This window comes from Anabaena sp. UHCC 0204 (genome assembly GCF_009711975.1).
Classification (GTDB): domain Bacteria; phylum Cyanobacteriota; class Cyanobacteriia; order Cyanobacteriales; family Nostocaceae; genus Dolichospermum.
Genome location: NZ_VIKW01000002.1, coordinates 211,827 through 269,497, shown reverse-complemented (window position 1 = coordinate 269,497; position 57,671 = coordinate 211,827). Strand labels below are relative to the sequence as shown.

The following is a 57,671-nucleotide window of genomic DNA, read 5'->3' as shown; positions in this document are numbered from 1 at the left end:
GAGATGTGTTGGAATTATCACCAAAATAGGTTTCGGGATTTTGACCTTGAAGAGAACGCACCGCTGCGGTTAAACCACCCTGAAATTGATAATAATCATCAGAATCGAGTAAATCGTGTTCTCGGTTATCTTGATTATGCAGGACGATTTGCATTTGTTTCAAGCGTTGCTCAAAAGCTTCCAAATTACTGTTCCCTGTTCCCTGATTAGAAGAATAGGCGTAAGCACTCCAATTTGTGTAAGCTTGGGCTAAATCCTGGTCATCTTGCCAGTTTTGGGAGGCGATTAAGCCTTGGAGTCCAGCACCATAAGCCCCTGGTTTTGAGCCAAAAACGCGATATTGCGATCGCTCTTGGGCTGCTTCTAAAGATAAACCCTCTTGAGTCCATAGTTCCGTTTCTTTGCGAACTGTATCTGCGAGGGGATTTTGATCTGCTGGTTCATCTAAGGAGGAGACCGCTTTTACAGCTTGATCAAATAAATCAATTAAATTGGGAAAAGCATCCCGGAAAAAGCCCGAAATTCGCAAGGTGACATCCACACGGGGACGACCGATAATTGATAAAGGCAAAATTTCAAAATCTACTACTCGTCGCGCTGCACCATCCCAGACAGGTTGAACACCGAGTAAGGCTAAAGCTTCCGCTAAATCATCACCACCAGTCCGCATGGTAGCTGTACCCCACACCGATAAACCCAGGGTTTTGGGATATTCTCCATGTTCTTGGGTGTAGGTTTCAATTAGGGTTTCAGCGGCTTTTCTGCCGATATCCCAGGCGGTTTCTGTGGGTATGGCACGAATATCCACGGCGTAAAAGTTTTTACCTGTGGGAAGGACTTCGGGGCGGCCGCGTGTGGGTGCGCCGGAAGCACCGCTGGGAACGTATTTTCCATCCAGTCCCCGTAAGAGGTTGGTGGTTTCTTCGGTGGTTTTTTGGAGGGCTGGGAGGAGTTTGTCGCTGATCCAATCCGTAGGGGCGCAGGGCCTGCGCCCAGAGAGAACTTCTTCTACTAAATGGGCGGCTTCTGTTTCTAGGAGTTCGACGACATCACCGATGATGTGGCAGGATTTAAGTCTCTCGCAGAGGCGCAGAGACGCGGAGAGGGGGGTGGAAAGGTCATCTGTGAGGGGGTCTATGTCTATGTTCCATTGTTGAGCTATGGCACGGGTAATGCCGATTGAGTGGCGATTGGGGATGCGAGCGATCGCTATTATTAAGTCTCGCAGTTGTGTTCCTTGGGGACATTGGCCGAATATGTGTAAGCCGTCGCGGATTTGGGCTTCTTTGAGTTCGCACAAGTAACCATCTAGGGAATTTAAGATTAGGGTTTCAAAGTTGGCGATGTCTTTGGGGTTGGTAATTCCTAAATCTTTATAAAGGTTTTCTTTGATGACGAGTTCTTGTATGCGATCGCGTATTGTTGGTAATCTGGAAGGATCTAGACTTTCGGCTTCGTAATATTCATCAATTAGGTTTTCTACTTGTTGTAATGGTCCATATAATTCGGCGCGGGTCATGGGTGGTGTTAAGTGATCAATTATTACGGCTTGGGCGCGTCTTTTTGCTTGTGAACCTTCACCGGGATCATTAACAATAAATGGGTATAAATGGGGCATTGCTCCTAAGGCAATTTCTGGATAACAAGTGTTAGATAAGGCGACACTTTTGCCAGGTAGCCATTCTAAGTTGCCATGTTTTCCGACATGAACTATAGCATCAGCATTAAATGATTCTCGCACCCAATAATAGAAAGCTAAATAATTATGAGTTGGTTCTAAATCGGGAGCATGATAATTTAAACTAGGATCAAGATCATATCCTCTTGATGGTTGAATTCCTACGAAAATGTTACCAAATTGAATTCCAGAAATGGGAAATGGTGATTGGTGATTGGTGATTGGTGATTGGGAAAAATTTTCTGCACTAGCTTTAGACTGAGCGAAGTTTAATCCCCACCTTGCAATAATTTCTTGTTGTATGTTTGCAGGTAAAGTAGAAAAATATTTTTGATATTCTTCGGCTGACAAACTTTGATTTATTGGTTTCCAGTCTTTTCCTTCTGGATCATTGGTAACGCTAGATGTGAGAATTTGAATTAATTCGTCTCCAGTTTCGGGAATACTTCGACTTCCTTCGACTGCGCTCAGGACAGGTCGCTCAGTACAAGTATTTTCTAGTTCATAACCAGCTAATTTTAAGGCTTTGAGAATTTCTACACAACTGGCTGGAGTGTCCAATCCTACGCCATTGGCAAGCCTGCCGTTGGTGTTGGGGTAATTTGCTAAAATTAGAGCTATGCGGCGTTCTTGGGGTGGTTTTACCCGCAATCGTACCCAATTTGCAGCAAGTTGGGCAACGAATTGAATGCGATCGCTCACGGGTTCATAAACTACGACATCAGTTTCTAGTTTATTATTGCGAGTTTGCAAGGCTTTGAAAGATACAGCCCGGCTAATAATTCTTCCATCTACTTCTGGTAATGCCACATTTATAGCAATATCACGAGGTGTCAAACCTTGTGATTGTGATTCCCATTGTTCGACGGAACTAGAACAAAGAATTACTTGCAAAACCGGGACATCTAATTTTTCCCAAAGTTCAACTTGTGGTATTTCTGTTTCTAATTGTGCTAGAGAAAAGCTAGTTGTATTCATCAATAAATTAACATGATGATCATCTTTTGCTGCAAACAATTCACATAATTTTTCAGCTACACCAGGTTCACGCAATGAGGAAACAAAAACAGGTACAGGTTGTAAATTTTTCTCTACTAAGGATTTACATAAAGCATCAATAACTTTGGTATTTCCTGATAAATAATGAGCGCGATAAAACAAAATTCCCACTTGAGGATAAAGTGAAGAAGGTGACAGGTGATAGGTGACAGGTGACAGTGAAGAGAATTCCCCTTTTTCTCCGTTCCATTCATATAATCCCACACGGGGAACTGGTTGTGGTGGTGGGGGATTAAACGCTGTTGATAGGGCTGTATCAGCGATAAATTGCAAAGCGTTGAGGAAATTTTCGATGCCACCTTCTTGAAAATATTGCCAAATTATATTAACAATTTCTTTAGAAACTGTAGATTTGGAGATTAAATCAGGATCAAGTCCGTCATCTCCTGGCATTACAATTAGGGTTGTACCATTCCGTTGTACAATTTCCTGTACGACTTCTAAGCCATAAGCCCAGTAGGAACTTCCTCCTATGAGACGAAGAACAATTACTTGGGCAGTTTCTAAGACTTGTTCACTATAAGCATCTATACTTATTTGCTGCTGTAGTTGTAATAGGTTGGCTACTCTAATTTCTGGAAATTGGCTAGGTAATTTGGGAACAACAGTCGCTAAGGTTTGAATATCAGTATCGGCTGCTGTAATCAACACGAAAGGGGCTGGAGTTTGTTCGATGAAAATTAAACCTTCTGACTGATTCAATCCCCCTGGTGTGGCACTTATACGATGCATAATTAATAATTGGTGATTGGTAATTGGTAATAGGTGACAGGTGATAGGTGACAGGTGACAGTTAAGAAAGAAGAGAGAAAAGCAAGATTAATATTTTTCCCTGCACCCTGCACCCTGCACCCTGCCCCCTGCTCCCTGCGCCCCTGCTTCTTCTTCTCCTCATTACATTTTTGAAAATGCTTGTTTTTCCTGATTTGGGTTTTTCTAAAACCTTGCCTTTAAGTATATTTAATCAGCTTGGGGAATTGTTGCAACAGATGGCTCAAGCAGTAGGAAGTGATGCTTTGAGTTTGACTGAAGCTATACTTGTACGGGTGGAAGTTCCTGTAGAGTGGCAAAAGCAAAGATTTAACTTGGTTGTTTCTGAGGGATTTAATGCGCTGTTGGTGGGAAACCTGCAAGCAGGGGAACAGGAAATAGACTCATTAGTAAATACTAGTTTGACATTTAATGTAGATGCGATCGCTTTATTTATATCGCAATTAGGTGAATTATTTAAATGTGATTCCCACACTTATCAAACTCTTGACAACTATCGTCGAGTAATTATATCAAATGATCCCATCCTCCAAAGTCAATTTACACTCCTGTTATTAGAATATCTGCTTCCTCATTCTCCAGCACCAATAATTACAAACACCCCCGAATCTTGTCAAGCTATCCAAAATGCTCTCAAAAAACAAATAGCTCAAGAACAACTTTTAAATACAGTCACCACGCAAATTCGCAAAAGTCTTGATTTGTCGGTAATTATGAATACGACAATTACACAAGTGCGGGAGTTTTTGGAATTAGACAGATTAGTAATTTATAAATTTGAATATACTAAATCTAAAAATCAAAATATCTTAGTTAATTCTCAACAATATGTTCGCGGAGTTTCTCTCTCAGAAGGTTGTATTATTTATGAAGTCTGTGCTACAGAAGATATTCCTTCAGTCTTGAATTATCAAGAAAAAAATTGTTTAAAGCCAAATACTCAATGTTGGGAAAAGTACCGACAAGGTTTTACTTTAGCTGTTAATGATATTGAAGAAACCTATTTTCTAGAAAATTGTTTAGTAGATTTTTTAAGAAAAAATCAAGTTCGAGCTAAGTTAGCAGCCCCAATTATTTTTGAAAAAAAGTTGTGGGGATTGTTAATTGCTCATCAATGTTATACCCCCAGAAAATGGCATGAAAATGAAAAAAAGTTCCTAACTTCCGTAGCAGAACAATTAGCGATCGCTATTCATCAAACCGAGTTAATGCAATCTCTTACTCAAGAAAAACAAACTCTAGAACAGCGAGTAATTGAGAGGACAATGGCACTACGGGAAGCCCTGCTGGCTGCTGAAGCTGCTAGTCGTCTCCGCAGTGAATTCCTAGCAACTATGAGTCATGAATTACTCACACCTTTAACTCATGTAATTGGAATGTCTTCAACATTATTACGTTGGCCATTGGGTGAATTAAGTCCCCGACAACGGAATTATTTACAAACCATTCATGATAGTGGTGAACATTTATTAACAATGATTAACGACATCCTCGATTTATCACAAATTGAAGCTGGAAAAACCGTATTAAATATTTTAGATTTTTCTTTAGTTAAAACTGCTGAAAATACCTTAGAGTCACTACAAAAAAAAGCAAAAAGTGAAAATGTAACCCTGCAACTCGATTTACAACTTAACCCTGCACAAGATAACTTTACGGCTGATATTAGTAGAGTTGAACAAATTCTCTGGAATCTGTTAACTAATGCGATTAAATTCACTCCAGAAAATGGAATTGTCACCTTACGGATTTGGGTAGAAGATCATACTGCTATTTTTCAAATAGAAGATACTGGTATTGGTATACCAGAAGAAAAAATCCCACTCTTGTTTGAAAAATTCCAACAACTTGATACACCCTATCGTCGTCGTTATGAAGGTACTGGTTTAGGTTTAGCGTTAACTAAACAACTTGTAGAGCTACATCGAGGTAGAATTGAAGTAGAATCTACTGTGGGTATGGGTTCAATTTTTACTGTCTGGATACCAAAACAATTAAAAATTAAACATGATTAATTTAACAAAAGGATTAATTGTTTCCTGTCAAGCACCCGTAAGTTCTCCATTACATGATCCTTATGTAATTGCTGCAATGGCACAAGCCGCAGTCAATAATGGTGCTGTAGCTGTCAGGATTGATACACCAAGTCATATCCAAGCTGTGCGGGAGAAGGTACAAGTTCCTATTATTGGACTTTGGAAACAAATAATTACAGGTTCTGATGTTTACATTACACCCCTGTATTATCACGCCGCTGCTGTAGCTGAAGCAGGTGCAGATATTATTGCTATAGATGCTACTACCAGAAATCGTCCCCGTAATGAAAAGTTAGTAGATATTATTACTCTGATCCATCAAAACTTAGAAAAGTTAGTTATGGCAGATGTAGATACATATCAAGCAGCAGAATTAGCCGTTAATGCAGGTGCAGATATTGTGGGAACTACTTTGTTTGGCTACACCGCAGAAACTAAAAACTTTGCTCCTCCCGGTTGGGAATTACTCACCCAAATAGTAGAAAATCTTGATACTTTTGTAATTTGTGAAGGTGGTATTTCTTCCCCGGAAATGGCCAGAAAGGCCTTAGATTTAGGTGCTGATGCTGTTGTTGTTGGTGGGGCAATTACCGGGATTGATTTATTAGTTAAAGCTTATCATTCCGTATTAGAAAAATAAAATTGCCCAAAACTAACTCATCTCTCTTTATCTACATTCATCTGCGGTTAATGATTCTTAAAATCTTATTTTATTGAAATTACCTGTTTACTTTGGAAACTAGTGGTAAAATCACAGTAAAGGTACTGCCATGATCAACATGACTTTGGACTTCTAATTTGCCTTTATGAGTTTGGATAATAGCCAAAGCAATCGCTAAACCTAACCCAGAACCGCCAGTATTTCGAGAACGATCTGCATTGACTCGATAAAAGCGATCAAAAATATGGGGAATATCAGCAGCAGGAATACCAATACCTGTATCTTTGATAGTAATTATGCCTTGATTATCATTGGTTGTCAGATTAATTTTCACTTCCCCACCAACAGGCGTATATTTAATAGCATTACTCACTAAATTTAGCAACATTCGATAAATTTGACTTTCATTACCTTGAATATAAAAACAAGATTGATCAGGAATATTACTAGATAATAAAACTTCTGCATTCATAGCTACTGGCATTAATTCTTCTTCTACATCTGCGACTACATCATTTAAACAAATTTGCCGCCATTTTGCTGCTTGCAAACCACTTTCTAATCTAGATAATAATAACAAATCCTGTGTTAATGTCACTAATCTTTTAATTTGTCTCTCCAGTGCTTTTTGAGTTTCTTGATTAATTGAATTTGTTTCGACAATTGTTTGTAAAGATGTAATCGGAGTTCTTAATTCATGGGCTGCATCAGCGGTAAATTTTTGTAATTGTTGATATGATTTTTGAATTGGCCGCATAGCTAAACCTGCTAACCACCAACCTGCACCACCAATGATGATCATAGAAGCAGGAACACCCAATCCTAATAACCAATGTAAACTATTCATATAATCATTTAATCGTTGTACAGATCGCCCTACTTGTAAATATCCCCACAATTGATTATTGTTGATTTTTAAAGGCATCAAATGTAAATGATATAGTTCACCACGGCGATTTCTGATATCATAAGAATGATTGATTTTCATATTATCAGGAAATTCATCTAATTTATTACCAATAGCAGCGATCGCTTCACCTTTCGTTGTCAACAACCTCACATAATAGCCTTCTGCTAATAAACTCATTACCGCTGATTCTGATTTCATTACTAAACAAGCTTGTTGCTTAAAACAAATTCCAGGTAAAGATTTTTGAGTAGTAATTGATAATTCTCCAGGAATTTTTAACTCTGGTTTCAATTTATCCTCAAATACCTTTCCCAAAATTTGTAATTCTCGATCAACTGTGCGAGTAAAAGCTTGTATCATGACAATATGAGCTATATACCCACATATTAATAAAGTTGATCCCATCACACCAGCATAGGTAATCGCTAATTTAAACCGAGAATGATTAAATAGTGAATTATTAGGTATCCAACTTTGGATTTTACCTATCTTCTTCCTTTCTTCCTTCGTGTCCTTCGCTGCTTCGTGGTTCATTTAATTATCCATTATCCACAAAAACGATAACCAAAACCTCGCATAGTTTCAATGGCTTTAGAAAAACCACATTCTGATAATTTTTTTCTTAATAATCTCACTTGTGCAGCCACAACATTACTCACTGTATCACTTTCAAAATCCCAAAGTCTGGCGCGGATTTGCTCATGAGTGAGTATTTGTTGAGGATGCTGCATGAAATATTCTAAAAGTTGAAATTCTTTAGCTGTGAGGATAATTGGTGAATAATTTTCCGTTGCTAAATTCACAACTGAAAAATTACTATAATCTAACATTAATGAACCTAGTTGTAATTGCGGTGGTTGAAAATTTGGTAATCTTCTTTGTAATGCTCTTACTCGTGCTAATAATTCTTCCATACCAAAGGGTTTAACAAGATAATCATCTGCACCCGCATCCAAACCAGTTACACGATCATTCATGCTATCTCTAGCTGTTAATAGCATAATTGGTAATTGATTTTTCTGCTCTCTTAATCTTTTACATATTTCTAATCCTGATAACTTGGGTAACATCCAATCTAAAATTGCAATTTCATATCTTAATGGTATTGTATTCAGATAATCCCAAGCTGTTTGTCCATCTTCTGCCCAATCTACTATATAATCACGCTGGGTAAGAGCATGATGAATACTAACACCTAAATCATGTTCATCTTCAACTAATAATAAACGCATATATAAAATTTATACTTAATAATAATGGTTGATAGGGTGATTCAGATATCAACTTTTGTCGAAATTCTGTCAATATTTCCTCAATTATCGAGTCTGAGGGACTTCCAAAAAATAAATTACCTATAGAACTTAAGCACAAGTCATGAAAGAATGAACCACGAAGGCACGTTCACGGAGTGTCCCGCAGGGATAGAACACGAAGGAAAGAGAGTTTGAGAGATTTTTTGCGTTAGGTGGTTGAGCGTTTTTATTTGGAAGTCCCTGAAACACCCTAAAATTTTTGATTAGGTTTTTGACAATGGTTTATAAAGGTTTTGAGTTATACCAATTTTGATACCATTGTTCCATTTGCTTAATTTCAGCCGTTTGAGTTTTAATGATAGACTCAGCTAAATTACGGATTTCTAATTTGGTAGTTTTTTTAGCAATCATCTGTGACATTTTTACAGCACTTTGATGATGAGGAATCATTTGACGAATAAATTCTTTGTCAAAATCCGGTGCATTTTTTAATGTTTCTAAATCCATATTCATGCACTTCATTTTACAATTCATCGGCATTTTCATTGTGTCTGGTTTCATCTGTTGACACATCTTCCCATGACTTGCCATCATTTCTTGATGAGTCATAGCCATTACGGGTACTTCTTTACCGTACCATGCTTTATACCAGGTTCGCAGTTGTTCAATTTTGCGGTTTTGATCTTTTTTAATAGCGATCGCTAGATTCTTAATTTCTGGACGTTGAGCGCGAGTTAATGCGATATCAGCCATTTTCACTGTTTCTTGATAGTGCGGAATCATCATTTCTATGAAATTCTGATCTGTGTGAGTCATCATCTCTTTTTGTGGAGGATTAGCTTGTTGAGATGGATGATGAGAATCGTGTTCGGAATTGGGAGTTTGTGCTTGTGTACTACTGATAATTAATAATCCACTAACAGCACTACTACTTACTAACCCAATCAAACCATAAATCAAATTTTTACTCTTCATAATTTTACCTCTTTGAGAATATGAAGATTTAAGAACAAACCTTAAGTTATCAAACCTAACTTGTTTCAGATATTCAGTTATTTGTTTGACTATAATTATAGCTTTTCATTTCAATATGAAATTAAGATGAAATGTTTTGTTGTATTAACATTTGTTTACAATGCGATTCCCCTGCGCTATAGTCACTGTCAGCAAGCGTCTATTAAATTTCAGCGTTTAAAAATTATCATCTCGTTACCAACAAATGGACTGCGGGCGATTAATTTATCCTGAGAATCAACAATTTCTAAATGTGTGAAATCAATTTCTTGAGAACGTTTTAATATATCCGCAGCTAGTTTATCTTGTTGGGATTTTTCTAGACTATACCAAATATCACTAATTTTTACAGTTAAATCGCTGGTACGAAAATTAGCGTGAATAGGTTTTATTAATTGAGAAAAAATATTTTTGTCTTTGGTATTTTTTACGGAAACACTAATTTCTGAAAACTGATTTTCAATTGCTGCTAGTAACCTTTGTTCCGGTGTTAATTCTATAACTGGGATTGGAGTCGGTTCTGGTTCTATAACTGGAGTTGGAGTCGGTTCTGGTTCTACAACTGGAGTAGGAGTCGGTTCTGTTTCTACAACTGGAGTAGGAGTCGGTTCTGGTTCTATAACTGGGGTTGGAGTCGGTTCTGGTTCTACAACTGGGGTTGGTGTCTCTTCTGGTTCTATAACTGGAGTTGGTGTGGTAACTTCCTCTACAGGGGGAACAGTGGCGATTTCCGTAGATTTAGGAATAAACATAAATGTAGTTATCCCTATTGTCACCGCAAAAATGACTGCAAAAATTCCTGTCAAAACCGTATCTGACACATTGTTAGATATACTTGATGGCAAGAATAAACGAAATGTCCTTAAAAAGCTATCCCAACGCGACAAAAAACTGGTTTTATTCTGCGTATCAGTAGGCGCTTCCGTCTCTAATTTTACTACTGTGCTTTCTAAAACACCAATCGTTCCGCGCAGAATTTGGATGATTGTCGTTTTCCAAATTGGCTGATTTTTTTGATCAAGTTGGGGTGATGACTGACTTTTTTGTTCATTCCTTGGTTTTCTTCGTTTCTCTCCTGACATGGAACTTTTACCCAGATTATCGAATCAAAAACATATAAAATATATTTTGACTATAATTCCCTATTGTGTCATTTTGTGAAATGTCAGTAACCCAGCCCTAAAGGGACTGGGCTTGTAAGAGCAATCAATCAAGCCGTACTGACCAGACCACCCTGAGCGTAGTCTTATGGTAGCCGTTATTTGAGTCACGACACCCCGGAATGCGTAGCTAGTTCCCTGCTCTGTCATTTGCAATTAAACAGTTTTAAGGTCACTGAAACAGTGTTGCAAGTCTAAACAAGCTCTTATAACTGGTCGAAGCTAACATTACCCCAGAAATGGGAGGCTCTTTGGAGCAAAACATTATGCGTACAGAGTTGGAAAATTTGAATCGGTAATTGTCCCGTTGAAAGTACATCACAAAAGTACCCCGAATTGACCAACTCCAAGGCGGTAATGAAAAATTATTTAAGGCGGTTAAAACCGCTTGTACCGTGGCTGGTGAGCCATGTCGAAGCATCCCTATCAGGGCTAAAGCCGCGCTCGTTTCCCACTTACCGTCTATTCTTATGAATATTAAACGCCGTCAATTTTTGTTATTAAGTGGAATTAGTACCATAGCATCTGGGTTTTTGGGTTGGAAATTATCAAACAGAAATTCTCTCATGGAAACAGCGATCGCTGCTAACCCTGTTAAAAAAGATTTATTATTACGTTTTGTCTCTGTTGCTGATACAGGAACTGGTGTTAGAGGACAGTATTCTGTAGCTAAAGCGATGAATCTTTATCATCAACTCAATCCATACAATTTAGTAGTTTTAGCTGGTGATAATATCTATAATAATGGCGAAATCGAGAAAATTAATGCAGTTTTTGAACGTCCATATCAACCTTTACTTAGAAAAGGTGTGAAGTTTCATGCTTGTTTAGGTAATCATGATATTCGCACTGATAATGGTGTTCCTCAAGTTGAATATCCTGGTTTTAATATGAAGGGACGTTATTACACATTTGGTCAAGATCAAGTCCAGTTTTTTGCTTTAGATACTAATGGTAATGCAGATTGGAAAAATCAGTTAGTTTGGTTAGAGAAGGAATTAAGCATTAGTAAAGCACCTTGGAAAGTTGTATTTGGACATCATCCAATTTATTCATCTGGTAATTATGGAAGTAACAAAAATTTTATTAAAACCTTTACTCCATTATTCACAAAATACAATGTTCAACTTTATCTAAATGGTCATGAACATAACTATGAACGCACTCGTGCTATTAATGGAACTACCTATTTAACTTGTGGTGCTGGTGCTGGTAGTCGTCCTGTTGGGCGTTCTGAATGGACAGAATATTCAACCAGTAATTTGAGTTTTGCGACTTATGATGTGTACGCAGATAGAATGGAAGTCAGAGGTATTGGTACTAATAACCGCGTTTTTGATCGGGGTGTAATTAAATTAAATAGTGTTTGATCAAAGGAGTCAGGAGGTAGGGGCGCAGGGCCTGCGCCCAGTCAGAAACAAGAATAAAGAATTGACACTCTCAGGGCTAAAGCCACTGAGATTCTTGGTTCAACGAGTCCACTTAACTTAGAACCCTTGCGGTATCTAAGCCAGAGGTGGTTCTCTCCCCAAGCGTTAACTTTCCCTCTGCCCGAAGGTAGTTGCATTACTGCAAATTTTGATTGAGTTTATAATTCTGTGTCGTCTAGCTCCCATGAAGATTTTACCTATTCGGAGGGCAGTCACTAGAACTATGGAATAGAACCCATATCTTCAGTTGTCAAGGACCAGAAAAGCCGTTAGGCAGTTAGGTTTTTATACAGGTTGATTACCATTCCTGTTGTGAACAGTATAACATCATTGAGAGCAAAGATAACAAAACTTCGCGCATCTCAACCAATCTTCATGAAAAGAAAGACTCTATGCGGTTAAAACCGCACGAGTCGCTTATATCTCAGGTCTAAAGACACTGAGCTTTACTCTTACCGGATGCTCTTGTAAACTAGAAAGAAGAATAATCAATATCAAAGGACTTTTCTTCCCCTATTTCCTATTCCCTATTCCCTATTCCCTGTTCCCTACTATTTAGTAATGGTTGAGGTTGATTCCTGCTTCTTTTGCCATTGCGTCTAAACCTTTGAATTCTAAGGTTTTGATGGCTTTGGTGGAAAGTTTCAATTTTACCCAACGGTTGCCAGCAGCCCACCAAACCCGCTTGTTTTGCAGATTAACGTGTTGTAGGCGCTTAGTGTGACGGTTGGAGTGGGATACGGAACAAGCGTTATTGGCTTTTTTACCAGTTAGTTGACAACGACGGGACATAATAAATATCTCCTAGAGTGTTATTTAAAGACAACCTTTCCATTATATCTGCTGAAAGCCTGATTGACAGCTTATGTTCAGATTCCCGACCTCTGGCAGAAGTCAGGAATCTAGTTGTTTATTTGCTGGCTTGTTCTGTTAGCTTGGTGAGTACGTCATTAGAACGTTCTACAAAGGATTTCATCCCATCTGCATCAAAACCTTTTTGAGACATCAGCGCCAAATCATAGACGTGCTGACACATCATGTTAACTAATTGATGAGAAGGTGACTCACCATCACCTTGAATAATACTACCTTGACTGAGGCTGACGAGGTTTTGAATTAATGGATGAGCAGTATTGATCAATAAAATATGATCTTCAGGAAATTCAGCGTTTTGCTGCTGCATCATGGCGTTCATGTCTCGCAGACGACGGAGAATTTCTGGTAATAGCACCATTGCTGGTGGTGTACCTTGAGGATCATCTGATTTGAGGGATTCGGTGCGGATATTGAGTTTTGGCTTGTTGAGGGCTTTCTCAAATAGTTCTTTAATGACTTCACCTTTGGTTTTGTTGGTGGTGGGGTCAACAATTTCGCTGGTTTTGTCATCGAGGAGAGTATTATCGAGGTCAGAGTCCACCCGTGTAAATTTAACATCCCGATATTCTTGTTCTAGGAAGTTAATGAAGTGGGTATCAATGAAGGAGTCCATATATAGGACTTCTAAACCTTGATTTTTGTGCAGTTCAATGTACGTAGCTTGACTGATTGCATCTGTACTGTAAAATACCTTATTTTCGTGACGTTCTTTGTTACGTTCTAGGTATTCTTTGAGGGTGGTGTAGGGGATGCTAGTGCCATTGGCTGGGGTAACATCTTGCCACGCATCACCTTCTGAAGATTGGACTTCAACGGCTGCGGTATCGGCTACAGGGGCTTCTAATTTGGCTGTGCTGCGGAAGATAATGATGTCTTCAACTTGTTTTTTAAATTTATCATCGTTGAGAACGCCAAATTTAACGAATGTTCCCAAGTCTTTCCAAGCTGTTACGTATTGTTCGCGGTTGTCGCGGTATAATTCTTTGAGGCGATCGCCGACTTTTTTGGCTATATAATCGCCAATTCTCTTAATAGTGCGATCGCCTTGTAATGCACTCCGAGAAACGTTCAAAGGTATATCTGTGCTATCAATTACACCCCGCATAGGCATCAAAAATTGGGGGATAATCTCTTCACAGTTATCACTGACAAATACCTGATTGCAGAATAACTTAATTTGTCCTTTGGTAACATCTACATCTGGACGCATTTTCGGGAAATACAAAATCCCGTTAATTACAAAGGGATAATCTGTATTCAAATGCACCCACAGTAGGGGTTCTTCTTGGAAAGGATATAAATAGCGGTAAAACTCTAAATAATCTTCTTGAGTGAGATTACTGGGAGAATCACGCCATGCTGCTTTTTGTTTATTTAAAGCTTCCCCATCCATTTTGATGGGAACTGACATGAAATCGCAGTAAGTCTTGATCAGATTCTTAATTCGTGCTGGTTCTAAAAATTCCTCTTCTTCCCCTTCTAAGGTGAGGATAATAGTCGTTCCGCGAGTGGTACGGGAAGATTCATCTAAGGTAAATTTGGGTGAACCATCACAAGTCCAGTGAACTGCTTGTGCGCCTTCTTGGTAAGATAGAGTATCAATTTCTACTTTTTTAGCCACCATGAAGGAGGAGTAGAAACCCAAACCAAAATGACCGATAATCGGTTGATCTGCCTTCCCTTCATACTTGTGAATAAATTCTTCAGCACTGGAGAAAGCAACTTGGTTAATATATTTTTTTACTTCCTCTGCTGTCATCCCAATGCCATTATCAGCAATGGAGAGGGTTTTGTTCTCTTTATCAATGCTAATTGTAATTTCTGGTTCGCCAATTTCACCATTGTATTCCCCAGCACGGGATACCATGTTTAGCTTCTGGATAGCGTCTACCCCGTTGGATACCAGTTCCCGCAAGAAGATTTGATGATCTGAGTAAAGTGATTTCTTGATAATCGGGAAAATATTCTCAGTATGAATACTGATATTGCCTTGTTCTAACATAGTCTTGGTTTAATAAAATTCGCTCACTCTGAATTTTAATCGGATTGCGAGAGCGATCGCTTCTCTTGTCTGGGTTTGTTTACACCCTAATACTGATGCGGATTTCCCTACATCACATTCTGGTTAGATTTAGTTATTGGCTTTCCAAAACTTTTTAAAAGAGTAGTATAGTCGAGGAAAAGCTATTTTAAACACTGCTATCAACATAGTTTGGCGTTGTTTTAGCACGGCTGGATTATACCGCACCCAATTCCACAGAAATCGTATAGATGTCCAGCGTTCGATTTTGTCTGGAGGTGCTTCTAAAGACTTGAAAGTTAGGTATTGATAAAGATTAGATAAAGCGTATTTTTTGAGATGCTCTAGGGATTTTGCTTTTTGGCTAGAAAAACCACTTTCTATAATTTGTAATTTTGCTGCTTCCATGCCCAAAACATTAGATGACATAGAATTAGGGATAATGCGATATAAAATTTGCACTTTTGGCACACATACAAAATCAGTTATTGCAGCTAAACGTTGCCACATATCACTATCTTGAGCATTAGTGAGAGATTCATTAAAGCCACCTACTTTAGCTAAAATATTTTTGCGAATCATGACATTAGATCCACTCGCAATAAAATCCTTTAATAATAGTTTTGTATAAACATCTCCTTGCCAAGTAGCATAACTACATGGACGCACAAATTTATCTAGTTCATCAATGACATCAGTCCAACTGTAGGCTAAACCAGATTGAGGATTTTCTCTAAGCACTGTATATTGTGCTTCCAGTTTATCTGCTGTCCAAATATCATCAGCATCTATAAAGCTAACAAATTCACCTTTAGCATAAATTAAACCACGATTTCTATTAACTGCCGCATTTGCTTTTGGATAATTATATATTTTTATTCTTTGATCTTGGATACTAGAAACTATCTCGAATGTTCCATCACTAGAATCTGAATTAATAACAATCAGTTCAAAGTGAGCATAAGTTTGTTGTAAAACAGATTCTATAGTTCCTTTGATCGTTTTTTCGCCATTATACACAGGGATGATCACAGAAATTAGTTCCATAATTATTAAGTTATAAATTTTTGAGTAAATCTGCTAATTTGTAACCTTTTTAAATATTATCTTTTTGAGGATTTGATACTGGTGAAGCAGTAGAATATGAAGGACGGCGATATAGTGCTTCATAGTTTTGAGGACGAAAAGGACGTTTAGCAATAAACTCTTTGATTTGATTAAATATGCCATATTGCTTAATTTTTGTAAATTTATTACCTTGGTTTTTCAACAGTTCTAATTCAATATTTTGTGTTAATTTGTCCCCTTTAATGCGCCATCCAATAGACTTATTAACTTCAGAAAAATCAGCAACTTCAATAGGTAATTTCTCTGGAGATGAATTCCACAAAGGAATAAATTTATCTACATAAAAAGCAACAATCAGAGAACGCAGAGACCATAAACAACTACCAGGTCCTGAGTATGAATCAATAATACTTAAGTCTGGAGTAAAATAACCTTGTGTAACTGTACCTTTCTGCAATGAATTTTTCTCTACAAAAAAACGCCAAGTTAAATCTAAAGCGCCCAAAGCAAAACCTGGGGATATCTCCTTTGGTGCTAACATAGTTCCAGTCACTATTGGTGCTGGTGCAGCCATGCGGTAACAGATACTTCTTCCCATAGAGGGAAACCCATTTTTACTAAAGAAATATCGGTAAAACTTTAAGAACTCTGCGTGGGTTTTTCTAATAAAAATAGGGTCAAACTGAGGATCTATTTGATCTAACCAGAAAAGACTATAATGAATAGCCCAAGCATTATAATAATCTACGCCCTTAGGTGGGTCATTAAACCAGCCCTCTCCTATGTAATAGCGTTGTTTATAATCTTGATATAAATCCTCAATTAATTTGTCATATTTGTTGTTACTTACTCCTAGACTTTCCAGGGATTTTTGAATAATTATCGGAAAAAGATACCAATTGTTATCATGCAATTTTTGATCCATTACTTGTTCTAACCAAGTCACAATTTGTTGGCGTTCTTGAGGTGAAAAGGTAGTCCAAAGATGATTACGACTAATCCAAAGTCCCAGCGCAATATCGGCTGCTTCGACAATACGTTGATCCCGGTTTTTCATTTGTCCCCAATATTCGGTATTTTGGAGATCAGTTCCTGCAACTATACCTTGATGTAAAATTTGAATTAGATCAATCTTTTCATTATTAATATCTACAATATTTCCATGTCCAGAGGACATCCATACAGCAGCTAGAGGGAAAAAACGGGCAAATCCTTCTAATGCATCTACCTTTCTTCCATGAGAACTAGCAGCACCTGGGTAATAAATTAACGCCCCATGAGGAGAACGGTATTTGATAAAGCCAAGAGTAAAATATTCAAATAACGCTTTGTATCGCAAAAAAGGGGATTGGTTTTCATTTATAAAAGTAGTCTTAATTTTTGCATCTATTTCTTCGTATCCTGGGAATGGTTGGCTTGTTTGGGTCCATCCTTCTGTTTGTTTGCGCGAAAGGTCTTCTAATTTAACTCTGATCATTACTACACACAAAGCGGTAATGATAAAAATTACTATCCACTTTATAGCTTTTCCTGTAAAAAGATTCATTTTTACCTACTCTTTTCAGCCGTATTCATACTACAAAGCATTATCAGTTAAGCAATCATTAAAAATTACACAAAAAACCTTGTGTTATCAGATTCTTTAATTTTTAATTCTGCCCTAGCGTTTAATAAAATTTAAACTTCTAACAATTTTACACTAGTAGGTAAAGATACTGCTGCTTTTTTGTTAAAAGTTAAACCAGTTTCCCCCATATCAATAATGATTGTATCACCAGCAATAAAGGTATTTTCCAGTAACTTTGTAGCTAAGGGATTTTCTACCTCTCGCTGAATTGACCGTTTTAAGGGACGTGCGCCATAAACTGGATCATAACCAGCTTCTACCAGATGATCACAAGCGGCTTGGGATATCTCAAAGGAGATTTTTTGCTCTTTCAGCAGGTTTTCCACTCGTTTGAGTTGAATACGGATAATATGCCCCATTTCTGAGCGGTTAAGAGCATGAAAAAGAATTAAGTCATCAATGCGGTTAAGGAATTCGGGGCGGAAGTGCGATCGCAAACCTTCCATCACTCTATTCCGCATCATATCATACTTGGAATCATCACCAGATACATCCAGAATATGCTCACTACCGATGTTACTAGTCATGACTATAACAGTATTACGGAAATCTACAGCCCTCCCTTGAGAATCCGTAACTCTACCATCATCTAATACTTGCAGCAGAATATTAAATACATCGGGATGGGCTTTTTCCACTTCATCCAACAGCACAACAGAATAGGGATGTCTGCGAATTGCTTCGGAAAGTTGTCCACCTTCTTCATAACCGATGTATCCAGGAGGCGCACCTACGAGGCGGGAAACTGAGTGTTTTTCCATGTACTCGGACATATCCAAACGCACCAAAGCATCATCCGAATCAAAGAGAAACTGAGCTAAGGCGCGGGCGAGTTCGGTTTTACCCACGCCAGTTGGTCCCATAAACAAAAATGAACCAATGGGTCGAGAGGGGTCTTTCATCCCAGCACGGGCGCGACGAATCGCCGCAGAGACGGCGGAAACGGCTTCTTCTTGACCAATTACCCTTTCGTGTAAATGACTTTCGAGTTTGAGTAATTTTTGCCGTTCTGATTCCAAAAGCCGATTTACAGGGATTCCTGTCCATTTAGCCACGATTTCGGCAATATCGGCTTCGGTGACTTGTTCGCGCAACAAAGTAGAACCTTGGCTTTGAATTTCTAACAGTTTCGCTTCTTTTACTTCTCGCTCTCTCTGTACTCCCTCTAATTTACCGTATTTAAGTTGAGCGGCTGTATTTAAATCATAGTCCCGTTCTGCTTGTTCAATTTGTACCCGCAACGCATCTTCTTCTTTCTTTAAGCTGCTAATAGATTCTAATATCTGTTTCTCACCTTGCCATTGTTCATTAAATATTTGCTGTTTGATGGTTAAACTGGCAATTTCTTCCTGAATGCGTTCTAACCTTTCTCTGGTTGGAGAAATACTCTGTTCTTCTCCAGATAATGACAGCTTTTCCATTTCTAGCTGCATTAAACGTCTGTCAATAGTTTCTAATTCCGCTGGTTTGGAAGTGATTTCCATTTTCAATTTCGCTGCGGCTTCATCAACCAAGTCAATGGCTTTATCTGGTAGGAAGCGATCTGCAATATAACGCGCTGATAAGGTTGCAGCAGCTACTAAAGCAGAATCAGAAATCTTGACGTTATGATGCACTTCATAACGCTCTTTCAAACCCCGCAAAATGGAAATTGTGTTTTCTACCGTTGGTTGATCTACATATACTTGTTGAAATCTTCTTTCTAAAGCTGCGTCTTTTTCAATAAATTTACGATATTCATCTAAGGTCGTTGCACCAATGCAGCGCAATTCACCACGCGCCAACATTGGTTTAAGTAAGTTTCCGGCATCCATTGAACCTTGTTGATTAGAACCAGCCCCAACGACGGTATGAAGTTCATCAATAAATAAAACTACTTGCCCATTAGATTCAGTAACTTCATGGAGAACATTTTTTAAACGGTCTTCAAACTCACCTCGGTATTTTGCCCCAGCAATCAAGCTACCGATATCTAAAGAGATCAATTGGCGGTTTTTCAAAGATTCAGGAACGTCACCATTTACCATTCTTTGTGCCAATGCTTCAGCGATCGCAGTTTTTCCAACTCCCGGCTCACCAATTAACACAGGGTTATTTTTGCTACGACGCGATAATACCTGAATTACTCTCCGAATTTCATCATCTCGGCCAATCACAGGATCTAATTTTCCCGCTTTTGCCTGTTCTGTCAAATCTTGTCCAAATCTTTTTAAAGCTTCATAAGGGACATCTGCTTCTACCTTGGGGGATGCTTTGATAGCGGGACTAGTACGAACAGATTTCACCCCAAGTTCTAACTGAACAATATCTACATTTAAGCTTTTGAATAATCTTCTACCAATCCGTTCATCACTACCGAAAGCTAGGATTATATGCCCTTCCGAGATTTCCTCCTCCCTCATTTTCACTCTAATTTCATCAGCTTTATCTAAGAGTAAATCTAAATTACGTCCCAGGTAAAGTTGATCACTTTTACCTACTTTTGGTTGACGTTGGGTAAAAGCCTCTAATTGTTGTTTAAATCGCCCAGAATCCACTTCCGCACGGGTGAGAATAGCTGTAGCAAGGCTGGTAGGTTCTTCTAAAAGCGCAATAATTAAATGTTCAACCTCTAATTGTTGTTGTTTATAAGCACGAACTACGTCTTGGGATTTTGTGATTGCTTCCCAGGCTGTATCAGTAAATTTATCGGGGTCTGTAGGCTGCATTTGTAAAATTTTAGATTTTAGATTTTAGATTTTTGTTTAGGGGTGGAATTGGTAATGGGTAAAGAAGTTCTTTGTCTTCCTACCCTCTACCCTAGATTATCCTTGATCTTTCAACTGAATTAATTCAACTTTATAACCATCTGGATCTTCCACGAAAGCAATTACCGTAGAACCATGTTTCATAGGACCCGGTTCTCGGACTACTTTACCGCCAAGTTGTTTAATCGTCTCACAGGTAGCGTAAATATCATCCACTCCCAAAGCAATATGACCATAGGCATTACCTAAATCATACTTTTCTACGCCCCAGTTGTGGGTAAGTTCTAGTACGGTGTGATCACTTTCTTCTCCATAACCAACAAAAGCCAGGGTAAATTCTCCACTTGGATAATCTTTACGTCTGAGTAACTTCATTCCCAGCACATCGCAGTAAAATTTCAAAGACTGATCTAAATTACCTACCCTAAGCATGGTGTGTAGTAATCGCATATTAATTCTTGGCAAACCCTTCCTTTAGTTCTTATATTTTATCTCTCATCAGCAATTTCTACAGAAACCACTTCTCGTCATGTTTATGCTTAGTTTTCCTTGTAGAATTATATTTGTATACAACACAACATTTAAAGGAGATGTTAACTTAATCTTGAAGAAACGTATCGCTAATGCGAAGCGTGGCGTTAGCCATACCGCAGAGGATGCGGAGAAATAAGAGTTTCAGAGAGTTATTGCTTAAGTCCTATTAATGATTCGGCGTTGCTGATTAAGGGTATGAATTTTAGTCTCACGCAAAGGCGAGGCAGCGCGGTCTTGGGGGTTTCCCCCATGAGCGACTGCCGTAGCAAAGACGCAAAGGTAAGAGTTTTAAAGGTTCAATTTAGGAATTTCATACCTCAATATGGCTATCAGCAACGCCAATGATTCAAACACCCCCGTGGGGTAGAAATTTAGTTAATGCAATAATATTGTCTAAAGAAAAATGCACAAAATTCTCACATTTCATAACGAAAAACTTCTTGATCAAGCACTTACCCACTGTTAGACTGAAATCAACTTGATGAGATTTTCAGGTGTAATGGCAAAATTACAGTAAATGTAGAACCAATACCCGGTTGAGAAAATAGCATAATTTCACCTTGTAACAGTTTCACTAACCGCGAAACTATTGCTAAACCTAAACCAGTGCTATCAGGAAGGTGGTAATTTTGATTATTGCAACGAAAATAGGGTTCAAAAATATGCTTCTGGTCTTCTGATTTAATTCCAATACCTGTATCAGCAACGACAAATTTCCACTTTTGATTATCTAATACATGACAAGTAATCTGAATACCTCCTGATTTTGTATAGCGAATCGCATTACTAACAAGATTTGTGATAATTTGTTGTAATTGAAATGGGTCTGTGATTATTTTTTGGGGATATTGTTCACAATTTACTACAAGGGATAAATCTTTTTCAGATGCTAAAGGATCTAACATTTTACAAACATTATCAATAATTTCACAGACATCAACTGATGTCAGTTTAAGTTTGATTTTTCCGGCTTCATACTGTGATAATTCTAGTAAATCATTAATTAAATGTAACAAATGTCTACCATTACGTAACACTCTTTCAATATGTTCGATGTTGGTATAACTATCTTTTAGTTTGGTTTGGCGATGTTGACGCAAAAATAAATCGGAATAACCAATAATGGAAGCTAGAGGTTGTTTTAAATCATGAGCTAGGAGAGAGAGATTTTCTTGATTAGCATTAATTAAACGAGTTAGTTCTTGATTATGTAATGCCAAAGTATTATGTAGATGTTCTAATTCTCGTAATCGTTCATCAACATAACTACTGAAACACCGAGCGATCGCTTCATCAATTACAACATTAATTAATCGCATAGCCCGAATAATATCTGTAGGATTTCCTTGCAATAAATCTGCTTGGATAGTGTCAAATATTACGGTTCTTAAATGATGATATTCCCTAGCAATTTCTACAGGATTAAAGCCTTGTGTAGCTCTAATTACTCCATGATGCCAACTGGCGCTTACTATTGACTTTAAATCATTATTCTGAAATTCTGAAAGTACCGTCACCATTGCTTTCAAGACGTATGGAATGTGATTTTTGATCGCACCGTATGATAAAGTATCAGTACGTTCAATTTGATGATCTTGAAGAACAGCCGTCACCCATCTATCTATGATGGTATCAGTTTTATCAGCCAGGAGTTGACTAAAATCCATTTTATTAAATTCACTTAATTTGATCTTTATATGCAATCACTTTAACGAATGTAAGTTTTATAGCACAAATTATTTTCATCTCCCAATTATAATTTTATCAATAGCATTATTACTAACATCATGACTGTGTAATAAGTTTTTGTTTATCCTTATTCACTAGCAATCTGCTGTATTTCATAAATCAAATATAGCGGTATGCACTCTTTGTGAGATACAGTCAGCCAATCATAAAGCCTGTAGGGGCGCAGGGTCTGCGCCCTCGATTGTATTGCATCAAGGGCGATAACTATATAATGAACTGAGTAAGAATACCCACTTCAATTTATCAGAATTAAAGTTAATTCCTATATAACAACTATCAATAGTATGATTTTTATAAATATAAAAACAGATATCTTAATGTCAATTGCATTTATAGTTATTCATAATTTTGAAATATCTTAAAATTAACCTCAATCTGGGCAACTGGCATCAAATATCAATAACATAAGGATAATAATTTGTGAATAAGATTTTGCTGAAGATTCGGAAAAAAATTTTAAGAAAAATTGATACACATCCATATACAAAACATCAAGCTGATTGTTTTTATCAAAAAGCTATAGAAAAAAATATTCACAATCTTCCTCCTATTCCACCAAAAGACCTTGATTTAGTGGAGAGACTTAAAAAAGAAGGAGTTGTAATTACTACTTTGGAAAAATTGAAAATTACATCTACACCTGAGATGATTGAATCAGCCCAAAAGTTGATTCCACAAATATCACAACATATATTTTTTCAACCCAATCAAATTGTTACTCATGCTAGTCCTCAACAAATAATGGCATATCCAAAAATTTTTTTATGGGGACTAGAACAGCGTTTACTTAATATCATCGAACATTTTATTGGTTTACCAGTAGCTTATCAAGGTGCATATTTTCGCCGAGATATTGCCAATGGCATAGAAGTAGGTTCAAGATTATGGCATATAGATCAAGAAGACCGAAAAATTTTAAAAATCATTATTTACTTACATGATGTTAGTGAAGATCATGGACCTTTTCAATATATTCCTAAGCCTTTCACATCAAAAATCGCTCAGTGTTTAAAATATACATCTGGCTACATTCAAGACAAAATTATGCAAGGAGTTATATCATCATCAATTTATAAATCATGCACCGGCATTGCTGGTACAGTTATCATTGCTGATACAGCTAATATTTTTCATAGAGGTAAACCACCTATTGTTTCCGACCGATTTACGATCTTTTTTGATTACACTACTAGAAGGCATAAACAAGTATTGTATGGTACACCTACTCTTGCATACAATGATTTACGTCTCCTGAGCAAAAATCTTTCAGAAGCACAAAAAAAATGTATTTTTTGGTAATTGAAAATTTATAATTTCATTGGTTCTGTCAATCTTTCTAAGACTATTGCTAACACCTGAGTATTTGTTAACATTAAAGGATGTAAAATCACAGGTAAAACTATTTCTTTACCAATCCCCAGTTGCGAACTTGTTGCTGGTAGAATCATCAAATCATAAGGTGTCCATATAGATGTAAAATTTAATTGTTTTAACATCTGAACATCAGAATTTAAATCTTCTAGAAAAAGACTATGAGGACGCATTTGTAGACATCCAGGTAGCCATGAACCATAAGCAACTATAGTTCCTTTATGGGGTGAAGAAATAGTAATAAATCGCTGTACTCTTTTTATTCCCCCCAAACGTTGAATATAATAACGGCTGACAATACCACCCATACTAAAACCAACTAAATTAAGTGGTTGTTCAGACTCAAAAGTATTATCTATATAATCAGCTACCTGCTGTCCTAATTTATCTAGAACTTCTACACCATTATTAGGAAATAAATCCAATGTATGCACAGATAAACCGCGTTGTCTGAGGTAAAACGCCATTTTATTAAAAACTGCCCCAGTGTCGTTAATACCATGCACTAATAAAACGGGATTGTGCTGTGTTGTTGTCATAATTTTATTTTCTCATTATTGTTAATAATCTAACTCAGCAATATTAGGTGCGTATTGCAATACGCCTCTACAGACGTGGAGTAATTATTAAGATTTGTTAAGTAAGTTCTCAGAATTTTATAGTTATAATAAAATTTAATAATTAATTTGCATTATCTACCAGTTGCGATCGCTGACATAAAAAGCCTGAAAATACTTTCTGTGTATTCATTATGGCTTCTCCATTGGAAAATATTATGTCTCATGACTGACAACAAATAGCGCAATCAAATGTAATATTACACCGTGATTTTTAACAATTTCGGTCTTCTTCCAGATTATTCAAACCAGGAGCATTTTTTTATGGGCTTTATCAAAAATCTCATTGCGGGTATTGTGGGTTTTATTACTGGATTGTTTAGCAAAAAAGACAATAGCTACTATCTGGAACTAAAAGAAGAAGCAAATGTTGCTCAAGCGCCAGTACCAGCAGCAGCACCAGCAGAAAAATCTGCACCAACAGAAGTCAAAGCTGCACCAGCAGCAGCAAAAGTCACTAAGGCTGAACCTGTGAAAGTATCAGTACCAAAGGAAACTAATTTTGCAACCAAGTATCTGATTCCTACTAATAACAATGTTCGTCGTCGTCCTGGGGTGAATATGAATAGCTTTTTAGATATGGCCCGTCAGGTTAAAACTCCCGGATAAGTTTTTGATTAAACATCAAATAAATCCTGTAGGGGCGCAGGGTCTGCGCCCTCGATTGTATTGCATCAAGGGCGATAACCGCTATAGAACGTCTCTATATTATTTTTTACCAGTATACAATGGTGTAAATAAAACAAAGCAATCATTAACAATTTTCAAGAAGCTTGTGTAATAATTTTTAATTCCGCCCTGCGGTACTAGATGTTTGCAAAGAAGCATTTTTAGTAAAAATAATTCCACTATATAGATGAAAAGCTGTATCCCAATTACTTTTTTCTCTCCGAAAAAGATTAATATGAGATGGAATTTGATTGAGGATTTCTGTTTGGTCAATAACTGTTTGTGCAAAAGGCGTAAAATCTGACCAAAGATTAACTTGAGGTAACTGTTGCTCAACCCAATTCATCAAATTATTCCAATTAATTCTAATTGTATTTTGGTTAGATTGGGGGCTAATTTCTAAACCTCGCTGAAATTCATAGCCTTGATCATAAATTCGCAAAATACTCCTTCTTGTTGATAGGTGTAAATCACAAAATTGAGCATAATCTTGAGTTTTAGTTTTGCGTTCTAGTTTACCTCTAGCATTAATATCTACAACTTGTTCAAAAACTGGTAACATTCCCACAACTCTAGCAGTAATTTCTGATAAATCAAAGGTCATAGAACCAACTTGATTTGCTTCATTTTGACAAACTACTTTGATTTGAGATTTGTCTAGTGATAAATATTTAACTTGAAATACTTGAATTTGTTGAATCTGGGGAATTTTCACCCAAAAACAGGGAATACCGGATTGCTGTAATTGCGTTCCATAAAATGCTAATTCTCCCACTTTACCTATGCGGTAAACTCGCCAATTCTGGCTAGGTAATATCATTCTGGCTGTGTAAGCGTCTATCTGCATGATTTGAGCGAAATTAAGGGCAGCATTCGCTTTTAGTTCATTATTAATCGGTTCTAAAACTAATATTCCCAGTTCGTTTTTATCTGGTGCGGCTGTAGCTTTAGCGATCGCTCTTTGTTTTTCCTCTTGCTTAATTTCCTCTAATCTCTGTAAACCTTGACGGGCTTGAGAAATGATTTTACTATGAGTTGTTAATCGTAGTAATTGGCGATATAATTTTTCTGCTTCTTGTACTTGATGAGAAACTTCCTGTAACCTAGCAAAATACAGTTGTACCCACGGATTTTCCGGTGATTCTACCAGCATTTGTTGGATTAATTTAGCTGCTGTTTCATAATCTTTACATTCAAAAGCGGCACTAATTTGATTAAGCATATAAGTAAAACTTAAATAGGGTTGGGAAATCTTGAATATTAGTCCGCGCAGGCGGACTTTGTTTGTGTAGTAGCGACTTCTAGTCGCCTTTGCAAACACCCTCTAATAACAATATTTTCCGTTGCTGTCAGGTTTAGCCTTTTCCTTGGCGGTTCGCATTGCACCTAAAATAGTGGAAACAAAAACACAACGCTTGACTTTTCCACCAGACTTACTAGATAAGGTGATTCGTCCGAATGGAGGTTTCACACTACCCATATAATCAAAGGGAACTCGTCTCACGTCATTAGACAATTGTAGTGTTGATTCTGCATCCAATTGCACACTAGCATCTAAATTATGCCAATTAGCATCAGATGGATTAATTGTAGCCGGATGAACAGCTAATTGGAGAACATTATTTTGTTCTCTAAAACTAGCGTGCCAACTTAACTTTTCTTTTCTGGCTTGACTTTGGGCTTGACGCATAGCTTGATAAACTTGGCCTTGAGCAACATTCAATTGACGAGTATTAATAAAAGCTGACCAGCTTGGTGCGACTATTGCTGATAATATACCACTCATAAAAACGACTACTAACATTTCGAGCATGGTAAAACCACCGCTAGAAATATTGCATCTCTTTGTTAACTTAACTAAAGACAATAAATTAGCTTTGCTATTCATATTGATTGTGACTTGGTGAATTCTGATTTAAGGATGTTTTCTATAATTCCGGTTTAGCAAAGGAGGGTAAATCATGATAATCAAGATTTTTGATGCTAATTTGGCGATGAATATAATCCTGTTCATAGTTAAAGATTCATACATCATATAATGATATAAAAATCTAATCCCTGGCAGTGCTTTTTGACGGGACAGAGGCTTTTGTAATGCTTTACAAGTTAGATATTTATACAAGTTTGCTAGACTTGAATTTAAATTAAAATTCTGTTTTGGTGGTCTGAATTGATAAGCCTTATCAATGACTAATAAGCAAGATTTTTCTTGTCTGTCTAGATTAGTAGAAACGGATTTTTTACTAATTCTATATAGTATTTGTACAGATGGGACACAAACAAATTCAAACTTTGCAGCTAATCTTAACCACATATCCCAATCTTGAGCCGCAGTCAGTGATTCATCAAAGCCAGCTAGGGATATTAAAGATTCTCTCTTAATTAAAGGATTAGAGCCGTTTTCTAAAAAATTAGTGGCTAACAACTTATCATAAACATCACCTTTAACCGTAATTCGTCCACCTGAACCTAAAAATTCATCGTTTTCATCAATATAATCAGTCCAACTATAAGCAACTGCTATTTGGGGATTTTCTTCTAAAGCTTTTAACTGACTTGCAAGTTTATCAGCCGTCCAAATATCATCCGCATCTAAAAAGCTGACAAATTCTCCAACTGCATATTTTAAACCCCGATTCCGACTAACATTACCTCCAGCATTTTCAAAAGAAAATACTTTGATTCGTGAGTCATGAATCTGTGAAATTATCTTTAAAGTTGAGTCTTCTGAGCCATCGTTAATGATGATTAATTCCCAGTCAGTGAAAGTTTGATTGATAACAGATTCAACTGTTTTTGTAATGGTTTTTTCACAGTTATAAGCTGGTATAACTACAGAAATTTTAGGTTCTCTACCTTGATAATTTTCAATCATTTTCTGAGCCTTGATTATCTATAAAATCTTTTCATGTAAAGCTGGCAAGAGTAAAAAGGACTGAGCATACTTGCCTTGTAAAATTCCATTTCAAACATAATAATTAAATCGCTATTTATTTTCCCTCGGTACTTAATGATATGCCTTAATAAACGACGTAAACTACCTAAAACAGTGTAAACAAAAACTTTAGGTATTTGCCATTTCTTGGTATTAATTAAGACTAGCTGGAAAGTAGGTAAACCACAGCCACGAGCTATATTTAATAAGTAATTTTTTTCTAATCTCCACTGGGGAATTTGATGATATGTGTGCATGGTAGGGTTATACCAAATTTCCCAACCTGCTTTATGTATGTAAAGTAGTGGTTCATAATCGTCACCTTGGACTAAGATACCAGGTAATTTTCCACTCAGAATAGGTTTTTTGGGAACATTTTCACACCATACTTGTTTACGGATAACTAAAGCAGCAGCAGGAGGAAGCCTTAAATTATCCCCATCAAATATATAGGGTTTATTACCATGTTCTCTAATTGCCAAAAAAGCCTGAATTCTCTTAAAATTTTCTGGAGGACTAACTTCAAAAGCTCCATGAATTTGCCCACTCCAAGCACCTGCTTGTGGGTAATCAATGCCAAATTTATAAGCCGCCGCCAACCAATCTACATCAGGTAAGTTATCATCATCTAAAAAGGCAATAATATTACCTGTAGCTTCATTTACGGCTCGCAATCGGGCAAAAGCTGCTCCCTGTTGAGGTTCTAAAAAGTAACGCAAGTCTATATTATTGCTATTAGCAGTTTTTATGTATTTGGCAACAACTTCCGATGTTTGATCAGAACTATTATTATCAATAACAATAATTTCCCATTTGACGTTCTCTAACCCTGTCTGATTCAAAAGTAAATCTAAAACCAGAGGTAAACGTTTTTCACCATTATAGGTAGGAATTGCTACTGTAATATCTAAAATGTGATTTTTATCATTCATAGTTTCAAGTATTTTAATTAGGTTGGCGTTAAAAATTGTCGTTATAACAAGGAAGAAGAAGGAAATTTTGGGGTATTTTACTTTTATTCACAAATTTTGATGTTCTAACTTCCACCTACGTAATTCTAGATTATTTACTTCTTCAGATAGCCATTTTTCCACAGATAAAACGGGCTAACTAAACTACTAATATACAATTGCATTTCGCAAGCAGCGACTAAATCTGTTTTTATCTTGGTTCTATATTTAATTAAATGTAAGCCAAGCTTTCGCAGATCATTAACTAAATAAGCTATTAACCAAAATGGTTTAGTAATCGGTTTAATATTCACCATTCTAGTAACATAACGACTTAATCCAATACCTTGGAAAAAAGGAATTAAATATTCTCTACTTAACCGAGCTTTAGGGATTTGATGATAAACTTCCATATCGGAGTTATACCAAATTTCCCACCCAGATTTTTGAATATAAGATACCATTTCTATATCTTCACCAGCGAGCATATTCCCAGCAACTCTACCAATTAAAATTGGTTGACTGGGGACACTTTCTAAATAAGCTTGACGACGAATAACTAATCCAGCCGACGGAGGAAGTATTTTTTTCTGTGGTTGATAAAGTAGTGGTAAATTTCCTCGTTCTGTAATCGCTAAAAATGGCGCTATTCGTTTAAAGTTAGGTGTTGGTTCTACTTCCCAATTGGGATGGATTTGGCTACCATAAGCCCCTGCTTGGGGATGCTGTTGACTGAAATTATAAGCTGCTGCAACCCAAGTAGAATTAGGATAATTATCATCATCGAGAAACCCGATAAGTTCACTTTTGGCTTCTACTATGGCTTTTTTTCTAGCATAAGCTGCTCCCTGCTGGGGTTCAACACAGTAATACAGTGGATAGGGACATTGCCAATTTTCTTGATAGCTTTGAACAAGTTTAGCTGTATTGTCTATGCTGTTGTTATCAACAACTATAATCGCCCAAGAAAAATGTTCTGTGTTAATCTGATTTTTTAGCCGTTCTAGTAATTCCGGTAAACGGTGTTCACCGTTGTAGGTAGGAATAGCAATGATCAAATCAAGACAATTATTCATGAAACTATGTTTATAGGAATTTTGTCTGGTGTGTTTTTAGCCAAGGCGGACAGTATGCAATACATAGCTAAATATCGCACCCAACATATATATAATGCTATATAGGCTACTCTTTAATATACCGTTTATTTACGGATTTTTGATATTTTGCGGATACGAATTCAATTATTTACAGCTTGCATCCTTCTCGGTTCGCATTCCCCCAATCAAACCTTCAATGATCACACAGCGTTTTAAATCACCTGCTGCGTCACCTGTGGCTTGGGGTATGGCTACCATGACTTTTAAAGGTTCATTAATGACACTATTATCAGCTTTATTTGCTAAAGCACCTAGATAATCAAAAGTTATTGTCCCTTCTCCCTTTGCAGTTGTAACTATATCACTAGCAGTTGTTGTATTATAAGCTGTTAGAGATGAAAGATTGGTATATATAAAAACTTGTCTGGCGTTTAGTTCCAGGGAATCACCTAAAGGATTCCAACCTGAACTAGACGTAGTATTTGAACTAGGTGTAGTAGTAGTAGTAATAGTTGTAGGAGGAATACCTTGATAAACTATGTATTCAGGGACATTAGTGCTACTGTTAACGCGAAAACTGACGCTGTAACTAAGTTTCTTATTTTTAGCTTCTGTCTGTGCTTGTCTGACAGCAGAGAGCAGTCCGTCACTAGCTTTATTTAAGCGTTGTCTGTTGACAAATCCTAACCAACCGGGAGCAGCGATCGCTGATAAAATACCAATAATCAACGCCACTGAAATCATTTCTATCAATGTAAAACCAGCATTCTGATCAATGTATCGTTTACTGTAACCCTGTAATAACTTAATCCGTCGGTTTGCAATTTTATAATTAGTAGCCATTAGTTTTTTCTCCCACTTAAAATATTTATTGATACAAGAATCCCCGTCCTTGTACTCTCACACTGGTTGTAGGAAAATAAGTTTTATTATCTTCATCATACTTGATTTTCGCTGCATCATTCTCCATCCGAGCCATAGCATTACCGCGGATAAATACCTGTGCAGTTGTGTTGTCTCTATCTACGCAAACATAAAAACCTGTCATACTTGTTGGTTTCACTGCTGACCATGTGATTTCAGGTGTTGTGTCTGTTTTGTCGAGAGGAGGAGGACAAGTAGCTGCTGGTGGTGAATCTGTGGTTTGATCTACATAGTCAATCAGCACTGTAGCATCAGTCGTATAAGCTTCAGATGATTTCTTCCATTTATTCATCCCTTCCGCTAAACTATCAGATCCCTCAAAATAACCATTAAAGGCAGCAAAACCTGGATTGCGACAACCCGGCTCATTATTTCCTGTACAAACAGGACTATCAGTAGCTACACCATCTTTAATTTGCCATCTACTAATACGAGCAGCTTTTGACCAAGTAGTGCTTTCAGAATTATCTATATAGTAAGCAACTAAAGAGTATACAAAAGTGTCATCTTTTTCTGTTCCTGTTGCTGGTGAAATGACATTACTAACTAATTCCCGTTTCCAAAAAACCAATATGGGCGTTTTATCATCATCATCTGGGTAACGCAATTGAGATTTTATCGCTTTAATCCCATCATCATCATAGATATAAATAGCCTGTTGTACATCACGAGAAATATAATTGAGAGCAGTTTGAATTTCTTGCTCAGAATTGGCCTTAACTTGTTCATTTCTGTCTGTAGTCATTACACTAATCATGAAACCTAACAACGGTGTAATGATTAAAAACGCAATTAATAAAGCTACCAATAATTCAATCAGAGTAAAACCACCAGCTTTATGAATGATTTTGGAGCTTTTAATCTGACTCCTGAGTATGAATTTAAGTGTCTTCAACATCGGATTGTCCTCTTTTCAATAGATACACCACCAGCAAATTTCCAGTCTTTTTTACTTTACATAAACCATAAGTTCGTAGTTAGGACTTTAGTCCTAAATCATGTTGGGTAACATCAGTCAATCCAACCTACAAAGCAATTTATTGACAAGCTTGCTCTTCTTTTGTACCATCTTCATTTGTTATTTGTCCCATGCCCAGACGGGAACATAAAGCCTGAAACGTAGTATTTCTATTGCCAATATCAACTGTTCTTTCTACTGCTGGAGCTTGTTTATTTCCTAGAGTTCCTGTAATGGGTGATTCTACGGTTTTCTGATCATCTTCACTAGCTAGAAGAGTTTTACTAAAATCAACATCACCTCGATAAACCCGAATTCCTAAACGATAACCATCATTTTGAGTTCCTGTAACTGTCATTTGGCGGGCTTGAATATAAAATTCCTCAAATGGATTCGTTGCGTCTTTTTCACAATCTGACTCGCTGGTATGGCAGATGACACCATCTTTTTTAAAAAGATACAAATCATCATCATTTTGTGTAGCAGGAACTGGCATTTTTGTGAGATTAATTAAATTTTGGTCTAATGTTCTAGGTTCAGTTATAGTTGCTGCTGGTAATGGAATTTTGTTATCTTCACTATATTCTCCAGGAGCTAAGATTGAACCAGTTTTCACACCATCAACAAAAGTATTTGCAGCTTGAGTTGCTTTTTCTATCCGCCGAGATTGAACCCGGATAGCTGTTGACATAACCAAAACCGGGGCTATAGATGCCAAGAGAATGGCAACTACAACTATGCCCATTAGTGATTCAATAATCGTAAAACCAGAATCACTAGAAGATCGAATTGGTGGTTGTAGTTTGCGTTTCATCATTGTGTATCACCTGCTTTTTACTATGAAGGGCAGTTAGAAGGACGTTGATTATCATCTATGGCTTTATTATTGTCACTAGCTTTTTTAGCACATAACAAAGTCTGAACCCATTTGTCATCTCTGCCAACTTCCCGCACATATTCATCGGGTAAATCAGGTGGTGTGAGTACCAGTTTGCTGGCAAATAAGTCAGGAGATTGAGACAGTAACGCTACATCATAACCCCACTGTCTGATAGGAGGAAGATAGCCAGTACCTTTACCACTATTAATCTCAATGGCATATCTGAGTTCATTATTAGTTCCATTTATGAAGGCTGTAGTAAATGGACCTGTGGCATAGGCACTCTTTTTCACTTGCATGAAAGCCCCGCTAATCATAACTTTCTTTCGACTACTTTGAGGATGCCAGTTTTCCATGAAGCGGACAAAGTTATGCAAACCACCGTTATCTTCGCTATTACTTCCGTCAGCACGGGCTGGACTATCACCAGCAGCAAAAATGAGGTTAAAAGTAGTATCTGCGCCAGCTTCTTGAAGCCACCGCTTATTGTCCTTGCCTCCATTTAAGGTGACAGTGTTATCTGGATTAGCAGGAGTTGCAAAGGGTTGTCTGAGTTGTAGAACTGGTTCCAACGCTGTACTATTATTAGCTACTGGTACAAGCCAAGGCATAAGAACTATGGGGTTGGCGATATTGGCTTGAGTTGTTCCGTCTAGAGAAAATTCTTCGAGTTTATTGCTACTACCTTTTCCGTAAAGAGTTAGGGGAGTGATGAGTGCAGTAGTATCTACATTACGTTTGAAAGCCAGTCTCTTAAATGGTAAATCTTCCCAGCCTTGTGTAGGAGGATCACCGATGAATCCTGTTTTAATAGAAGTAGTTGCTGAACCTATGCCATCGTCTCGCCAACTATTCTGTCCATTATCTTTGTATGCTTTTTGAGTAACATTAGTCATTACCCAGCGTTTAGTTTTTACCTTGCATTCGTCAGCACTATCTGTTGCGGTACAAAAGCAGTCAGCTTCAACTGTTGAATTACAAATTTCATAGGCATACTCTCTAGCTGGTATCTGCATTACAAGTGGTGTCACAAAGTTACTAACATAGGAACTACTCCATCTTGTATCGGTTGTATCAAAGTCTCTAGGATACCCAGAATTGTCTTTATCAGCCCATGTACCCATTGCACCCAAGAAATTAAATCGTGAAAACCGTGATAATGCAGTGCCAACTAAGCTATTATTCCAGTCATACTCACCCTCATCACGGAAACCTGTTCTAAAGTTATCAGAAAGTAAGGTGACAGCATCTGCTAAAACAGTGGCAGGTCGCCATTCATCACCAGTAGTACAATCTTTCAATCTGGGGTCGCCTTTCCGACAGGCAAAGTTTGGATCAAGTGTGCTGCGAGTATAAAAGTTACTCCAATTATCTGCCAGAGTTTGTGTAAACTCCTCTTTGGTGTGCTTATTAAAATCACCCTTAATATAAACTGGTAGATTGGTAGCTAAAATCAGTCCTTTCTCTTCATCGCGGTAAGTTGATGTCCGCCAAAGTTTTTCCCCATTGATGAGCATAATGCCATTGGGACGGCGTGTAGAGTCGAGTCTATAATCTACAGGACTGACTGACCTTGAAGTGGCTTTTTTATCTGCTATTGTGGGATCATCATCCGGATCTGCATCTGCAAATTTAGTATCTGTAAACCAGTAATCACTGGAATCTGGTAAGGCATCATCACGAGTTGCATAGATAATACCGCTATTGGGTAATAAATATTCTGTTGGTGATGATCCAGCGATCGCTTTTTTTCTCAGCTTGTCAATGTCTAGAACTGTGGCGCGAATTTCTAGAGGTTGTCTGTCCCTGATAGGCATATCATAGGTTTGAGACGTTCCACTAATGCTATTTTGCTGAACTTCCCTAGAATCTAAAAAGGTGATTTCTTTAATTGCACCATGATCAATCATGGAATCATCAGGACTAATGCTACCATCCAAAATCTGCAAAGCACAAATTTGAGCATCAATGGCAGACTGCTCTGAGATAGTGAGATCCTTATTGTTTTTTATTTTGTCTACTACTGTTTTTAAAAGTCCACCATCTATTGAACGTCCTTCATCTATTGAAAGTTCTTTGGGATAAGTTAATTCAGATTGGTAATTCAGCACATTCTCATAATCACTGAATGTCTTAGTCGGTGCAGGATAGACTATGCCATTGTTAGACCGAGCAATCCTAAATGGAGAGTTAACAGCTTCTTCTTCGTCTGTAGCCGCATTCCAAGGGAGTCCATTTTTATTTTTTGCCGTGTAGCTATTAGTAGGAACATAAAAACTACTTACACAAGCGATCGGTTTGGGCGTTTTGGCGTTGTATCCAGCAGATTTGTAGTGATAAACTGCCGTAGCTCGCATTTGTAAAAATGGTCTCTGACTTTCATTTACTGATTCTGTATCTGGGTCATCAGCAATCTCATGCCATTTGTATGCTGTGGGCAAGTTATACAGGGAATATGGTTGAATAGTTTTTGTGCTTGCGTCATATCTTATTATCCCATTTCCTATCAGTGCTTGTGGTGGTGGGGCAAATGGAACTTGCGGTGCTGGGTTACTATCTGGCCAAATTTCTTTGATAGTGCCATCAAAACTACTAGGAGTACCACTATTATTCAAATAAATCCCTGCACCAGTGATAACGCGTAAACCACCAACTGGTTCTGTGGGGTCACTGGGTACTTTAGCTGCATCTAATTCCCACTCTCCATCTCTATCTGTACTTCCGACATCAGCCAAAGTCTGTACTAACGATTTTCGAGTCCGAACTTCATTTGTGCCAGTGGGTAAGTTCCATTTAATACCGCTAATTTCTTGGGTATCTTCAAGCCCTGAACCGACAAACTGCTCTTTAGTCTTATCCCACCACAGTTCCGGAAGATTGTTACCGACTAAAACTCTGTCACCTACTTTTCCTTCTTTACCACTATTTTTTTTCAGTTCCGTTGGTTCTGTGGCTTGTGGCTCTAAGGATGACCCGCTAGTCTTAAGTGTTAGTTTGGTGTAGTTAGTCCCTGTTTTGCCATCAGTGGGGTCTGTGGGATAAATCCACTTATCATTAGGACGGAGAGTATCTCCTGCACCTTGCAATAATGGGCTAGGATTTGTTTCTTCAACACCAAAAGCAACTTCTGTATAAGGTACACGGCGGGTACGAATCTTAAAATAAAGTGTCAGGTTTTCTCGTCGATATTTATCGAATACTGGTGTAAAATCGTCTAAATCTAAATCTACTTTTTTCTTCTCAATTCCGTCTTTAACTTCTTGGGGGTCACTATCTATACCATTCGCCATTTGAGCGTTGACTAGCTCATTGATGCGTTTCGCATAGGCTAGGTTGTTATAAGCTGTGACATTGGGCGCATTGGTGGTTGATTCTATCCAAGAACTGGTAGAAGCATTAGTAGTTTTCCCTTGGTATAAATCAACGGTTGCTGAACCGTTCTGACTGGTATTTGTAAAACCACCACGTCCTGTATTACCACCAACGATGATTTTCGCGTTTTTAGCATCATAAAAACAAGATGACTTACTACTAACTTGATAGAACTTGATTGCTCCACCATTAGTATTAGAAGTAAGAAGATTGCTGTTGGTGAAAACTGCACCATTCAAATTAAAGGCTGGTCCAGGAGTCAGTGCGATATCATCTTCATAAACAACAGCGTTGTTATTTGGGGGTATTTGGATGCGGTCTTGTTGGTACTCTACTGCGGCAAAACCACTAGCACCTTTATAGGTTTCATAGTTAGTACCAGGAGGAGTACCTGTGATTGGTACTGTAGCTGTATAAACAAAAAAGGATTTCTTTAGTTCATTATCTTGTCTCACCCAACCCGTATTACCGACTAAACTGGCGCTGGTAGTACCACCACAATTAGCATCCGCTGTCCCTGTAGACATTGGTGGAGTTCTGGCTTCTAAGGGATTCCTAGCCCGTTGATATTTACTAACAGGTTGACCATTTACCGTAACATTAACTACTGGAGGAGTTCTAAATAAAATTCCATAGAGGGTATAGCTATCGAATTTCCCATTGTTGTCAGTATCAACAGGAAATCGCCATGCTGTTTTTACGGTTTCGTCCCTATTTAATGCTATTGGTGTATCGTCAGTTGGTGTTTGGATATTACTCTCACCATTAAACTCAAACTCTAGTTTGAGCTTAGTTTCATCACCAAAGGTGTATTTGTCTATGTTTTTAATAAGAGTGTTATACAACGCATCATCTGTTGGTGTAGCCCGTGGTAAGGATCTATCCTGAAAGAGTTTGGCGATTTTGGCTCTACCTCGATCAATTGCTGGAGTAGCAGCACTAAGAACGGCTTCATTAACGCGAACGTTACTGGCATTTTTTGCCCGGTCAAAAGAACGTAACATGATCGCAGTGGTCAGTAATATCACCACTACTGATACCATGGCTACTGTTGGCAATACGAAACCTGCGTTTGCTGTTGTTTGTCTTTTCTGAGTACCAAAAATAGTCCGCAGTAACCAAATAATTTGTTTTTTGGTATTAGCTAGGAATCGCCGGATAAACCTACTGGAGATTCTCGTAATTATTTTTAATGGGTGACGTTTTCGAGACATAGTTGCTTCCCCGTCAAGTAATTGGAGTGAATATTTTCTGGTTATGATTACTAATAATCCTGACTGCCGAATTTAAAGCAGAACTTTATAATAGAGGTCGTTGGTAAACTGAAATACACTGAGAGTGATTGTGTGTGAGTATTTCGGTTATAACATTGTTGATAACCAAACTCTAAACTGGAAAATACTGAATTTTTTGATTTGTGCAACTGTAAATACTATCTTCACCTGGATATTGATGGTGTATTTACTGGGTTGAGGTGTTGCTTCTCGTTCATTGTATAAAGTTTTTATAAAGATAGCATTTTTATACTACCCACTTTTTATAGAAAAAATATCACTTGTCAAAATAAAGATATACATAAGTCAAATCGGCGGTTAGAAACCGCGTCTAAACTAGTTAGGGAAATTGTCTGAATCAGGATTTACAGGATTTAAGGATGAACAGGATTAAGAGGTTATTTGAAAACTTTTTCTTATAGGATATAACACCCGCATATCCCCGTAAATCCCCCTTTTTAAGGGAGATTTTGAGGAATTTAGCCCCCCTTTTTAAGGGGGGTTGGGGGGATCTCAATGTAATAAATTAGACTTTTTGTAATTGGGCTACTCTTGGATCTACGATTTTTTGTCCTAAACTGGTGAATTTAATCGCTACAGAAACTTTATTTCCTTCTCCGAATACGTGAGTAATTTCACCGATTCCAAATGATTTATGTAATACTCTATCTCCTACTTGCCAAGTTGCGTTAGGACTGTATTTACTTGGGTTTGAGGATGGAGTTTTAGTAAAACTACGGGTAACTTTATTTTGAGTAGTTAATAATTCTGCTGGTAATTCATCCAAAAATTGCGATCGCATTGCCGGTTCTCTTGAGCCATATAAACGCCGTTCTCTAGCATGGGATAAAAACAATCGTTCTTGAGCGCGAGTAATACCAACATAGCACAAGCGCCGTTCTTCTTCTAATAATGAAGGATCTTGTAAAGAACGGTATCCCGGAAATAGTCCCTGTTCTAAACCGACTAAAAAGACGACAGGAAACTCTAACCCTTTGGAAGCGTGTAATGTCATTAAAGAAACTGCTGTTTGTCCCTCTTTTAAATTATCTAAATCAGAACTCAGTGCAGCACTTTGCAAAAATGCCTGTAAAGAAATATCTTCACCTTCATTTTCTTCCTGGAATTGCAACATAGCGTTATACAATTCATTTACGTTACTGATTCTATTATCAGCTTCATCTGTGCCTTGATCTTGCAATTCTTTAATATAACCAGAATCTTCTAAAATCCCTTGTAATATTTCCGAACCGGGAACTATTTTAATTTGTTCTTGACGATTTTGAATCATCGCTGCAAAATTATTTACAGCTTTTGATGAACGTCCTGCTAAGGTATTTACAGATGTTTCATCACTTAATATTTCCCATAATGTTGTCCCTAATTGCTGGGAAGCATTCACTAAAGCGTCAATTGTAGCTTTACCAATTCCCCGTCGGGGTGTGTTAATTACTCGTAATAAACTCACAGTATCGGACGGGTTATTAATAGCTCTTAAATATGCAACAGAATCTTTAATTTCTTTGCGATCGTAAAATTTCATTCCTCCCACAACTGTATAAGGAATTTGATATTTAACTAATAATTCCTCAAATGGTCGAGATTGGGCATTTGTTCGATATAAAATTGCAAAGTTACCCCAATTTAATTCCGGATTTTGATGTTCTAAGGTGCGAATTTGGTTAATCACAAAAGCCGCTTCTGCCATTTCTTCGTCAGCTTTATGACAATAAATTTCTTCACCTGGTTCTCTTGTGGCTTTGAGAATTTTATCAATGCGTTGAGTGTTATTTTCAATTAATTCATTTGCAGCTTGGAGAATATTTTCACAGGAACGATAATTTTCTTCTAATTTTACCATGGAGCGAGTATCATCATCTGCTAAACCATCGCCAAAATTTTCCTGAAATTCTAGCAAAATGGTAAAATCTGCCATTCTAAAACTGTAAATTGATTGATCTGCATCACCGACAACAAACACAGACCGATTTTCCCATTTCCATTCGCTTTTACGTTTTTCATCATTGGTTACTAAAAGCTGAATTAAATCATATTGGGTACGATTAGTATCTTGATATTCATCAACTAGTATATGACAAAATTTCCGATGCCAATAATTTAAAACTTGCTCATTTTGTTGAAATAATCTAGTAGGAATTAAAATTAAATCATCGAAATCTAAAGCGTTATTTTGGGAAAGTTTATCTTGATAGCGATTATAGACATCAGCAATGACTCTACCGCGATAATTTGGTTGTTCGCTTTCAAATTGCTGGGGTGATAAGCCTTGATTTTTAGCATTACTAATGGCGTAGCGAACAGACTTTGGTTCAAATTTTTTACTATCTAAATTTAAATCTTTGGTAACTATTTCTTTAATAACACTCTGCACATCAGATTCATCAAAGATGGAAAAGTTTTTATTCCACTTTCTGCCTTTTTCATCTTGATATTTTTCAATATCCCAGCGCAGAATCCGAGAAAATAAACTATGAAAAGTCCCACACCACATATCTTTAATGGTATTGCGGTAAACTTGTGATTTTAGTAAACTTTGTTCGTATTCTGTCAATAAAGCAAACTTTTTACCATATTGTGTTATGGCTAATTGTTCGGAAAATATCCTTTGAATTCTTTCTTTCATTTCCCTAGCAGCTTTGTTAGTAAATGTCACCGCTAGGATATTTTCGGGATTAACACGATGTTGGATAATCAAGTTAGCAATGCGATAGGTAAGGGCGCGGGTTTTCCCCGAACCAGCACCAGCAACCACTAATAATGGTCCACAATAGTGTTCAACGGCTTGACGTTGACTAGGGTTGAGGTGACTAAGGAAATCAATACTTGTTGTCATACGATATTAAATGTGCATCTACTAGAATCTTTGTAGAGACTTTCTCTGGAACGTCTTTACTCTACAATAAGTAAGTGGGCGTTAAAAATTGTCGTTGGGGCAAGGGAACAGGGAACAGGGAACAGGAAGAGAGTTTTGAGCGATTTTACTTTTCTTCACATACCTTTAATTTTTTCTGTTTACCTACTTAGTAATATTTACATAAGTTTCTAACTAGGGCTTGTGGAAAAGTCTTCTTTCTCAATCCTCGCACTTCCAGGGCGAGGTAATTATCAATTGTCAATTGTCAATTGTCAATTGTTTATTCTTGCGCTGTTAGCGGAAGAAGGACAGTAAAACTAGAACCAACTCCAGGTTGACTATTCACAATTATGTCACCTCCCATCATTTGACAAAAATGGCGACTAATTGCTAATCCTAACCCAGTACCGCCATATTTCTTGGTTGTAGAATTATCTCCCTGGGTAAAGGGTTTGAATAGTTGCTGTTGTTGTGTGGGAGATATACCAATACCTGTATCAGTTACCATAAAACTAATGATACCTAAAGGTACTTCCTTGAGGATGTGTGTTTGATCAGTTTTCACTGTCAAGGTAATTTTACCGTTTGTAGTAAATTTAGCGGCGTTGCTGAGTAAGTTGAGTAATACCTGTCTTACCCGTGTCTGATCTGCGTACAGTGTTCCCAGCTTTTGATCACAATTGACTACTAATCTATTACCATTTTTTTCAACAGATGGTTTGATTGTGAGGATAACATTATTAATTAAATTATCAATAGCAAATGTTTCTGGGTAAAGATTCATTTTCCCCGCTTCGATTTTTGATAAGTCGAGGATATCGTTAATTAGTTCTAGTAGGTGTCTACCTGCGGAATTAATAGTTTCTAAATCAGTGATGAAATCGGTGGACAATCCTATATCTGTTGCGTCGTCTTGGAGTAGTTGACTTAAACCAATGACTGCATTTAGTGGTGTGCGTAATTCATGACTAACATTAGCTAAAAATTGGCTTTTGGCTTTACTAGCAGCTTCGGCTAGTTCTTTGGCTTGTTGTAGTTCTTTGGTTCTTTTGGAAACCCTTTCAATTAAGCGGTTGAGGGATTTAGCCAATAAACCGATTTCATCATCGGTAGTGACAGGTGCGCGTAAGTCAAAATTAGACTTTCGGGCTACTTGTTCAGCAATTTGGGTGACAGTAACGACTGGTTCAGCGATCGCTCTACTAGTCCGCCAAGCAATTATAGCAGCAACGGCGGCTGATACCACCATACTCACAATCACAATTGCTCTTTCTACAACTTTAGCTTCTGCTATATCTATTTGTCTGGCTTGTTCTTGTGCTTGAGCCGTGTGTAAAATCCTTGTTAATTTATTCGATAAATCCTCTAATTTGATCGCTATATCACCGCGCATAATTACCAGTAAATCTTCCCTCACTGAGGCGATTTGCTGGGGCGATAACTGTTGAGAGTTGAGTTTTTCTAAAACCCCTTCAATTTGATCAATATATAATTTTAAATTAACTGCATAATCCTGTAATAAATTCTCTAAAGTCGCACTTGTAGCCGCCAATTTGCGGGGATTACTATTGATAAATCCACCAATATTTTTTTCTAATTTTTCTGCTTTGGCGACAGAATTGAGAAATTCATTTTTTTTACTCTGGAGCTTTTGTGGATCTTCCAGTAAAGCTACTAAATTAAAACTAGATAATTGCGCTCCAATAATCGCATCCTGATACTGACTTAACAATTCTTTTTGCTCATTAGCTTGATTGAATTGTCTAACCTCTCTACCCCGATAATAATTTGCTAATATCAATCCAGTTAAAGAACCAAAAAATCCAATCCCAATAGCCACAAGGTATCCATAGCCAATTTTCTGATGGATACGCCAAGAACTGGCCTTGAGTTTCCCACGGGAGGGAAATTCTATAGTTGGGAGTTCGTCTATCTTTGGTGCTTCAGGTGACACTTTTTTGCTTTCCAAACTGCTCTGAACAAGGGCTGGTTTGTAAGTTGGTATTTATGCAAATTTTTATCCTCATCAGGGAAAAAACTACTACACTAGTGTAACTCCTACACAGGCAACAAAACAAATCTAAATCAGAAATAAAAATATTAACCCATGGCTGAATTAATACTTCACAATACTTAATTTTGTCTTCTTAACTTTGTATTTTGGTTCATCCTGTACAGTACGAGCCTACAGCCATAATATTATATATAGTTTGAGTCCATACTTTGCAGTTCATTACACAGGATTCCCTGTTATCTAAGCAACAAGGACTTACGCACCGTAACGCAACTATGTCATCTGCAAACGATAGGGAAGGATATTCTAGAGAGTGGGATGCTTCACTGCCCTACTCTACTGGATTTTACTACTGTATGACAGTTGAGTGCATCAGCCCTACCAATTTAATGCTACTGGATTTCGAGTAAAGTTAAGTGATACTTGTCAACAACTCTAGATAAGATAAACCAATAATCCCTAATTTCTCACCCTAATCAGTGCGAGAAATGTCAATTAGCAACCTTTTGGTTGTAAATATCTAGGTAAAAACTCAACTTTCAAAATTATGGAAGCGAAAATGCAAGAACCAGAATATCAAGAAACCCAAACCAAAGAAACAACCGTTCCCGAAATTAATACCCAAACTGGAAATCTTACCAAACTTCAGCCTCCTGTGCAGTCTCAAGAACAATGGCTGAAATACGGACAACAAATTTCTGGTTTCTTAGGGACATTACCAGACTACGTAGGTAAATTCTTTGGTCAATATCAGCAGCCTATTGTTAGCATTGGTTTAGTTGTGACAGCAGTCGTCACAGTTAAGGTTCTATTAGCTGTATTAGATGCTCTTAATGATGTTCCTTTGGTAGCACCTACCTTTGAATTAATTGGGATTGGTTACTCTGTCTGGTTTATCTATCGCTATTTACTCAAAGCCTCAAGCAGACAGGAGTTATCTAGCGAAATCACAACCCTCAAATCCCAAGTTGTCGGTAAAAAAACTGCTGATTCTTAACTAATTTGAGTAATTCTCTTTCTTTGTTCAATACCTTGTCCAAATCAAAAAAGTCTTGATTTGTCGGTTGGGTTGACGTATGTTACCCGACGCATTTGTTGGGTTTCACTTCGTTCTACCCAACCTACAAAAAATGGACAAGGTTATTGTTTGTTAAAAATCTGAGATCCTCGACTTCTTTAAGGAGTCGGGGATCTTTTGATCTTACAGCACTCGCAATATGCTAGGAATACTATCTATTGATGATAACGCTTGAATTTCTTCTAAAGCTTGTCTAAAGTCCCCTTCCCGGACATCGTGAGTCACAACCACAATTTCTGCTAGTTCGCCCTGAAAGCCGGTTTGTACAACTGACTCTAAACTAACCCCATACTTGCCAAAACAAGTCCCCAATTTACCAATGACTCCCGCTTGATCTTTACTCAGGAAGCGGGTATAAAAACGAGTTACTAACTCAGAAATCGGGGTAATTTGAGAGTAATGTTGATGTCTACAAGCCAGGAGAGGGTTTGGTTTAGCTGTATTAGTTTTCAGAGTGGCTACTAAATGTAAGATATCCGATGATACAGCACTAGCGGTAGCACCAGCACCAGCCCCAGGACCAAATAACATCACCTGACCAAGGGGTTCTCCTTCCACAAGAATGGCGTTATAAACACCATTTATACTAGCTAAAGGATGGTCTTGCGGTACTAGGGTAGGATGAACTCTGACTGAAAGCTGGGAGTTATCTCTATCTAAATGTTTAGCTATCCCTAGTAATTTAATAACAAATCCTAATTTAGCAGCATAGGCAATATCTGTTTTTGTAATTTGGCGAATTCCTTCACAATAGACATCTTCTCGGTTAATTCGCCCATCAAAACCTAATGAAGCTAAAATAGCAATCTTATCGCCTGCATCTAAACCATCAACATCAGCGGTGGGGTCAGCCTCAGCATAACCTAATTTCTGAGCATCAGCTAAGACATCATTAAAGTCACTACCTTCTGTTTGCATCCTGGTGAGGATGTAGTTAGTTGTGCCATTGACAATCCCTGTTATCGCATCAATGCGGTTAACGCTTAAAGATTGCTTGAGGGGTTGAATTACAGGAATACCACCACCAACTGCTGCTTCTAGCATCACATAGACACCAGCTTCGTTAGCAGCGGTAAATATTTCTGCACCAAACCGAGAAATTACGGCTTTATTGGCGGTAACTACGTGCTTACCATTTTTAATTGCTGTTAGCATCAGGGTTCTGGCTGGTTCTAATCCCCCCATCAACTCTACAACTATATCTACGGCTGGATCATTAACAATGGCTTCTAAATCTGTAGTTATTACCTCTGAAGATAATTCTACAGTCCGATGTTTTGCGAGCGATCGCACACCAACTCGATATATTTCAATTTCCTCTAACAGTGGATGACGGCCTACCTTATCTTGCAACAGTTGTACTGTCCCCGTCCCTACTGTACCTAATCCAAGTATTCCTAATTTGACAGCCACAGATTTTGCACCCACATTAAATTCACATAAAACAATTGTAGGCAGAGCATAAGCCCTACCTACTGATTATCTTCTCTTAATTGTCCAATGACCACTGACTACTGACCAATGACAAATTAGTATGTTTCTACGTGCCAACGATGTGCTTTCTTGAGTTCTTTCTGGTAATCACTCCAGGTTACACCTTCTTTAGCCGCAGCAGTGCTTAAAGCTGCATCAATACCATCTTCCATTCCGCGCAAACCGCAGATGTAAGTGTGGGTTTTCTCATTTTTAATCAACTGCCACAATTCATCAGCGTGTTCTGCAACACGATCTTGGATGTACATTCTGCCACCTTCAGGGTTATTTTGTTCCCGGCTGATAGCATAAGTAAGACGGAAGTTCTCAGGATACTTCTGTTGCATTGCTTCCAATTCCTCTTTATAGAGAATATTGGGAGTTGTTGGCACACCAAACAGTAACCAGGAAAATCCTTTAAATTGATATTCTGGGTTAGCTGCTTTTTCTGCATCCTTAAACATCCGCCATAGGTACGTCCGCATCGGTGCAATACCTGTACCTGTTGCTAACATAATCACATTAGCTTCAGGATCTTCAGGCAACAACATTTCTTTACCCACAGGTCCAGTGATTTTTACATCATCACCTGGTTTAAGACGAGTCAGATAGGTAGAGCAAACACCGTAAACTGTTTCACCACTTTCTGGATGTTTGTACTCTAACTGACGAACACATAGAGATATTGTTTTATCATCTAAATTATCGCCGTGACGAGTAGAAGCAATCGAGTATAGTCTGAGTTTTTCTGGTTTACCGTTCTTATCCACACCAGGGGGAATAATCCCAATACTTTGACCTTCTAAATACCTCAAATTGCCCTCAGACAGGTCAAATTTAAGATGCTGAACAATACCAATCCCACCTTCTTTGACTAATGTTTCATTAGAGATACACTTACCAATAAACGGAGCATTAGGACGATAAATGTTCACAGGAACGTCAGCATGGGCATCTTTTTTGGCTTTTGCTTGAGTCATGGTGCTGCCTTTTTTCTCCTTAGCTGGTGATTTAGCAAAGCCTTTGGCTTCACTGGCATTACTAACAGGTGTGGCTTTACCATTTTCCTCATTCTTAGCACTCACCCCAGCTTTAACTTCTGTACTAACTACTGTGGTGTCAGCAGTTGCCAATTCAACTTTGCCGTTGACTTGTTGTAAAGCTGTAACAGGTTGAATACTAACAATTTTACCGCCTAGTCGAGTGATCCGTCGCATTTCTTGATTCATGCGGTTGTAAGGTACTCTGATGAATACACTGCCACTTTTACGAATTGGGTAGTTGGTTTGATCCGTTTCTTCACCCTGACGCAGACCCACCACTTCGTAAACGAAGACGCGGCTACCTGATTCTATACTGGCAGCACCCTCAACAGCACCTTGATTGTACATTCCTTCTACCACTCCGATATTTACTTAACCGTTTATCAAAAAAATGATTCCCATCCTTATGCGAGCTTTAGTTTACCGGATTTTCGGATCACAAAACTGGCTATTTGGGAAAACAACATCATTAATTATGATGCCTTGCAGAGTACACTCGCCCAAGACCAGTAGGCATGGCAAAAAAAACACACCTGTTCATCTTCTAAATTAGAGGATAAGTCTTTGCGAGAATGTTAATAGTGAATCACTTTAATCTTTTTTTCGTGAACTACATAGTTTTAGGCTTGATGAAAAAGCATTTTACAGCATATTGATACTGTAAAAATCCTGGGTATAAGGACAAGCCTTTACATTCCGGAAATATCCCGAAACCGTATATTATAACTTTGTCTGCTTACTGAACTAAAATCACTAACGCTATCCTATCATGACTGTGAGCCAACTTACCTAATTATGATAAATCCATAGAGATTTTTGCAATTTTCCATCAATTCTCAAAAAATCTGTATCATCTGTGGCAGAATGTTAAGCAGATAATTGATAGGGAACTAGATTCTTTCTGAGTGCAAATCTTGTGAGAGTACACCCCCTTCTGTTAAAATCTAGTGCAACACTAAGATTAAATACTTACCAGCGATAAAATTAGGCTAATTAGGACGAGTGACTGCCATTGGCATATTAAGTTATCCGTTTAAATCTGTCATCGTTATGCTGGGTAGCGAGAACACAGGATCATACTATCGGGGTAAGCTCCTAGATTCACAATCTGTTGTGAGAAAAATTATTGATTGACACATTTAGTATTTTAGAGGGGATTCTATGACTAAGCCGGAACGGGTGGTACTAATTGGAGTAGCCGGAGACTCTGGGTGCGGTAAATCTACGTTTTTACGTCGGTTAATTGATTTATTTGGTGAAGAATTCATGACAGTTATCTGTTTAGATGACTATCATTGTTTAGATCGTATACAACGTAAACAAACAGGGATAACTGCACTTGACCCTAGAGCAAACAATTTTGATCTGATGTATGAGCAAATTAAAGCTCTTAAAGAAGGTCATGGAGTCAGTAAGCCGATTTATAACCACGAAACCGGCATGATTGACCCACCAGAATGGATTGAGCCAAATCATATTATTGTCGTAGAAGGGCTGCATCCCTTATATGATGAACGAGTAAGAGCGCTTTTAGACTTTAGTGTTTATTTTGATATTAGCGATGAAGTCAAAATTGCTTGGAAAATTCAACGGGATATGGCTGAAAGAGGCCACCGCTATGAAGATGTTTTAGCACAAATCAATTCTCGTAAACCTGATTTTGAAAAATTCATCGAACCACAAAGAGAATTTGCTGATGTAGTTCTACAAGTATTACCTACCAACTTAATTAAAAACGATACAGAACGTAAGGTTTTACGGGTACGGATGTTACAACGGGAAGGTAAAGAAGGCTTTGAGCCAAGCTACCTGTTTGACGAAGGTTCAACAATTCAGTGGACTCCTTGCGGACGCAAACTGACCTGTTCTTATCCCGGTATGCAACTATACTACGGTTCTGATGTTTACTATGGTCGTTATGTCTCTGTTTTAGAGGTAGACGGTCAATTTGATAACCTCGATGAAGTTATTTACATCGAAACTCATTTGAGCAAAACATCCACCAAATATCAAGGTGAAATGACTCACTTGTTACTACAACACCGCGAATATCCTGGTTCTAACAATGGTACTGGTTTATTCCAAGTATTGACAGGCTTGAAAATGCGTGATGCTTATGAGCGATTGACAGCTAAAGAAGCAAAACTAGCTGTTCAAGTCTAAAACAGCAGTTTATGTCAAAGATTAGGGGGAACAGAGAAAATGTTCCCTCTTTTTTTGTCTGATTCAGGATTTACAGGATTGTTATTTGTAGCTTATTTGATGATAAGAGAATTAAAAATTGTCTGAATCAGGATTTCCAGGATTTTAGGATTTACAGGATTGTTATTTGGATATTATTTGATGATAACAGAATTAAAAATTGTCTGAATCAGGATTTCCAGGATTTGAGGATTTACAGGATTGTTATTTGGATATTATTTGATGATAACAGAATTAAGGATTATAAGAATAGGTGACAAAGAATAGTTTGTAAATTCCTAAATTCAAATTTTCAAATGATATCTATTTACTTTAAACAATAAACAACATTCTCTAAACACTATAAATTGCCGAAAATTCCTAGACTAAATCAACAATAACATCCTGTAAATCCTCAAATCCTGGACATCCTGATTCAGACAAAATTTACGTCTGATTAAATTTACATTTAACAGTAATTTTGATATTACTGCTAGTTTCTCCTGTGACAATATAAGGAATTCCTGTCATTCCTCCGACATTAACCCCAAATTCTAAGGTAACTTCCGAAACTTCGGCTAAAGCTAAATCTTTAAAGGATTGAATAATATGTTTTGAATAAGATTGAATAGTTTTTTGGAGTTTGTCTCCCTGTTCTTTAATATTCAGTTTTTCTAAGCCAAAACTGCGGTCTGATTCTTTAGGGGTTGGAATTATAAAATCTGGTTTATTTGGTGTTTCCATTTCTTGTTTTTGAGGTTGAGGAATAGATACAGCAACATTTTCTGAGGCTTCAATATAAATAATTGTTCCGTCTTCTAATTCAATCGGCGTTAGTTGTGACATAAAGGTAAATTATCTTTTAAGGTGAAAGATACAACAAAATTCAGCAGTCAACTTTATTATCGTTTAATTTGGTTAGGAAAGTCAGGAACTAACAAAGAGTTTTTTAATTCACCCTGTTGATTATAGAATTTTATTTTGCCTTGTTCATTACATAACCATACTTCAATTGCTTGAGCTTCTAAATATAATTTTTTCTTAAATTCCATTTCATCAAAAGTGTTGCCAGTGGATTTAACTTCTATACATATTTCTGGTGCTATAGAAGCTGATATTTCATCTTGAATTTGATCAAATCTTGCTTCTGAACACCAAACAACATCAGCAACTTTAACTCCATCTGACGTATTGATTGCACATTCTGGCATGACTTCGCCAGTTTTTAATAAAGATTCTAATAACCGTTGAATTCTTCCTTGATAAAAAGAGTGTTTAATTTTTACAGGACTCATTACAATTTGTCCCCATTTATTTAATTCAATTTTGAAGGGTAAATCTTGTAATTGTTTATGTTCACAAACATCTTCCCATTTCATGGTCAATTACCTGGAGGAACAATATGATTTTAGCTGATTTTTTAGAAGTTCAACGTATTTTAACTTTTGACTTGGACTTGTGCCAAATTCTTCGACTGATAGCATAATGATTGATTCCAGTAAAATGTAGCCGTCATCTAATGTCACGACCAAAGCGCGACTCAATACCAGGATACAGTTATCATATTACCACTCGTTGCAATAACCGCGAATTTCAATTAACTCGTCACTAATGCCGTCAGGTGTTTCTCTATACTCCGGTATATTCACGCTAACCCGAAAGCGGCAGGAATGCAAGAAGGCTTTTTGAATAACGGGAAGCTTTCAACTGGGAGATTATGCTATAATTTGGCAATGATTAAATTGTCAGAGATTTTATGATAACGTTGCAAGAAATTATTAATTCACTGGCCAGTTTATCAAAAGAAGATCAAGATTTTCTATTGGAAATACTCCGCAAAAAAAGATAAGAAGAAACTAAGCATATAATTCATTCATTACGAGGAAAGTATTCTAATCTGGCGACAAGTAGCGATGATTTCGCAAGTAAGAAACAGATAGAGATTGCCTTATCTACTCTCATAACTTCAATTACAGCACGAGGTCGGGAACTATATCTTACAGAGCTAACCTGAAACCTATTAACTAACTATAACACTATGAGTAGTATATCCTTAGAAATACCTGAAGAAGTTTTAATTAGTCTCAAAGAAACCCCAGAAACTTTATCTAGGGAAATATCAATTTTAGCAGCAGTCAAACTGTTTGAACTTGGTAAACTGTCATCAGGAAGAGCAGCACAATTAGCAGGAATGTCACGGGTAGAATTTTTAATGGCTTTGGGACGTTATCAAGTTTCACCTTTTTCTTTAACTTCTGAACAATTAGAACAAGATGTGAAGAAGTAAGAATTTAGAATTTAGAATGAAGAATTAATTTTTAGCTTTACTATTTTTAATGATTGCATGAAGAATAGAAATCAATTCATTAGATTCATTTAGTAAAGGAACTAATCTTGGTTCTAGTTGTTTCTCAGTAGCGATTAGGATTTTTAACCAATAATTTGTTTCTCTAGCTTCCTTCAGAGAAATACTCATTTTATGAATAAAATCAGGTTTACTTTCTGCATTTTGTGCTTCTTCAACATTAGCACCAATACTTGTTCCAGAGCGTATTAATTATTTACTTAAATCATATCCTGTTCCAGCATTTTCTCTGAGGAATTTACAAAGATTAACTATTCTTATGCTAAAGTTTAAAGTTCTTTCTTGTATATCTTTGCCCATTTTTAATGATATTTAATCTAAACAATTTACTGATAATCTGTTAATGATTGGAGGCAAAAAAGAAAAATTTAATAATGGTTTTTTCTAAATTCTAAATTCTAAATTCTAAATTCTAAATTCTAAGAAAGCCTTATCTGCTACAATCTACACGTCTCTGCAAGAAAAGAGGATCTCATTAGCCTATTCTCCCCCAGCACTTCGCCCCAAATCTTCCAATCCCCGTGTGAGTCGTCCCAAAACCCCTGTTTTTTACTAAATACGAAATGCGGTAACGTACCTTCGAGCTTATACGTATCTAAATTCTTATATTCCCATAAGGGTAACTCACTATATAAATACCAGTTTTCCTCTTTACCCTTTTTCCATCCCACCCGTTCTGCAAACCTATTATACCCTTCATCGCTCCATTTTTCCCAATTCTTTTTTCTATTTCCCCAGTTAAAATATAAAAAATCTAAAGAATTACCTGTTTCCTTCCATATCCTTTTTTGGACCCTAAAACCGAATTTTCCTCCTGATTTATCCACCCATAATTTATCTACTTTTTCTAAATCATCACAGTTAAAGTTTTTCACATCTTCTAAATTTAAATAACCTTCTTTTTCTCTTTTGGCTGAAACCAGAAGAAACTGATCATTTTTCCTATCTGCTTCTTTCCATCTATTTTTTCTCATTAAATAATCTAATTCAGCTAATAAATGTTTCTTTAAATCTTCATGATAAACTGTACTTTTACTATCTAAATCATTAAGTTGACGATAAAGATTAGCGACAATATCAACATTACCATTATAGAGAATATTCAGGTCTAAAGTAAATAACTCAATATTAGATGTTAATTGAGATTTGAGAAGATTATATTTAGCTAATGCTGTACGGTAATTATTTAATGAGTTTCCTAATTTACCTTTTACATAATAAATATAAACTAATGTTGCTAAATAACTAGGTTCTTTATTACCAACATTATTTTCTTTTGGTAATTTTTCAAAACTTTTGTTCAAATCTTCTTTAGCTTTGTTATATTTTGGATCTATTGGAACTAATTCTAGATTTTTATCCTCTTCTGTTTGTAAAGATTCATATCCTAAAACTAAAGAACTATCTAATAAAGCTTCTTTTAGTTCTTGATTTTTGATTTTATCTTGTAAAACTAAACCTGCAATATTTAAAAATTGATTGGCTTCATTTACTTGATTTTTTTGTTGAAGTTGAGAAGCTACTGCTGATAGTTCTTTAATTTTAGAAACATTTTGTTCCATTTTATCAGTATTTTGTTTTGCTATAAATGCGGTTATTCCAAAAACTACAGCCAAACCTACACTAATAGATAAAACTAATCCTCCTGTTTTCTTAGCTTTCCCTAATTGTTTTTCTGCTCTTTTTCTAGCTTCCTCTTCAATTTTTCTCGCTCTTTCTGCGGCTTCTTTCTCCTTTCTTTCCCTATCTAACTCAGCTTCCTTTTCCCTTGCAATAATTTCTTCCTCAATTTCCTGCTGACGAGAAGCTGCTAAAAATTGTTTATCCTGATAACTTACATTCTTAGATTCTGCCCATGCTTCTGCTGTTTTTAAAGCATTTCCTCGTAATAACCAAGAATTTTCCTGACAGCCTGAATTATACCACGCCCTAAAAGCCTCAGAATAGGGACGTAAAGCGGCTAATTGATTATCAATCCATTGTTGATTAAAAACTTCTCGATAAATGGGATTATAAATCTGTAAATGATTATTTTTTTTCACCACTAAACCCGATAACTGTAACTTTCCTTCCTCTCCAGTATTCTGACTAACTACTTCTCCTGCTTGATAAATCTTTTGATAAATCTCTAATAATTCACCTGCCATTTGTTCATCATTTAAAATCCGTTTTCCAATAGTGCGTAAATGTTCTGGGTTATCCTGTGTTTGCCAATTTTCACTAATATTAGTTCTGATTAAATTTTCTAACCATGCTTCTTCATTTCCTTCATATAATTCAGAAGAATTTAAGACTAAATTACAAACCTTTTGAGTTAAAAAAGGTTGTCCTCCAGTCCAATGTAAAATTAATTCTAATAACTTTTCTGAGTGATTAGTTTTAACACTCAATCCCAGTGCTAATGGTTGAGATTCTGCAAAAGTAAAACCTGTTAATTCCACCCCATAACCAATATTAAAAGGAGTCCGTGTTTTATCTTGAATTAAATCGTTGGGAGTAGCTACTCCTAATAACACAAAACTCAGACGATTATATTCAGCATTATCAACTCGACGATTATAAAAAGAGCGAATCAATGCAAAAAAATCATCAACATTAAACTCTAAACTAATGGTACTATCAATTTCATCTATAAAAATAACGATATTTGAATCAACATATTTTAAAAGAATATCGCGCAGAAAATTACCAAAGAAATTCACCGCAGATAAAGATTCTTGATCATATTTATCCCACCAACTATCTATATCACATTTTTCATTTAATTCAAAGGTATTAATTAATTCAATAATAATTCCTGCATACCATTGTAAAGGGGTAATATTAGCTGAACCAATCTCAGTTAAATCAATAGCAGCACAAGCAAATCCATCTACTTCTTTAAGTCGTTTCATTGTTTGAACTCTTAAAGAAGATTTACCCATTTGACGGGAATTTAAAACATAACAAAATTCTCCTTTTTTTATAGCTTGATAAAGTTCATTATCGGCTTTTCTAGTCACATAAGTAGGAGCAGAAGCTGGGAGAGAACCACCTACTTGATATTCATAATTAATTGAGTCTAAATTTTCCATTTAATTTGTTGAATACCGATAAATTAGGGTAAATTTCTATATTATTGTAATTTTATTGTTGAAACATTCCGGTAACAATATCTTCTGGAGGTATTCCTGCTTGAATTAAAGCATTTGTTAATCCTTGCTCAAAATTATCATCTTCAATGACAATTTTATCATTTAATAATCGAGCATGGAATAAAATAGTATCAGTCCAAGTTTGTTTTTCCCAACCTGTCATAATAATCAAAAATTGTCCTGATTCTTGATCACAAACTGAACTAAGTTTAAGTTTTTGTAGTCGAGGTTGAATAGCAGATTCTTTTCTTAAAACTTGGGTTAAAATCTCAGTGTACTTTAGTGATTTATCCATTGTAAAATTACCTCATTTTCAGGATCAAAAACAATTAGATTAATTTTATTACGTTTAACAACCAATTGAAAAATAGGTTTTTGAAAGTGTTTTAAATAAATAGCTTGACTAATTCCTAAAAAAAGTTTTCTTTCTGGTTCTTGTTCTGCTAAAGCCCATTGATAGAGTTGAAGTTGTCCTATGGTTTTTTCTAGTTCACTAATCACAGAAGGAGAATCAAAATCTTTAATTTCAATGGCAATTTTTTGGTCTTCTTTGTCAGCACTAAAAATTTTTTCTGCGCCTAAATCGGCTTTGAGTAATGTTTTTTCTAGTGCTAAAATTAAGGGATCATCGGTAATTTTCCAACCATCCTTTTCTAAGGTATGACGTAATGATAAGTGTAAATTATCTCTCCTAGACATTTTTTTTCGTTAACGGTTGGTTATTTAGATTCCATATCTATGTTCATAAAATGACCGCACTACGATAGATAATATTTACATTATAGCGGTTCTTGGTTGAGTGAAATACAAGAACCCCACCCCCAACCCCCTCCCCGCAAGCGAGGAGGGGGCGTATGATGTATCTCCTTCAACTGCATACAGCTATATATACTATGATGAAACTTTTACAACTATTCTATCAAACATCATGTAATCATCGCTCCCAGCAATGGAATAAAAATTTATAGTCCGTTTTAACGGAGTTTAGTTATTAGTCCTGTTCGCGTAGCGTTTCCGTAGGTTACTTTAGTTTAGAGCAAGTTATGTTCATCACAAAATAACTTTGGTTATATCAATACCTTGTCCATTTTCTGCTTTGTTGGGTTTCATGCTGATTGCTTCGCGAACGTTTACGTTCCACAACCCAACCTACAAATCAAGGCTTTTTCCAATTTGGACAAGGTATTGTTATATTTATTTGGTTTTTATCATTTTAGATGACATTAATTAGTCTTGCAAGCGATCGCAAAAATAAAGCCGATATAAATTACATAAGGGAATTACCTTATTACCTTTTGACTCCGCTAATCCCATACTTTTTAATTTAAAAGCATAAGTTGGTTCTAATGTAACTGCATCATCACTATTAACTAATTTTAACATCGCTGATTTTAGTTGTTTATTTTCTTCTAAAATCAAAAGATGACGATACAAATGGTCTTCATATAAACCTTCTTCAGTGGGAGCTATTTCTAAAAATTGGTTTAAGGTTAATTGGTTAGTAGCAATATGATATAATGCTGTTCTTACTAGATAAGGATGACCGTCAATCATCCCCATTAATTGATTAATTTCTGTATCTGACCATTGTAATCCATGCCGTTTAACTAAATCTTGAACTTGAGTTAAACTAAATTTATTTAAGTCAATAGGTAAACCGACATTAAAAGGAGATTTATTCACATCCAAAGAAATATAAACCTCCTGAGAATGGGAAATAACTAATCTCAATTTTTGCCAAGTTTCATTATTTTTGCCTTTTTCATGCCATGAACGTAACATAGTGAAAAATTCATCAGCAATGTCACTATATTGAAAGATTCTATCCACTTCATCTAATCCTAGAATCACAGGCTGTTTCAATTCTTTTAAAAGATAGGATTGGAAATAATTTGTACAATTAGTTTGACTGCTATAACGTTTAGTATTCCAATATTGATCTATCTTTTCTTCAATCCCTAATTCTAAACTGACATTTGCACAAAAAGACTCTAAAAAACTATCGAGATTTTTAAATAATTCTCGACTCCATAAATTAATAAATCCTGTTTGATAATCTTGCTTTTCTCCTTGGGCTAAAATCCTACTCATTAATGAAGTTTTTCCCATTTGTCGAGGTGCTTTAATCCTAATTAATGCCCCAGGTTTGATAATAGCTTTATAACAGTTAGATTCCACAGGAGGACGTTCAACATAAAAAGGAGAATTTAGAGGAACTTGTCCATCTAAATTTTCAAAAGGAATATCAATACTTCTTGCTGGAATTGGTTCAGATTTTGATTCATTTAAATCCTGAACAATGGCTTTTTTAGTCGTTGCATCTTTTGTCCTCAAAACCGGAGTTAAATGCTCTGGAATATTTTCCATTTCAATCGCATTACATCCTAAATCAAAAGCACTTTGAATTGATTCTCCTGCAAATAAAGTATCGTAGAAACCAATAGCAAATTGTTTAGCTGCTTGATCACCAATTTTTTGATTCATCCCTACGACATAATTAACATAAGGATAAATACCTTCTGCTTGTACATCTGAATAACAAGCATTGAGAAAAACACAATCAATAAAAAAGATTTCTTGTAATGCTTTAAAAAATTTGGCTAAAGCAGCAACTTTAATTAAAAATGCTTCTCCATTATCTGCCATTAAAGCTAAACCATGTTCTCCTCCACCATGTCCTGAAAAATGAACAATATCTGGTTTATGTCCTAATAGAGTACGACGGAATTCTTGAAGACGTACAGCTTGTTCGACAATAATTTCAAATTGTTCACGTTTTTGGGAACGTTCCCAAGCTTGTTTAATGTCCCTTATTTCTTCACTTAAACGTAATGGTTTTGTGTTAATGGGGTTAGCTGTTAAAATCAGAATTTTTTTCATCAACGTCGTTTTTTGGAAATATGATCAGCAATACTGTGTATGTGCAGTATTTTATCCTTTATAGTGATCAAAACTGTAACGCTGATCAAATTTTAGGCTGCTGATAACTTTTTTGGTAGATATTAAAAATTCATACTTGATAATGATACTAACTTCTGAGTGGGGAAACCCCGCCCCTACATCTGCCTCATGCTATACATATAAGCCTGAAAATACTTAGATAAAAGATACTTATTACAAAAACTGTAAATATTGTTATGATTTCAGAAATTAGTAACTGATGTATCTCATCAGTGAAAACATTCTCTCAGGAGGAAATTCCTTTGTCTCGTCGTTATTTATTTACTTCCGAGTCAGTTACAGAAGGTCATCCAGATAAAATCTGCGATCAAATTTCGGATACGATTATTGATGCGTTATTGACAGAAGACCCTAGTAGCAGAGTAGCCGCAGAAGTGGTGGTTAATACTGGTTTAGTATTAATTACTGGAGAAATTAGTACCAAAGCTCATGTCAATTATGTGCATCTTGCCCGTAAAAAAATTGCGGAAATAGGCTACACTGACGCAGGTAATGGTTTTTCTGCGGATAGCGCCAGTGTTTTGATAGCTTTGGATGAACAATCACCTGATATTGCCCAAGGTGTCAATGTAGCCCAAGAAACGCGCACTCAGGATAGTGAAGAACTATTCGATAAAATTGGTGCTGGTGATCAAGGACTCATGTTCGGTTTTGCTTGTAACGAAACACCCGAACTGATGCCTTTACCGATCAGTTTAGCTCATCGTATTGCCCGGAGATTGGCAGGAGTTCGCAAAGCAGGTGTTCTTCCTTATCTGCGTCCTGATGGGAAAACTCAAGTTACTGTAGTTTATGAAGATGGAAAACCTGTAGGTATTGACACTATCTTAATTTCCACTCAACATACAGCTACCATTGGCAATATTACAGATGATGCTGGAATACAGGCCAAGATTAAAGCTGACCT

General features: G+C 36.8%; 42 protein-coding genes (2 of these 42 cut by a window edge). 9 read left to right on the top strand and 33 right to left on the bottom strand.

Translation table 11 applies throughout. The features are described 5' to 3' along the window. A protein-coding gene (cobN, locus tag FJR04_RS02700; protein WP_168491561.1) for a cobaltochelatase subunit CobN crosses the window boundary here: on the bottom strand, nucleotides 1-3,469 show its 5' portion. The gene continues 383 nt to the left of window position 1, outside the view; the window shows 3,469 of its 3,852 coding nt (coding positions 1-3,469); the start codon lies at nucleotides 3,467-3,469; the stop codon falls past the left edge of the window. A gap of 176 nt (nucleotides 3,470-3,645) precedes the next feature. On the opposite strand from cobN, the gene FJR04_RS02695 reads away from it, so the two are divergent. Together FJR04_RS02695 and FJR04_RS02690 are read left to right on the top strand one after the other, a co-directional pair. Then, nucleotides 3,646-5,523, top strand: a complete 1,878-nt coding sequence (locus FJR04_RS02695) for a GAF domain-containing sensor histidine kinase (RefSeq protein ID WP_168491559.1) — start codon at nucleotides 3,646-3,648, stop codon at nucleotides 5,521-5,523. Further along, nucleotides 5,516-6,184, top strand: a complete 669-nt coding sequence (locus tag FJR04_RS02690) for an N-acetylmannosamine-6-phosphate 2-epimerase (RefSeq protein WP_168491557.1) — start codon at nucleotides 5,516-5,518, stop codon at nucleotides 6,182-6,184. Before FJR04_RS02695 ends, FJR04_RS02690 begins: the two co-directional genes overlap by 8 nt. A 79-nt stretch (nucleotides 6,185-6,263) precedes the next feature. On the opposite strand, the gene rppB is transcribed toward FJR04_RS02690, so the two are convergent. From rppB to FJR04_RS02670, 4 genes are all read right to left on the bottom strand, one after another. Then, nucleotides 6,264-7,649, bottom strand: coding sequence for a two-component system sensor histidine kinase RppB (gene rppB / locus FJR04_RS02685; RefSeq protein WP_217359203.1), 1,386 nt, complete (start codon nucleotides 7,647-7,649; stop codon nucleotides 6,264-6,266). A gap of 11 nt (nucleotides 7,650-7,660) precedes the next feature. Further along, on the bottom strand, nucleotides 7,661-8,347 hold the full coding sequence (gene rppA, locus FJR04_RS02680) for a two-component system response regulator RppA (RefSeq protein WP_168491555.1): 687 nt from the start codon (nucleotides 8,345-8,347) through the stop codon (nucleotides 7,661-7,663). 303 nt (nucleotides 8,348-8,650) lie between these two features. Next, nucleotides 8,651-9,343 (bottom strand): DUF305 domain-containing protein, encoded by a 693-nt coding sequence (locus FJR04_RS02675; RefSeq protein ID WP_168491553.1) that lies wholly within the window; start codon nucleotides 9,341-9,343, stop codon nucleotides 8,651-8,653. A gap of 209 nt (nucleotides 9,344-9,552) precedes the next feature. After that, nucleotides 9,553-10,464 (bottom strand): hypothetical protein, encoded by a 912-nt coding sequence (locus FJR04_RS02670; RefSeq protein WP_168491551.1) that lies wholly within the window; start codon nucleotides 10,462-10,464, stop codon nucleotides 9,553-9,555. A 548-nt stretch (nucleotides 10,465-11,012) separates the two neighbouring features. On the opposite strand from FJR04_RS02670, the gene FJR04_RS02665 reads away from it, so the two are divergent. Continuing rightward, nucleotides 11,013-11,912: a metallophosphoesterase gene (locus FJR04_RS02665; RefSeq protein ID WP_168491549.1), complete on the top strand. Its 900-nt coding sequence runs from the start codon at nucleotides 11,013-11,015 to the stop codon at nucleotides 11,910-11,912. 615 nt (nucleotides 11,913-12,527) lie between these two features. Here FJR04_RS02665 and rpmB read toward each other — a convergent pair. The 7 genes from rpmB to FJR04_RS02630 form a co-directional block, all read right to left on the bottom strand. Next, a complete protein-coding gene (gene rpmB, locus FJR04_RS02660) occupies nucleotides 12,528-12,764 on the bottom strand; it encodes a 50S ribosomal protein L28 (RefSeq protein ID WP_168491547.1) in 237 nt (78 codons plus the stop codon). 118 nt (nucleotides 12,765-12,882) lie between these two features. Beyond that, nucleotides 12,883-14,850 (bottom strand): molecular chaperone HtpG, encoded by a 1,968-nt coding sequence (gene htpG, locus FJR04_RS02655; protein WP_168491545.1) that lies wholly within the window; start codon nucleotides 14,848-14,850, stop codon nucleotides 12,883-12,885. Nucleotides 14,851-14,979: 129 nt separating this feature from the next. Continuing rightward, nucleotides 14,980-15,915 (bottom strand): glycosyltransferase, encoded by a 936-nt coding sequence (locus tag FJR04_RS02650; protein ID WP_168491543.1) that lies wholly within the window; start codon nucleotides 15,913-15,915, stop codon nucleotides 14,980-14,982. A 49-nt stretch (nucleotides 15,916-15,964) separates the two neighbouring features. Next, nucleotides 15,965-17,482, bottom strand: coding sequence for a DUF2264 domain-containing protein (locus tag FJR04_RS02645; RefSeq protein WP_168491542.1), 1,518 nt, complete (start codon nucleotides 17,480-17,482; stop codon nucleotides 15,965-15,967). Nucleotides 17,483-17,613: 131 nt separating this feature from the next. Continuing rightward, nucleotides 17,614-20,271: an ATP-dependent chaperone ClpB gene (gene clpB, locus FJR04_RS02640; protein ID WP_168491539.1), complete on the bottom strand. Its 2,658-nt coding sequence runs from the start codon at nucleotides 20,269-20,271 to the stop codon at nucleotides 17,614-17,616. Between the two features lie 96 nt (nucleotides 20,272-20,367). Beyond that, complete coding sequence (gloA, locus tag FJR04_RS02635) at nucleotides 20,368-20,760, bottom strand: lactoylglutathione lyase (protein ID WP_168491537.1); 393 nt, start codon at nucleotides 20,758-20,760, stop codon at nucleotides 20,368-20,370. A gap of 557 nt (nucleotides 20,761-21,317) precedes the next feature. After that, on the bottom strand, nucleotides 21,318-22,511 hold the full coding sequence (locus FJR04_RS02630) for a HAMP domain-containing sensor histidine kinase (RefSeq protein WP_168491535.1): 1,194 nt from the start codon (nucleotides 22,509-22,511) through the stop codon (nucleotides 21,318-21,320). 502 nt (nucleotides 22,512-23,013) lie between these two features. On the opposite strand from FJR04_RS02630, the gene FJR04_RS02625 reads away from it, so the two are divergent. Then, on the top strand, nucleotides 23,014-23,892 hold the full coding sequence (locus tag FJR04_RS02625) for a 2OG-Fe(II) oxygenase (RefSeq protein WP_168491533.1): 879 nt from the start codon (nucleotides 23,014-23,016) through the stop codon (nucleotides 23,890-23,892). A gap of 8 nt (nucleotides 23,893-23,900) precedes the next feature. Here the strand turns inward: FJR04_RS02625 and FJR04_RS02620 are convergent, their stop codons facing one another. Continuing rightward, a complete protein-coding gene (locus FJR04_RS02620) occupies nucleotides 23,901-24,503 on the bottom strand; it encodes a triacylglycerol lipase (RefSeq protein ID WP_168491531.1) in 603 nt (200 codons plus the stop codon). 342 nt (nucleotides 24,504-24,845) lie between these two features. On the opposite strand from FJR04_RS02620, the gene FJR04_RS02615 reads away from it, so the two are divergent. After that, nucleotides 24,846-25,190 carry a hypothetical protein gene (locus FJR04_RS02615; RefSeq protein ID WP_168491529.1) on the top strand — a complete coding sequence of 115 codons (345 nt, stop codon included), beginning with the start codon at nucleotides 24,846-24,848 and terminating at the stop codon, nucleotides 25,188-25,190. Nucleotides 25,191-25,368: 178 nt separating this feature from the next. Here FJR04_RS02615 and FJR04_RS02610 read toward each other — a convergent pair whose 3' ends face one another. The 11 genes from FJR04_RS02610 to FJR04_RS02560 all read right to left on the bottom strand — a co-directional run bounded on the left by FJR04_RS02610 (nucleotide 25,369) and on the right by FJR04_RS02560 (nucleotide 42,520). Further along, nucleotides 25,369-26,472, bottom strand: coding sequence for a tetratricopeptide repeat protein (locus FJR04_RS02610; RefSeq protein ID WP_168491527.1), 1,104 nt, complete (start codon nucleotides 26,470-26,472; stop codon nucleotides 25,369-25,371). A 102-nt stretch (nucleotides 26,473-26,574) separates the two neighbouring features. Next, the gene (locus FJR04_RS02605) at nucleotides 26,575-27,138 is read right to left on the bottom strand and encodes a type II secretion system protein (protein ID WP_168491525.1); all 564 of its coding nucleotides are present in this window, start codon (nucleotides 27,136-27,138) and stop codon (nucleotides 26,575-26,577) included. A 27-nt stretch (nucleotides 27,139-27,165) separates the two neighbouring features. Beyond that, nucleotides 27,166-28,125 (bottom strand): glycosyltransferase, encoded by a 960-nt coding sequence (locus tag FJR04_RS02600; RefSeq protein WP_168491523.1) that lies wholly within the window; start codon nucleotides 28,123-28,125, stop codon nucleotides 27,166-27,168. Between the two features lie 14 nt (nucleotides 28,126-28,139). After that, complete coding sequence (gene hpsE, locus FJR04_RS02595) at nucleotides 28,140-29,117, bottom strand: hormogonium polysaccharide biosynthesis glycosyltransferase HpsE (RefSeq protein ID WP_168491521.1); 978 nt, start codon at nucleotides 29,115-29,117, stop codon at nucleotides 28,140-28,142. A 134-nt stretch (nucleotides 29,118-29,251) separates the two neighbouring features. After that, nucleotides 29,252-30,211: a hormogonium polysaccharide biosynthesis glycosyltransferase HpsE gene (gene hpsE, locus FJR04_RS02590; RefSeq protein ID WP_168491519.1), complete on the bottom strand. Its 960-nt coding sequence runs from the start codon at nucleotides 30,209-30,211 to the stop codon at nucleotides 29,252-29,254. Nucleotides 30,212-30,376: 165 nt separating this feature from the next. Beyond that, the gene (locus tag FJR04_RS02585; RefSeq protein WP_168491517.1) at nucleotides 30,377-31,075 is read right to left on the bottom strand and encodes a Tfp pilus assembly protein FimT/FimU; all 699 of its coding nucleotides are present in this window, start codon (nucleotides 31,073-31,075) and stop codon (nucleotides 30,377-30,379) included. A gap of 25 nt (nucleotides 31,076-31,100) precedes the next feature. Continuing rightward, nucleotides 31,101-32,054 (bottom strand): hormogonium polysaccharide secretion pseudopilin HpsC, encoded by a 954-nt coding sequence (gene hpsC / locus FJR04_RS02580; RefSeq protein ID WP_371418235.1) that lies wholly within the window; start codon nucleotides 32,052-32,054, stop codon nucleotides 31,101-31,103. A gap of 139 nt (nucleotides 32,055-32,193) precedes the next feature. After that, the gene (gene hpsB / locus FJR04_RS02575; protein ID WP_168491516.1) at nucleotides 32,194-32,931 is read right to left on the bottom strand and encodes a hormogonium polysaccharide secretion pseudopilin HpsB; all 738 of its coding nucleotides are present in this window, start codon (nucleotides 32,929-32,931) and stop codon (nucleotides 32,194-32,196) included. Nucleotides 32,932-32,951: 20 nt separating this feature from the next. Continuing rightward, on the bottom strand, nucleotides 32,952-37,580 hold the full coding sequence (hpsA, locus tag FJR04_RS02570) for a hormogonium polysaccharide biosynthesis protein HpsA (RefSeq protein ID WP_168491514.1): 4,629 nt from the start codon (nucleotides 37,578-37,580) through the stop codon (nucleotides 32,952-32,954). Nucleotides 37,581-38,166: 586 nt separating this feature from the next. Then, entirely contained in the window at nucleotides 38,167-40,494 is a 2,328-nt protein-coding gene (gene pcrA / locus FJR04_RS02565) for a DNA helicase PcrA (RefSeq protein WP_168491512.1), read from the bottom strand. 301 nt (nucleotides 40,495-40,795) lie between these two features. Further along, entirely contained in the window at nucleotides 40,796-42,520 is a 1,725-nt protein-coding gene (locus FJR04_RS02560) for an ATP-binding protein (protein WP_168491667.1), read from the bottom strand. Between the two features lie 568 nt (nucleotides 42,521-43,088). Between FJR04_RS02560 and FJR04_RS02555 the strand changes: the two genes are divergently transcribed. Continuing rightward, entirely contained in the window at nucleotides 43,089-43,526 is a 438-nt protein-coding gene (locus FJR04_RS02555) for a CAAD domain-containing protein (protein ID WP_168491666.1), read from the top strand. Nucleotides 43,527-43,730: 204 nt separating this feature from the next. On the opposite strand, the gene FJR04_RS02550 is transcribed toward FJR04_RS02555, so the two are convergent. After that, on the bottom strand, nucleotides 43,731-45,020 hold the full coding sequence (locus FJR04_RS02550; protein ID WP_168491665.1) for a homoserine dehydrogenase: 1,290 nt from the start codon (nucleotides 45,018-45,020) through the stop codon (nucleotides 43,731-43,733). A 116-nt stretch (nucleotides 45,021-45,136) separates the two neighbouring features. Beyond that, entirely contained in the window at nucleotides 45,137-46,471 is a 1,335-nt protein-coding gene (gene petH / locus FJR04_RS02545; RefSeq protein ID WP_168491510.1) for a ferredoxin--NADP reductase, read from the bottom strand. Between the two features lie 813 nt (nucleotides 46,472-47,284). Between petH and FJR04_RS02540 the strand changes: the two genes are divergently transcribed. Beyond that, a complete protein-coding gene (locus FJR04_RS02540; RefSeq protein ID WP_168491508.1) occupies nucleotides 47,285-48,286 on the top strand; it encodes a phosphoribulokinase in 1,002 nt (333 codons plus the stop codon). A gap of 465 nt (nucleotides 48,287-48,751) precedes the next feature. On the opposite strand, the gene FJR04_RS02535 is transcribed toward FJR04_RS02540, so the two are convergent. Both FJR04_RS02535 and FJR04_RS02530 read right to left on the bottom strand, forming a co-directional pair. Then, nucleotides 48,752-49,150, bottom strand: a complete 399-nt coding sequence (locus FJR04_RS02535) for a CU044_2847 family protein (RefSeq protein ID WP_168491506.1) — start codon at nucleotides 49,148-49,150, stop codon at nucleotides 48,752-48,754. A gap of 56 nt (nucleotides 49,151-49,206) precedes the next feature. Then, a complete protein-coding gene (locus FJR04_RS02530) occupies nucleotides 49,207-49,683 on the bottom strand; it encodes a Uma2 family endonuclease (protein ID WP_168491504.1) in 477 nt (158 codons plus the stop codon). A 659-nt stretch (nucleotides 49,684-50,342) separates the two neighbouring features. Between FJR04_RS02530 and FJR04_RS02525 the strand changes: the two genes are divergently transcribed. Further along, complete coding sequence (locus FJR04_RS02525) at nucleotides 50,343-50,591, top strand: UPF0175 family protein (protein WP_168491503.1); 249 nt, start codon at nucleotides 50,343-50,345, stop codon at nucleotides 50,589-50,591. A gap of 24 nt (nucleotides 50,592-50,615) precedes the next feature. Here the strand turns inward: FJR04_RS02525 and FJR04_RS02520 are convergent, their stop codons facing one another. From FJR04_RS02520 to FJR04_RS02500, 5 genes are all read right to left on the bottom strand, one after another. Further along, nucleotides 50,616-50,858, bottom strand: a complete 243-nt coding sequence (locus FJR04_RS02520; RefSeq protein ID WP_371717163.1) for a four helix bundle protein — start codon at nucleotides 50,856-50,858, stop codon at nucleotides 50,616-50,618. A gap of 248 nt (nucleotides 50,859-51,106) precedes the next feature. Continuing rightward, on the bottom strand, nucleotides 51,107-53,743 hold the full coding sequence (locus FJR04_RS02515) for an AAA-like domain-containing protein (protein ID WP_168491501.1): 2,637 nt from the start codon (nucleotides 53,741-53,743) through the stop codon (nucleotides 51,107-51,109). A gap of 52 nt (nucleotides 53,744-53,795) precedes the next feature. Continuing rightward, on the bottom strand, nucleotides 53,796-54,098 hold the full coding sequence (locus FJR04_RS02510) for an element excision factor XisI family protein (protein WP_168491499.1): 303 nt from the start codon (nucleotides 54,096-54,098) through the stop codon (nucleotides 53,796-53,798). Then, nucleotides 54,083-54,502: a XisH family protein gene (locus tag FJR04_RS02505; protein WP_168491497.1), complete on the bottom strand. Its 420-nt coding sequence runs from the start codon at nucleotides 54,500-54,502 to the stop codon at nucleotides 54,083-54,085. The genes FJR04_RS02510 and FJR04_RS02505 overlap by 16 nt, the downstream gene beginning before the upstream one ends. 528 nt (nucleotides 54,503-55,030) lie before the next feature. Further along, entirely contained in the window at nucleotides 55,031-56,683 is a 1,653-nt protein-coding gene (locus FJR04_RS02500) for an AAA-like domain-containing protein (RefSeq protein ID WP_168491495.1), read from the bottom strand. Nucleotides 56,684-57,006: 323 nt separating this feature from the next. Between FJR04_RS02500 and metK the strand changes: the two genes are divergently transcribed. Beyond that, nucleotides 57,007-57,671: the 5' portion of a methionine adenosyltransferase gene (metK, locus tag FJR04_RS02495; RefSeq protein ID WP_168491493.1), read on the top strand. 598 nt of this gene lie beyond the right edge of the window; 665 of the gene's 1,263 nt are visible here — the first part of the coding sequence; it begins with the start codon at nucleotides 57,007-57,009; its stop codon lies off the right edge, out of view.

Coding starts and splice junctions, on each gene's coding strand:
- FJR04_RS02695 (WP_168491559.1), top strand. CDS start 3,646: ATGCTTGTTTTTCCTGATTTGGGTTTTTCTAAAACCTTGCCTTTAAGT.
- FJR04_RS02690 (WP_168491557.1), top strand. CDS start 5,516: ATGATTAATTTAACAAAAGGATTAATTGTTTCCTGTCAAGCACCCGTA.
- rppB (WP_217359203.1), bottom strand. CDS start 7,649: ATGAACCACGAAGCAGCGAAGGACACGAAGGAAGAAAGGAAGAAGATA.
- rppA (WP_168491555.1), bottom strand. CDS start 8,347: ATGCGTTTATTATTAGTTGAAGATGAACATGATTTAGGTGTTAGTATT.
- FJR04_RS02675 (WP_168491553.1), bottom strand. CDS start 9,343: ATGAAGAGTAAAAATTTGATTTATGGTTTGATTGGGTTAGTAAGTAGT.
- FJR04_RS02670 (WP_168491551.1), bottom strand. CDS start 10,464: ATGTCAGGAGAGAAACGAAGAAAACCAAGGAATGAACAAAAAAGTCAG.
- FJR04_RS02665 (WP_168491549.1), top strand. CDS start 11,013: ATGAATATTAAACGCCGTCAATTTTTGTTATTAAGTGGAATTAGTACC.
- rpmB (WP_168491547.1), bottom strand. CDS start 12,764: ATGTCCCGTCGTTGTCAACTAACTGGTAAAAAAGCCAATAACGCTTGT.
- htpG (WP_168491545.1), bottom strand. CDS start 14,850: ATGTTAGAACAAGGCAATATCAGTATTCATACTGAGAATATTTTCCCG.
- FJR04_RS02650 (WP_168491543.1), bottom strand. CDS start 15,915: ATGGAACTAATTTCTGTGATCATCCCTGTGTATAATGGCGAAAAAACG.
- FJR04_RS02645 (WP_168491542.1), bottom strand. CDS start 17,482: ATGAATCTTTTTACAGGAAAAGCTATAAAGTGGATAGTAATTTTTATC.
- clpB (WP_168491539.1), bottom strand. CDS start 20,271: ATGCAGCCTACAGACCCCGATAAATTTACTGATACAGCCTGGGAAGCA.
- gloA (WP_168491537.1), bottom strand. CDS start 20,760: ATGCGATTACTACACACCATGCTTAGGGTAGGTAATTTAGATCAGTCT.
- FJR04_RS02630 (WP_168491535.1), bottom strand. CDS start 22,511: ATGGATTTTAGTCAACTCCTGGCTGATAAAACTGATACCATCATAGAT.
- FJR04_RS02620 (WP_168491531.1), bottom strand. CDS start 24,503: ATGACAACAACACAGCACAATCCCGTTTTATTAGTGCATGGTATTAAC.
- FJR04_RS02615 (WP_168491529.1), top strand. CDS start 24,846: ATGGGCTTTATCAAAAATCTCATTGCGGGTATTGTGGGTTTTATTACT.
- FJR04_RS02610 (WP_168491527.1), bottom strand. CDS start 26,472: ATGCTTAATCAAATTAGTGCCGCTTTTGAATGTAAAGATTATGAAACA.
- FJR04_RS02605 (WP_168491525.1), bottom strand. CDS start 27,138: ATGAATAGCAAAGCTAATTTATTGTCTTTAGTTAAGTTAACAAAGAGA.
- FJR04_RS02600 (WP_168491523.1), bottom strand. CDS start 28,125: ATGATTGAAAATTATCAAGGTAGAGAACCTAAAATTTCTGTAGTTATA.
- hpsE (WP_168491521.1), bottom strand. CDS start 29,117: ATGAATGATAAAAATCACATTTTAGATATTACAGTAGCAATTCCTACC.
- hpsE (WP_168491519.1), bottom strand. CDS start 30,211: ATGAATAATTGTCTTGATTTGATCATTGCTATTCCTACCTACAACGGT.
- FJR04_RS02585 (WP_168491517.1), bottom strand. CDS start 31,075: ATGGCTACTAATTATAAAATTGCAAACCGACGGATTAAGTTATTACAG.
- hpsC (WP_371418235.1), bottom strand. CDS start 32,054: ATGTTGAAGACACTTAAATTCATACTCAGGAGTCAGATTAAAAGCTCC.
- hpsB (WP_168491516.1), bottom strand. CDS start 32,931: ATGATGAAACGCAAACTACAACCACCAATTCGATCTTCTAGTGATTCT.
- hpsA (WP_168491514.1), bottom strand. CDS start 37,580: ATGTCTCGAAAACGTCACCCATTAAAAATAATTACGAGAATCTCCAGT.
- pcrA (WP_168491512.1), bottom strand. CDS start 40,494: ATGACAACAAGTATTGATTTCCTTAGTCACCTCAACCCTAGTCAACGT.
- FJR04_RS02555 (WP_168491666.1), top strand. CDS start 43,089: ATGCAAGAACCAGAATATCAAGAAACCCAAACCAAAGAAACAACCGTT.
- petH (WP_168491510.1), bottom strand. CDS start 46,471: ATGTACAATCAAGGTGCTGTTGAGGGTGCTGCCAGTATAGAATCAGGT.
- FJR04_RS02540 (WP_168491508.1), top strand. CDS start 47,285: ATGACTAAGCCGGAACGGGTGGTACTAATTGGAGTAGCCGGAGACTCT.
- FJR04_RS02535 (WP_168491506.1), bottom strand. CDS start 49,150: ATGTCACAACTAACGCCGATTGAATTAGAAGACGGAACAATTATTTAT.
- FJR04_RS02530 (WP_168491504.1), bottom strand. CDS start 49,683: ATGAAATGGGAAGATGTTTGTGAACATAAACAATTACAAGATTTACCC.
- FJR04_RS02525 (WP_168491503.1), top strand. CDS start 50,343: ATGAGTAGTATATCCTTAGAAATACCTGAAGAAGTTTTAATTAGTCTC.
- FJR04_RS02515 (WP_168491501.1), bottom strand. CDS start 53,743: ATGGAAAATTTAGACTCAATTAATTATGAATATCAAGTAGGTGGTTCT.
- FJR04_RS02510 (WP_168491499.1), bottom strand. CDS start 54,098: ATGGATAAATCACTAAAGTACACTGAGATTTTAACCCAAGTTTTAAGA.
- FJR04_RS02505 (WP_168491497.1), bottom strand. CDS start 54,502: ATGTCTAGGAGAGATAATTTACACTTATCATTACGTCATACCTTAGAA.
- FJR04_RS02500 (WP_168491495.1), bottom strand. CDS start 56,683: ATGAAAAAAATTCTGATTTTAACAGCTAACCCCATTAACACAAAACCA.